We start from the raw sequence: 57671 nt of genomic DNA, 5'->3' as shown, positions 1-57671 counted from the left end.
CTATCTACTCCCCAAATCTTCACATTCGGATTTTGTTCTTTCAAGTACTTTGCTACACCAGAGATGGTGCCTCCCGTACCTACACCTACAACAAAGTGGGTGATTTTGCCATCGGTCTGATCCCAGATCTCAGGTCCCGTAGATTCGTAATGTGCCTCTCGGTTGGAGAGGTTATCGTACTGATAAGGATAGAAACTGTTGGGTATTTCTGAAGCCAAACGAGTGGCAACGGAGTAATAACTCTCAGGGTGTTCTGGAGCTACGTTCGTCGGACAAACGTAAATTTCTGCTCCCATAGCGCGAAGGATGTCCATCTTCTCCTTGCTCTGCTTGTCGCTCATGGTACAAATCAACTTGTAACCTTTCACAACCGCGGCAAGGGCAAGGCCCATTCCAGTGTTTCCAGAAGTACATTCAATGATGGTTCCTCCAGGCTTCAATTCCCCTCTAGCCTCAGCATCTTCAATCATTTTCAAAGCCATTCTATCCTTCACAGAATGCCCTGGATTGAAGTATTCCACTTTGGCTAGAACCGTCCCTGGAATGTCTTCAGCAATTTTATTCAAACGCACCATTGGAGTGTTGCCAATGGTTTCCAAAATGTTATCGTAAATCTTCACGTTTTCCTTCATATCGTTCAGCTCTGAGGCTGTATGCTTAGTATTCTTCTTCTTCGTTGATTGGCTGCGAGAATGCAAAAGTCAACAGAGTAGAATTGTCATTGTTCTTCAGATGGAGCTGTTGGTCAATAATTTCCCATTTCTTCACAGAGCGGAGGGCGTCTAAATAGGCCACTTCAACTTCCATCAGTTCAGGGGTGCACATTTTACGCGTGCTCACCATATCATTGAACACAAGTTCATTACCAGACAACGAGAATGTTCCCGTGTACTGATTGCAAGCAGAACTGCCTGACGCATGTGTCATGACCATTCGAAGTGTAGGAGTGTTTTCAGCAGGAATGTCGTTAGAAAACCCTTCAATATGAGACACTTTCCATTCGGAGTGAACGGGAGTGTCGAGTTTTGGGGATGAACTGCAACTGAACATCAGTGCGCTCATAGCAACAACGGGGAGAACAACTCTTTTCAAGTTCATGTCTGATTCATTTAGAACCGGCAATTTACAATGAAAGGTTGGGTACTCCATAGGAATGGTCCTACGGATGCCTTTACGGAAAGGTTAAGCTTGTGATTTGTGCGGTTGACGTGTCTCTCTGGAACCTTCAGTCAGCTGACCCTCACGTAGGAGTATATCCTCTAGAGAGGTGGCCTTCAGGAAGTTAACGGTTTGATTTCGAAGCTCCACCATGGCATCTCTAATACCACAGGTTTCCACATCTACACATTCTTCACAGCGCTCAAAAAACTTGTACGTCGCACAGGGGAGAAGAGCGATGGGGCCATCAAACAAGCGCATTACATCGGCGAGATTGATTTCGTTGGGACGCTGCAAGAGGTAATACCCTCCGCCTTTTCCTTGCTTGGATCCCAAAATTCCATTTCTCTTCAAATCGAGGAGAATGGCCTCTAGAAATTTACGGGGGATTTTTTCCTCTTCCGCAATCTCTTGGATAACCACCATGCGATTGTCTTCCTGTTTAGCGAGATAGACAAGGGCATTGATGGCGTATTTTGATTTTTTTGAAAGCATCTAAGTGATTAAGATAACAACCGCTGTCTAAGCAAGAATTCAAGCTGGTCGTTGGCGATTTCCAATTTCTTCAGAAGCTCCTTGTTTTCTTTTCGGAGAGAGTAAACTTCATAGGCCGATTCAATAGCGCTGCGAAGTTCATCTTCATTCCACGGTTTGGTGAGGTATCGATATACCTGTCCTTTGTTGATAGAGTCAATTACCGCGTTGATATCGGAATATCCCGTAAGTAGCATTCGCATCGGCTCTCTATCCTTTTCAAGCACCTTGGAGAGAAATTCGATTCCTGTCATTTCCGGCATTCTTTGGTCGGTAATAATGACTTGAATAGGATTCTCCGAAAGGATTTTTAAGCCTTCATCTCCAGAAATCGCCGTGTGAACGTCGTAAATTCTGCGAAATGTAGCTTTGAATGACCTCAAGTTATTCTCTTCGTCGTCAACGTATAAGATTGAGATCTTGGTTTTTATTTCTTCGTTCATGTGTTATCCTCTGGAGCATAAAATTATTGAAACAATTCAAATTCTTGTAAATTCGGCAGCATTGAGTTTGAAAAGTTCTCAACTTTACTCTCAAACCTACTAGAACAACACCAATGAATGATACGTTTACGGAATTAGCATCTTCCGATATTCGTGGCTTCGCCGTACGTCCTGTTATTCAACCTGTAACAGATTCAGCGGCACTACCAGAGGCCATAATGGATGAAGGTCCTACAAACGTTTTGGATCAGTATCACACTCAGATTGGAGAGTGGTTGAAGATAAAACGTCCAACGCAGCCTTATACAGAGGATGAGTTGAAGGATGCGATTGAAGCATTTATTTCGGATTCCTCTAACGCTATGGGCAACTGGGTTTACTATCCATGGTTGGATACCGTAGTTCGAGTTCTCAATGAGGAGATGTATAGAGAGGTCGTGACTTCTCGGAATCAGTTTAAGATTACTCCAGAAGAGCAGAAGATTCTCTCAGGAAAGACCATTGGTGTCATTGGACTCTCTGTGGGGCAAGCCGCGGCAGTGACCTTAGCCATGGAGAACGTTGGAGGTACGATTCGCATTGCAGATTTTGACACCTTGGACTTGAGCAATCTGAATCGCTTGCGTGCAGGCGTCCATCAGCTTGGGATGCCCAAAACAGTGATTGCCGCACGAGAAATAGCACAAATCAATCCTTATTTACATGTGGAAATCTACGACGAAGGTGTAACCCCTGAGAATGCGGTTTCCTTCATGTCAGGTCTGGATTTGTTGGTAGAAGAATGTGATTCACTACCCATTAAAATTGCCGTTCGCCACATTGCTAAAAAGATGAAATTGCCTGTGATCATGGATACGAGTGATCGCGGCATGGTGGATGTGGAGCGCTTTGATTTAGAAAGTGATAGACCTATCTTTCATGGAAAGTTAGCTGCATTTGAAGGTAAAGATCCAGCCACTTTTACTCCTGAAGATAAACGCAATTTGCTCTTTACTTTGGTCGACTATCCCATGGCGTCGGATAGGGCAAAGAGCTCATTCGCTGAGATAGGCAAAACCATCACCACTTGGCCTCAACTGGCTTCAGCTGTGACCTTGGGAGGTGCCATGATGACGGATAGTGCTCGAAGGATATTACTTGGGAATACTTTGGCATCAGGAAGGTACTATGTAGATTTGGAACAGTTGATTGGAACAAATGATTGAGCTGGATAAACAGCCGGAGGTAAGAATCCGTGCATTTAGAGCTGTAGACGATCCCGAGAGTTCACAAAAATTCATTGATGGCCACCGAAAGGTATTGGAGGTTCACGGTGTGAAAAAGGTGACCTCGGCGAATCATGCATGGGCCTATAATCCAGCCGTATTTGTAATCATTGTTGAGTCGTTAGACGGAAAAAAAGTCTACGGCGGAGCTCGGGTTCACGCTGCTGGCGGTACTCAACAGCTTCCCATAGAAGAAGCTACGGGGTTCATGGACAATAAGATCTACGATCTCGTTAAGAAGCTTTCCATTGATGGTACTGGAGAATTGTGCGGATTGTGGAACAGTATTGAAGTAGCGGGATTGGGCGTGGGTAGCTTTTTTGCTACACGAGCAGGTGCCGTGATAACCGAGCAGCTCGGAATTAAATCGCTTTTCGCTTTGTGTGCACCGTATACGGTACGATGGGCAGAACGAGTGGGTTGTAAAATTCTCACCGAAGTTGGAAATCAAGGAACCTTCTATTATCCCAAACTAGACCTCTTGGCAACCGCTGTTCTCTTGGAAGATACCAGCACACTGGAACACGCTCGCGGTTCTGAACAGCGGAAAATCCAAGAACTCCGCCAAAACCTACAACAAGTTACCACCGAAGTTTCACCAGGTAGAAGAATTGAAGTGGAAGTGGAGTACGACTTACTTCTTCCCAATATCAAACCTAATGAATTCAAGGATCCATTTTCTCAAATCTCGGCTAGCTAGCCACGCATAATGAGGACTCTTGTACTACTCTTTCTCTCCCTTTGTTCTGTGTTGGGGATTTCCCAATCCACAGAATCTCAATGGATCATTCAATCAGGAGATTTAGCTTATTTGGGCGAATCTGCAGGGGTTTGGAGAGACTCTACTTCCAAGGCTGGATTTAAGGAAGCACTGAATGCGCCCTATGAATTGGGCAATGAGAAAGTCCTGAATTTTAACCGCGATGAAGCGGCATATTGGATTCGTATTCCTCTTAAGAATGAGAGCTACCACGACCATTTCTACTTGCAGCTCGAATTCCCAATGATTGATTCCATTGAAGTTTACATGGATTCAACTGGTCTGCCAACCTATGTAGCAGGTGATCGATACAAGTATTCTGAGCGGCCCGTAGATCATCCTACTTTCTTATTTCCCATCACCCTAGAAAAGGGGGAAAGTAAGGTCATCTACATGCGAGTGAGAAGTAAAGATCAGCTCTTTTTACCGCTCAGAATAGGGGATATTCAATCAGTTTCGCTAGACAACGGCAACAAACAAGTTTTTCTTGGATTGTACTTCGGTGTGATCTTCGTGATGTTCTTCTACAACTTGTTTATCTATATCACCACAAAGGATAAGAGCTACTTGTGGTACATCTTGTATATTCTTTCAATCGGATTAACGCAAGGATCTTTAGAGGGATGGACCTTTCATTACATGTTCCCGAATTCACCGGCATGGTATAACGGAAGCGTTGTTTTCTTCTCGGCATTCACCGGATTTACGGCCATTGAATTTGCGAAGATATTTGTTCAACCTAAGCGATTTACGCCCAAGTTGTACAAGGGACTCGTGTTCTTTCAATTGCTCTATGCCTTGGCCATGGTTACGTATGTCTTCGACTTCGTAGCATTGAGTTACACCTTGGTAGATACAGGAGCGCTTACCGTGAGTTTGTACGCTTTAGTGTTCATCAGCATTATTGCCAAGAAAGGGTATAGACCGGCTAAGTTTTTCTTGATTGCATGGACCGTATTCTTAGCAGGGATTTTCGTTTTCGCCCTTCGAAATTTTGGAGTGATTGAATACACCTTCCTTACCAAAAGCATCATTGAAATTGGTTCGGGACTGGAAGCTATCTTGCTTTCCATTGCCTTGGCAGACCGCATCAATACCTTGAAAAAAGAGAAAGAAGCCTCTCAAGAAGAAGCCCTTAGAGTTTCCAAGGAGAATGAGAAAATCGTTCGTGAACAGAACGAGATGTTGGAATCTATGGTGAAAGAGCGAACCAAAGAGTTGGAGAGAACACTTTCCAATCTGAAGGAAGCTCAAAGTCAATTGGTAGATGCAGAGAAAATGGCCTCATTGGGTCAGCTAACAGCCGGCATCGCCCACGAAATCAACAACCCTGTAAACTTTATCTCGGCGAATATCGGTCCGCTAAGAAGAGACATGGACGATCTTCGCGAGCTTCTTGAGTGGTTGGAGAACAAGATTGTAGAAAGCAAGAATCTAGCAACCATAGAAGAGCTAGAGAAGTTCAAGAAGGAAATTGAGTTTGAATACATCATCGAAGAAATAGACGACTTGCTTCAAGGAATGCAAGACGGTACAGACCGAACGGTGGAAATTATCAAGGGATTAAAAGTATTCTCTAGGGTAGACGAGCAAGACATTAAGTTTGTAAACCTTCACGAAGGTCTGGATAGCACCTTGATTCTACTCAACAACAGTATTAAGGATATCATCGAATTGAAGAAGGATTATGGAGAGCTGCCGAAGATTGAGTGTTATGCGGGCAAATTGAATCAGGTCTTCATGAACATTCTTACCAATGCAGCACAAGCCATTAAGAGTAATCCAGATCAAAAGGAGAAAGGGGAGATACTAATCTCAACCCGACCACTTCCGAACGACCGTGTGGAAGTGCGATTTAAAGACAATGGTCCAGGGATGCCAGAAGACATTCGCAAGAAAATATTCGAACCTTTCTTCACCACCAAGCCTGTGGGCGAAGGAACGGGGCTCGGTCTATCCATTGTTTACAATATCATCAAGAATCATCAAGGAACAATTGATGTTGAATCGGTAGCCAATGAGGGAACAACCTTCATAATCACGCTTCCTGTGCAACACATTCAAGAGTAAAGAGCATGGCAACAACGAACAAACCACGTGTACTTTACGTAGACGACGAACAAAATAACTTGAACTCTTTTCGGGCGAACTTCCGAAGAGAGTACGATGTCTATACCGCCATATCTGCACAAGAAGGAATAGAGGTTCTTGCGAAAGAACCCATTGAGATCATTGTTGCCGATCAACGTATGCCTGGAATGACGGGTGTGGAGTTTTTTGAGAACGTAGTAGATGATTATCCAGATTGCATTCGAATTCTCCTGACGGGATATGCGGATATTGAGGCAGTCATCAATGCCATCAACAAAGGCCAGATCTACAAATTCATTTCTAAGCCTTGGAATGAAGATACGCTACGCGTGGCGATCAATAACGCCAAGGATATTTATGATGCACGAAGAGAACTGAAGGAGAAAAACATCTCTTTGCAGAAGGCATACGATGAGCTAGATCGATTTGTTTACAGCGTTTCGCACGACCTTCGCGCACCGCTTGTGAGCATTCAAGGCGTGATTTACCTCGCCAATCAAGAGGTAAAGGATGAAAAGGCCATCGAGTACTTCAACATGACCAAAGAGATGGTGGATAAGTTGGATGAATTCATTCACAACATCATCGATTACTACAAATCGACCCACGAGGGTAACATGACTGTAGAGGTTGATTTGAATAAGATGCTCAAAGATATCAGCGATGAATACCGCTATCACCCCGCGATGGAGCAAACCACGCTTGAGTACCAAGTAGAGGGTGTATCAATGTTTACGACCAATGAGGTGAAACTCAGAATCATTTTGAACAACCTCATTTCCAATGCCATTAAATACCGTGATGAGGTGAAAAGTCAGCATCATGTAGCTGTTCGCATCACAGGAGGTCATTCTGGCATAGAGATTCAAGTTGTAGATAACGGTGTGGGTATCTCGGAAGACAATCAAGAAAAAGTCTTTCAAATGTTCTACCGCGATGCCAAGGGGAACTCAGGTTCCGGATTAGGTTTGTATCTTGTCAAGGAAGCTGTGAAGCGATTAGGGGGGACCATTACCGTAAACTCGGCAAAAGGAGAGGGTACCACCATGACCGTTTCTCTACCTAACTTTGAAGAATCAGCTCTTTGATTAAGAAGGAAAACATAGGTATTGTTCTCATTGATGATAGTTTCATCGATAGGATGATTGTACGCAAGAACATGGAACTGTTCTATCCCGAAATTTCTTTTGTCGCCTATTCCAGTGGTAAGGAAGCCTTGGCTGCTATCGAAGCCAATGAGGTGCTTCCTGAAAAGTCACATTGTTTGGTCTTGCTCGATATTTACATGCCAGAAATGAACGGGTTCGCCTTTGCGGATAACTTTAGTCAATTGGACCCAGAAATTGTGAAACGCTTTACGGTATTCATGTTGTCCTCTAGCATCGATGCTGGTGATATGGAGAACGTGAAGAAGCGTGAAGTCATCGTCAAATTCATCAGCAAACCACTGAATGAAGGTGTTCTCAAATCCGTTTTAGAGGATACCATTCAGCTCTTGTCGAGCAGAGAGGCGTGAAGCCAAATTTCCCCAGAGTATAGTATCCCTGTTTCGGGAGGTGTAGGGATGTTCTTCTTGTGAATCCAAACGCGCACGATTAATGGCGATGTGTCTTCTGGGTGAAGTTCCATGGTAGCAAGCCATCCCTTGTGGTAGAAGCTTTCAGCTGGCTCTATATTATCTAAGGTAGCCCCTGTAAAGATGTAGCTGGTACCATCATCATTCTTTTCACGTAAACGAGCTACTCTACATGTTTTCTGTTCAGGCTTAACCTGGTATACCATCCCTGCCAACCCCAACTCCACAACGTGCTTCTTGTACTCGTTGGATCTCCACCAGTAATCTGGACAGAAGGCAGAGAGTTCACCAAAATTTGGAATGTCTAGGTGAATAGTGTGTTCAATCTTCTTGTCGTTCCATGTAGTGACTTCTCTCAAGTCACATTTAAGAGGATGCGAAGGGCAAATGCTTGGGTATGAAGTGATAAAGTGATTCTGCTTTAGGAAAGAGTGTAAGCAGAGAGCACCATCAATCTTTTGCAACCGCTCAAAACCATCTCTAAACTCAACGGATTCACTCTCGTCAAGTTCATTGAATAGCAAACTAGGGGTCTCCAACATCCAGTCGAATCCCATCATGGCCGTCCAATGCGCGTCGTGGTTTGCGTTTGTCTCTCGTTTCATGGTCAACAGCAAAGTAAGAACATCAAAGACTGTCTTGCAAGAGTAAATACTTACCAAATGACACAAATTGTAGGAATCTTCTTAACGGTGAAGTGCGTAAGATTTAACCTAAGGGTCTTTTATATGAGACTTAGAAACAGGATATTAGATCTCTCTTGCGGCGCGTGAATATGGAATATTCAATACAGCCTGACAAGATGAGGCAGATACTAATGATATCGCGATAAAACAGGGGGGATTTAAACGAAGCGCGCCGCAATTTTGCGGCGCGCTTTCTCTTTATCCATATAATTCGTTGAGGATTCCTGCCAGTCGGATTCCCGCTCGGAGTAATCGATCATTCAATTCTGCAATGTGATCGTAGTTGTATTGATAACCCAAGCGTTCGGGATCTTCAATGTCGTAAACCGATTCCCGCATTGCTTTAGACTCTTCCATCCATATTTGAATGTCGTCAGATTGCCATTTTGAGATTTGGTCTTGCGTCGCAACGTCTACCCAATTGGTGTATTCAGTATAGCTCAACTGCTGACCATCGATCATTTCCGAATCCCACACTCTGTGAAGGTTAGAAGGCTCACCAAACCATTTTACACGGACATCATTTCCGCCGCGGTCTTCACCATTTCCAACGTGTAGAGGCTGATGGAGATCACCCACTAAGTGTATGAGGCTCTTCAATGCTTCTGCTTCCGTCCAACCGTGAAACTCTCCACTTTCTATCTCTTCTATAATACGGAGTATTGTCAAGTAAGCATCGCCACCATGTGGGGTGTCAGCTTCGTGGTAGTCAATGCTGTCGGGAATGGTAACATAATGCCACTTCTTCATGTGATCGTAGTCGTGATTCGACTTGATGAAGTCCATCCAATTACTCGCCATAGCAGGTGATTCTCCTGCGAGAATCTCGAGCACTTTTGCTCGTGCTTCTGGTGACATATGACGATCTGCGATCTCTCCAACAACACGGTGACCGGTCTGTCCCCACCCTAAAGATAGAAGTGGGAGTAGGAGTAAAGCGACGAATAGCTTGCTTTTCATGGTGTTTACTGATTTTGCTTCGCAAAGTTGACGAATTATATGATATGATAAAAGTCATGCTTGTACATGATGAATGGCAGTAACGGAAGTATTTACTCACAGTACTTTCATACCTGTAAAACGTGCTCAAATGAAAAGTCTAAAATTCCTTACTACAGCGGTGGCCTTCGCAATGGGTTTATCTGCATTCGGACAGAGCTACCAAATGAGTCCCAACTCTGAATTCACAGTGGAAGGGACCTCCAATGTACATGATTGGTCTGCTAAAGTAACTGAGGTTACAGCGGCATCTACTGTGGCCAACGATGAACTTCAATCCTTACGCCTGGTATTCAAGGTTGAATCTATGGATAGTGGCGACCGATTGATGAACAAGAGAATGCATGCATCTCTGGAAGCTGAAGATTATCCAGATATCGTGTTTGTCATGAAAACCTATCAATTAAATGGAAGTCGTGCTACGGTGAATGGCGATTTGACCATTCACGGTGTAAAAAGAAACATCAATGTACAAGCGAACTTTACGAAGCTGAGTGATGGAAGCATCAAGCTTTCTGGAACCCACAGCGTAAAATTTTCTCAACATGGCATGAGCGCTCCAAGCTTTATGTTCGGAGCCATGAAGGTGGCCGATGAGGTCAACATCAACTTTGCGCTCATCTTAAAACGATAAACTGTAACAATTCCTTAACTACCGCGATCATGAAACTTTCAAGAATGCGTACTTGGGTAATTGCGCTAACTGCTCTAACTGCCGTACCTGCGCTTGCTCAACAACCTGAAATGCAGTACTTCCGTCCTGCTGGCTTAGAAGGACTAAATGTCTTTGAAACTCCTAAGCAAAATAACGTTCCTTTCACTGGACTAAAAGTGAGAGTAGGGGGCGATTTTGCCCTACAATTCCAAGGATTGAGTCATAAAACAGGATCAGGGGACACCTTGATTGATATGGCATCAAACTTCAACCTACCTACTGCGAACTTGAATATTGATGTTCAATTGGCAGATGGGGTTCGAATGAACTTGGTTACTTATCTATCTTCTCGTCACCATAATGAAGCATGGGTGAAAGGTGGATACATCCAAATGGACAAACTCGATTTCATCCAAGAGGGATTCCTCAGTGGATTCATGGATATCGCAACCATTAAAATTGGTTTGGATGAAATCAACTACGGTGATGCACACTTCAGACGTTCTGACAACGCGAGAGCCATCTACAACCCTTTTGTAGGTAATTACATCATGGATGCCTTTACTACGGAAGCATTTGGTGAAGTGAACATCCAAACCAATGGTTTCATTGGTGTAGTGGGTGTATCTAATGGTAACTTGAATCAAACTGTAAACAGTGGCGACAAAGACCTAGGTCCATCTATCTACGGTAAGTTGGGTTACGATAGCCAATTGAACGACGATCTCCGTGTGCGTTTGACTGGATCATTCTTGAACAGTCCAACCTTTGGCAACGGTACTTACCTCTACAAAGGCGACCGTACAGGTGCACGTTACTACTGGGTGATGACTCCAGAAGGAGGATCTGACAACTTCAGAAGTGGTCGTTTCGCTCCGAGCTTTACTAAGTTCAGCAGTATCCAAATCAACCCATTTGTAAAATGGAAAGGACTTGAGTTCTTCGGTATCTACGAAATGGTGATGGGAGATGTGAACGAAACTGTAACCGGTGGTTCTTATACCCAATTGGCAGGTGAACTTCTCTATCGCTTTGGAGCTGAGGAAAGATTTTACCTAGGCGGCCGTTACAACCTTGTAACTGGTAACGCTAGCGAGAATGCTGCCGATCAAGAAATTAGCAGAATGAACTTTGGCGGTGGTTGGTTTATGACCGACAACGTGATGGTTAAAGTTGAATATGTGAACCAACAATACTCTGGAGACGGATTCAACGGATCTGTTCTTCAAGAGGGTAAGTTCGACGGATTCATGCTCGAAGCAGTTATTGGTTTCTAGTTCTTATTTAAACGAGGGGAAAGGCGTCCGATGGGGCGCCTTTTCTTTTTTTAAGCGTTTAGGTTCTGAAAATTCTGCTAAATGTGGCGAGGTAAACGTGAAACTTCGAACAAAATCAATTTTCATTAGTTATTTTCGCAATCCCTGAGTTAAATAGAATTCAACATGCACACTATCCTAAGCCCTGAGCGCGAAGAAGCGATTAAGTTCGTTCGCGAGAGTGCTCGTTCGTTTGCCGAAACACATATTCGTCCACATGTAATGGAGTGGGACGAAGCTCAAACCTTTCCAGTAGAATTATTCCGTCAAATGGGTCAACAAGGATTCATGGGCGTTTTGGTTCCCGAAGAATACAATGGAGCGGGAATGGGTTATGCTGAATACATCGCAGTTATTGATGAAATCTCACAAGTTTGTGGATCTATCGGTTTGTCGGTAGCCGCTCACAACAGTCTTTGTACCAACCACATTTTGACTTTCGGTAACGAAGAGCAGAAGAAGCGTTGGATTCCCAAATTGGCTACCGCTGAATGGATTGGCGCATGGGGTTTGACAGAAACAGGTACAGGTTCTGATGCCGGAGGTATGGCTACTACAGCAGTGCAAGACGGTGACGATTGGGTGCTTAATGGTTCAAAGAACTTCATCACACACGCTATTTCTGGTGAAGTGGCCGTAGTGATTGCCCGTACAGGCGAGAAAGGCGATTCTCACGGAATGACTGCCTTTGTAGTAGAAAAAGGTACCCCTGGCTTTTCTGGAGGTAAAAAAGAAAATAAACTTGGAATGCGCGCCTCGGAAACTGCGTGCTTATTCTTCGACAACTGCCGAGTTCCAAAAGAGAATGTTCTTGGAAATGTTGGTGAAGGATTTATTCAAGCCATGAAGATATTGGATGGAGGTCGCATCTCCATTGCTGCCCTTTCATTGGGAATTGCCAAAGGAGCATACACTGCGGCAAAGGCTTACAGTAAGGAGCGTCACCAGTTCGGACAATCGATTTCAAAGTTCCAAGCTATTGGTTTTAAGTTGGCAGAGATGGCTACGAAAATTCACGGTGCTGAATTGATGATTCAACACGCTGGGCAGTTGAAAGATGCCGGTAAGCCTGTCACTACAGAATCTGCAATGGCCAAGTATTACGCTTCAGAAATTTCTGTTGAAGTGAGTACAGATGGCATTCAAATCCACGGTGGCTACGGTTACACCAAGGATTATCCAGCAGAAAAATACTACCGTGATTCTAAACTCTGTACCATTGGAGAAGGAACCACGGAAATTCAAAAGTTGGTGATTTCAAGAAATATCTTGAAAGACTAAACAACGTTTTATATTAGTGAAACCCTCGTGCGAAAGTGCGGGGGTTTTTCATTTATCCTCATTCTGAATCTTATCTTTTGGCATGCGTAAAGTATTTGGTCCAGGTCTTTTGTTTGCCGCTACGGCGATTGGCGTGAGTCATTTGGTTCAGTCCACTCGCGCAGGTGCAGAGTACGGCTGGAGCTTTGCCATCATCATTTTATTTGCCAATATCATCAAGTTTCCCTTCTTCGAGTTTGGTACACGTTACGCAGAAGGAACAGGTGAATCTCTTATTTCGGGTTATACGAAGATGGGGAAGTGGGTGACATGGATCTATGCTTTGTCCACCTTGGCCTCAATGTTCACCGTGACGGGGGCTGTGTCCATTGTAACGGCAGGTCTCACTTCTCATTTACTTGGACTCAACGTATCTATAGAGGTCATTACCACATCGATATTCGTCCTTTGCTTTCTATGGCTGGCCTTTGGTAAGTTTGCCTTCCTTGATATCAGTATAAAAATAATCACAACTATACTGGCGATTTCAACTTTAGTCGCTTTTGTGATTGCCTTCTCAGACCATGGAAGGGGAGGTAATTTTGTTCTTCCCGATTTTACTCAGGGAGAGACGCTCGTATTTACGATTGCGCTCATTGGATGGATGCCAACGGCGGTAGACTTAAGTGTGTGGAATAGCATCTGGACGGTAGAGAAGAACGGTTCAGGAGGTGATGTAAAGCGTTTGAAGAGCGTACTTCTGGATTTCCATATTGGTTATTGGCTCAGCGCCATCTCGGCTCTTCTCTTCTTGGGATTAGGGGTGATGTTGATGTACGGCAACGCTGTCGAGTTTCCATCAGGAGCTGTAGGATTTACAGGGGCACTCATCGATATATACACCGATACACTAGGCTCTGGGTTCAAAATGGTGATCGTGACTGCAGCAACGGCGGCCATGTTCAGTACCACTCTCAGTGTTTTTGATGGATATGGAAGAACCACCTTGGAATTGTCTAGATCGCTATTAAACACAAAGGGACTTGGATATTGGGGTGCTGTTCTTGTGGTAGCCTTAGGAGGGTGGACCCTCGTTAGTTTGTTCGCTGATCGGATGACCGATCTCATTGAAATTGCGATGATCACCTCCTTTCTGACAAGTCCTATTGTAGCTTATTTCAATTACAAGTTGGTTAACTCAGAAAACTTTCCTCTCACTCATCGTCCGGGTCCTTTTATGTTGAAATGGGCACAATTTGGTCTAGTAGCCATTGTGCTACTTACCGCTGTATTTCTAGCGATGAGCTAGATTGGCCCAATGCTTTAACGAGGTGTAATCCATCGGTAAATAACTCGTTAGTATCATATAGGTTGTATAGGTTTTTTCTTAAATAAGAAGTGGTATTTTAGCAGGTAAACATCGATGTAAACAGATGATGAAAAGAATATTATTACTCTTGTTCGGTTTGATGCTCACTACTCAGAGCTTTGGATCGCACTTGCTCGGAGGTGAAATTTGGTGGAGATGTATTGAGACTGGTCCTCATGCCGGTAAATACCATCTATATTTGAGATTGTATCGCGATTGTAGTGGTGCATCTATGCCAAGCGGTAACCAAACCATTAGTGGTGGACCTTTGGGAAGCATTAGTCTTCCTATTCTTACGGATATCAATGACCCATACTACGTTGTAGGGGGGTATCCAAGAGATGCATCACCGGAATGTGATGGTGGTTCAACCATCAACTGTGCTACAGCAACCACTCCAGGTTCAGGTGCCATTGAAGAAGCCGTTTGGAGAACTTCTACACCGGTAACCTTGTCGGGGGTTCCACCTGCATCGGGTTGGACGTTCAGCTGGTCTTCTTGTTGTCGACCTGCAACCGCCAACTTGTCGGGACAACCGGGGTATTTTTTGCGTGCTACGATGTATCCATTTAATGATGGTACAGGTAACCGAAATGCTAACCCTTGTTTCGACTCATCTCCTCGATTCCTTGAGATTCCAAAGGTAGTAACCTGTACAGGTTATGAGTTTGCGTACAACAACTTCGCATTCGACCAAGATTTGGATTCACTTTACTTCGATTGGGATGATCCACTAGTGTCAGCAACGGCTCCAGCAGCTTTTGTTGGTGGATACACTGCAAACAACCCACTTCCAGGTATTCAGAATTTTGCTCAAGATGCGGGTCAGGTAACGATTAACACCACCTTGACAGGTCAGTATGCTACCTGTATGCGAGTAGATGCATACAAGTTTGGTCAGCGTGTAGCATCGGTTTACCGCGATATTCCAATTGTATTGGTTGCATGTCCAGGTGTGACTAACTCACCACCAACTTTGGAGGTGATTAACGATCCAGCTCCTGCTCCGCAATTGACCCCAGTAGTTCAAGGTCAGGATACCATCTACTACGAAATGACAGTGAATGCTGGTCAGGCTATTCACTTCAATATGCAGTCTCAGGATTATGACTTCCTTCCATCATGGTTGCCTCAAACGATTAAGTTCGTTGGAGTAGGTGGTAACTTGGGAGATCCTATGAACAGTACAACGAACTGTTTATTCCAACAACCTTGTGCAATTGTAACACCGATTTCTCCGCAAACCGGTTATAGTTCACCAAGTACGAATAACGTTCAGTTCGATTGGCAAACCACATGTGATCACCTTTCCTATTCGACATCGGCAGGGGGTACACGGAAGAACCAGTATCTCTTCTACTTTAAAATGGAAGATAACTCGTGTCCAGCTCCGTCCTTTAAGCTGATTACAGCTAGGATTACCGTGGTGAGTCCATCTCCAGAACCGCCGGACTTGACGAACTCGTGTGTTCAGGCAAATACAGATGGAACACTGAGCTTTGACTATGTTGAGCCAGCCCCATCGGATACTGGTGAAAACTTTGACTTCTACGTTATTTACCGTGGAGGATCCGGTTCAAGCTTTGCTCCATACGATACGGTAACCAATTACTTGACAACGAATTACACTGACCCTGCGCCACTTCCAGGAGCGAACTACTACTACGTACGTACGTTTGGTGGATGTGATCAAGAGTCGTTCTCTTCTGATACAATCTCTGTAGTTTCTGTACGCGTAACTGCTTTCCCTCCAACTAACCCTTATGTGGCTCAATTGGAATGGAACAGTCCGAAGTACACTTACGAGGCTGCTGCTGATACGTTCGAAGTATGGAGACGTGTAGCGATTACAGGTACTTGGGGTATGATTGGTACAACTACAGATACAACTTACAGTGATACCGTAAACATCTGTGGTAACAACCTCGAATACCAAATTCGGATGGCTGGTGTCTGTGACTCCCGGACGGACTCGGGATACTTTGCCGATCAAAGCAACAATGATAAACTCGATTTAGGATACGCTACAGTAGAAGGGGGTATGGCTAAATTATCTTGGCCTCCAACCAACAGTGGTGATGTGCTAGAGTACCTTGTATTGGAAAGACAGGCTGGTGCTGGTTGGGTGAATGTAGCCAACATTCCTGTGGGTAACCCTACCGTTTATGTGGTGCCAACTTCAACAGCTGACCAACAAGCCGAAACGTATAAAGTAGTTTCAGTGGATAGTTGTGGTAACCAGAGTAGTGACCTGATTGTACCTGCTCATACAACGATGTATCTCCGCGGTGACTTGAATCCGTGTGATGGTATCATGGAGCTGAAGTGGAATCAATACGAAGGCTGGCCAGGTGGTGCAGCAGAGTATGAAATCCTTGCCGACGTTACTCCAGCAGGTGGTACACAGCAAACAGGTGTACTTATTGGAACAAACGTTGCCACAGATACTACGTTTATCCACACGAACCTTCAGTCAGGTGCACAGTACTGTTACTACATCAGAGCGGTGGATACCACTGGAATGGATACGAGCTACTCTAGTCAGTACTGTATCAACTCAAGTATCGTGATTCAATCAAAAGTTCAGTACATGGCTCGCGCTACTGTGCAATTGGATGGTTCGGTTGAAACATGGACATTCATCGATGGAAATGCCGATGTACTTGAGTACCAAGTTCAACGTGCTGAAGATACGCTCGGACCATGGGTGAACATCGGTGTGGTTCCTAAGCCTACTGCTGCTCCTTATCAGATTAGATTTGTAGACTTCAGCGCGAACACAGATGACACACGTTACTTCTATCGTGTGAGAAGTACCAACGAATGTGGTGGTGCGGATACCATCTCGAACTTCGGTACGAATATCTTACTTGAAGTAGATGTGAACGATAACTTGACGAACCAGTTGACTTGGAACCGTTACCGCGATTATGGTGGCATTGTAGATCACTACAACGTATACCGCAAGGTAGATGGAGCTCCTAACTGGGTGCTTGTTGCCAACGATGTACAGGATACATCGTACACCGATAACATCCGTCAGTTTGGTAACGGTAAAGGACAGTTCTGCTATCGTGTAGCCGCGGTTGAAGCTGCAAACCCACTTGGATTTGTAGATGAAACAGGAATGCCATTTACTTCATTCTCTAACGAAGCTTGTTTGAATCACGATGCACGTGGGTTCTTCCCAACAGCATTCCGTCCTACAAGTACAAATGTTGAGAACCAAGTTTGGAAGCCGATGAACTTGTTCGAAGATCAAGACAACTACTTGCTCATCATCCAAAACAGATGGGGTGAAGAGGTGTTCCGTACAACGAATCCTGACGAAGGTTGGGATGGTACGTACAAAGGAACGGCCTCTCAAGCTGGAGCATATATGTTCTTGGTTCGTTACAAGGCTGAAACAGGAAAACTGAAAGAAGAACGAGGTACATTTACTCTTCTTCGATAAGCTATCCAGTATAGAAATGAGAAGCCCTCCGATGAGAATCGGGGGGCTTTTTTTATTTATCGAAAAGCTCAAATGAGATTCTCAATTCGTGAAGTAATCACTCCACTGAGTAAGCGAAAACTACCGTAAATACTCGTTAACTGACTGATGCAGCTTTTCCTTTTTTGTTATAAAAAACCGAAATACATTCGAACAAATCATAGTACCAAAAGCAATGAAAAGGCTATTAATTACTCTCACTATTTTGCTCGGTTCCTTCAGTCTTTCTGCTTCTCACTTGTTGGGGGGAGAAATCTGGTGGGAATGTCAACCCAGTGGTAGATATGTTTTCTTCTTGAGAATTTATCGCGACTGTACAGGTATACCTATGCCTCCTCCAGGTAACCTGAATTCAAACTCTCCTGCGGGAAGTATGCCCCTTACTCTTGTAACAGGCTATCCGCATGATGTATCACCTAGCGGTCCTAATTGTACAGGCTCGGATAACATTAACTGTGGGAACCCTCAAACAGGAGCCATAGAAGAATACCTTTACAGAACACCTGCTGTGGTATTAAACGGTGTTCCACCAGCGTCGGGATGGTACTTTACCTGGCAACAAAGTGCTCGACCTAGTGGAATGGCCAATATCGTAAGTGGTGACTACTTCCTGAGAGCATTTATGTTCCCTTATAACAACGGTTCAGGTAATATGAATGCCAACCCTTGTTATGACAACTCACCACTTTTCCTTCAGGCCCCTAAAGTGGTAACCTGTACCGATTATGAATTTGCCTTTAACAACTTTGCCTTTGATGAAGAATTAGATTCACTCTACTTTGACTGGGCTCAGCCATTGTATACTTCACTAAACAATACAGTTAACTTCACCAATGGCTATAGTTACAATAACCCTCTTCCAGGGATTCAAAGCTTTGCTCAAGATGCCGGTCAGGTAGTTATTAATACCAACTTAACCGGGAAGTATGCCACTTGTATGAAGGTAACGGCCTATAAGTGTAACCAGAAGGTTGCCGAGGTTTATAGAGACATTCCTGTCATCTTATTACCGTGTGTCACATCTCCTACCAACCCATCTAACGTACCTCCAACGCTACAGGTGATCAACGATCCATTACCTATGCCACAATTGGATCCCGTGGTTGTTAACGGAGACACAACCTTCTACGAAATGACGGTGTACGCCGGGGAATACATCCACTTTAGGATGCAATCCGTAGACTCTGATTTCGATGCGAACTGGACACCTCAAACCATTAAGTTCGTTGGAGTAGGGGGTAACCTAGGTACACCATTGGGCAACCCCAATAACTGTATCGTTAATCCGCCTTGTGCAACTATCACTCCAACAGCTCCACAAAACTCACTGACCACAACGCTCACCAACAACGTAGACTTCAGTTGGCAGACGGATTGTGATCACTTGAATTCTACTACGGTGGCCTGTGGAAAGCCGAAGAGTTCCTATCTCTTCTACTTTAAAATGGAGGATAACTACTGTCCAGCTCCTTCCTTTAAGTTGATTTCAGCAAGGATTAATGTGATTTCACCAGATCCAGTACCACCAACCATGTCGCAGTGTCTGGATTACGATCCAACCACCAAATCAATGTCTCTCGGATTTACTCCGCCTATTCCTGAAGACACCGCTCAGAACTTCGATTTCTATGTGGTGTTTAGAGGGGATGGCAACAACTTCTCACCATTAGATACCATTTATAACTACAGCGATGTAGCTTATACAGACCTCAATCCAGATACGGCTGAATTGTACTACTTCATGAGAACCTATGGTGGCTGTGAACAAGAAAGTGATCCTTCAGATACCTTGATTGCTATCAGCCCGGTAATGGTGCCTTTCCCAGCCATTGATCCATATGTAGCTAAGTTGTCTTGGAATGCGCCAAGTGCCGATTCAAGTATGGTATTTACCTATGAGATTTGGAGACAAATTACAGGAGCCAATGATTGGCAAATGTTAGGTCAAACCAACGACAGAAACTACAACGATACCATCAACTTGTGTAGAGAATCGGTTGATTATCAGATTCGAATTGCAGGGAGTTGTGGATCATTCCTAGCTTCAGATACACTGGCAGATAAGATTAACGAGGACGTGTTAGATATCAACTATGTAACGGTCAATAACGGTCAAACGGTGATCGATTTCAAACCGACCAAGTACGGCGATGTTGTTGAATACCACGTGCTGATTCACGATGGAACTGCTTGGCAGGTTCAGGAAGTGATTCCAGTGCCGATCACCTTGCCATATACTTTGGCGACCTCGGATCCAACCATTGCTTCCGAACGGTACAAAGTAGTAAGTAGGGACAGTTGTTACAACTACAGTGATACGAGCGAAGTTTTCATCCATCAAACCTTGTTCTTAGATGGACTCCTAGATGTCTGTGAAGGCAGTATTGAATTGAAATGGAATCAATACAACAATTGGCCTGGTGGTGTAGATAACTACAAAGTGATGGCCGATGTGACAGTTGGCGGTACCACGAACACGGGTGTTCTAATTGGAACCAACCCAGGTGATGACACGACGTTCATCCAAGAGAACCTCTTGTCAGGTGCAGAGTATTGCTACTACATTGTTGCAACGGATACCTCTGGCCTAGTGACTTCAACTTCAAATGAATACTGTATTCAAAGTGATGTGATCATTCAATCGAAGCTACAGTACTTGGCAAGAACAACAGTACAGATTGATGGTTCCGTAGAAGTATGGGCGTTTATCGACGGCAGAGCAGATGTGGAGGAGTATCAGGTTCAAAGAGCCGAAGATACGCTCGGGCCATGGCAGACCGTTGGTGTTGTGCCAATGCCTACAGCCGCTCCGTTCCATATCAAGTTTGTAGATTTCAGTGCCAATACCGATGAAGCTCGATATATCTATCGCATTCGAAGTGCAAATTCCTGTGGAGGAGTTGATACCGTATCGAACTTCGGTACCAATATTCTACTGGAAGTGAGCTCAAACGAGAACCTCACCAACCAGTTGACTTGGAATGCTTACCGCGATTATGGTGGAATTGTAGATCATTACAATGTTTACCGCAAAGCGGACAATTCACCGAATTGGGTATTGGTAGCCAATGATATTACCGAGACCAGTTATTCTGATAATATCCGTCAGTTTGGAAATGGTAAAGGCGTGTTCTGTTATCGTGTGGCAGCTGTTGAAGCCAACAACCCATTGGGATATCTCGACGAAAGTGGAAACCCTATGACGAGCTACTCAAATGAGGTGTGCGTAGATCTTGATGCACGAGGATTCTTCCCAACGGCATTTACTCCGAACAGCTCAATTCCAGAAAATAGAGTTTGGAAACCTCATACAATGTTTGAAGATGCTTCTGAATACGATTTGAGTATTGTAGACAGATGGGGTAACCGAGTGTTCCATACCAATACTCCAGATGAAGGATGGGATGGATCCTTTAAGGGAGATGAATCTCCAGAAGGCGTTTACTTCTTTGTGTTGAAGTATCGATCTGAAGGAGGGAAGTTAAAAGAAGAGCGCGGTTCAATTACTTTAATTAGGTAGTGCGCTATATAAGAGGCTCTTCGGAGCCTCTTTTTTTTTAAATTGGTGAGATTAAACGCTCAACCTCATGATTTTAAAACCGCTTCGTTCCATACTTCTATTGACAAGTGTGTTAGTGTTCGTTTCAGGGTACTCCCAAGATGCTTTCTTTGGTCAACTTAATGCGAATAGAACTTATTTCAATCCTGCCTTTTCTGGGCTTTCTACGTGTCAGAATATCACGTTGAACTATCGGAATCAATTTCCATCTTTAGGTGTATATCAAACTCTTCGTGGCTCTTATGATGCTCAGGTTTCCTCATTAAACGGAGGATTGGGTTTGCAGTATATCTATGATTCTCAAAATAATGATGCAATCGAAATAACCTATCTGGACGCAAAGTACTCCTATCAGTTACCCGTTAATAAGTACCTGAATTTTTCCTTTGGGATGGAAGCCTCGTATAGACATCTTCGCATACACACGGGGAGATTATCTTATCCAGATCAGATTGATCAATTCTATGGATTTGTTCGTCAATCCCCTACAACAGCAACCAATGATCAATGGATTGGCTCATCCATGGGATTGGGGCTTGGTATTGTTGCTTACAGTGAATTTTATTACCTAGGCGTGTCTGTTCAGAACCTCTTTATGGAATCCCAAGAATTTAGCGTACCGCTCAAATACAGCGTACAGGCTGGCTATAACATATTGGTGCACAAGTCACTCTCTGGGGCAAGAACCATCATCAATCCGCATTTCATTCATCAAGAACAGGAGGGAAGAGGTTACACCACATTGATGGTCAATGTGTCTCGTTCTAATTGGATGTTCGGTATAGGAGGAAGGTATTCGAGTACGAATCCCGATGCTGTCATCACCGCAATAGGCTACTCATTTCCGACATTTCCTCTATCCATTTCATATAGCTACGATTTCACCAATAACAGCTTTGGAGGCGGCGTAAATGGAGCCCATGAAATAGGATTAGTCTATCGTCTAGGCTGCTCAGAAACTAGGAACTTAAACACGCCGTTTAGTTTTCCAATGATTTAAATACATTGCATTTTTCCGCGTTGAGCGGAACGAAAGAATGTACTTAGGAAAGGTCTTGTAGGAACAGGGCCTTTTTCTTTTGATTATTAGCAGTTTTTTCACAAGTTCCTCCAACACTCATTGCTTATATTTGCTACCCTTCTTAGAATTTACAACTGTATGAAGTTTACATATCTCGCACTTGCCCTAGGCATTTCATTTACACTTTCGGCTCAAGAAGCTGTTCTGTTTTCAGTTGATGGTGAGCCTGTTACTGTAGAGGAGTTCTCTTACGTGTACAACAAGAACAAGGATATTGGCAGAGATATCGATCCTAAAACTCCGCGTGAGTACTTGGATTTGTATATCAATTTTAAGCTGAAAGTTCACGAAGCGGAAATGATGGGGATGGACACCACCCGAAAATTCACCCGTGAATTCAATTCTTATCAAGAGCAACTCGCTCGTCCGTACATGACGCTCAAGGAAGTGAATGAAGAAGTTCTTCAAGAGGCTTATCAGCATATGCATTGGGACATTCGCGCTCGCCACATTATGTTAGACCTCGCGCCAGATGCACTTCCAGAAGATACGTTGAAGGTATACAATGAACTGATGACGATTCGCCAGCAGATTCTGGACGGTCAGCGCACATTCGAAAGTGCAGCAAAAGCCATTTCAACAGATACTTACTCAGCCCGTCAAGGTGGAGATTTGGGATGGTTCACCGCCTTTAACATGGTGTATCCATTCGAGAAAATGGCCTATGAACTAGAGCCAGGTGAAATCAGCAAGCCAGTAAGAACGGAGTATGGATATCACATTATTGAAGCTACTGATCGCAGATACTCTCGCGGAAAAATTGAAGTCGCTCACATCTTGGCGTATGCGGCTGAAGGGGCTTCCGAAGAGGAAATGGCAGCAGCAGAAAGAAAGATCAATGAGATCTATGCAAAACTAGAAGCAGGTGAAGATTTTGCCACTTTGGCTCGTCAACACAGCGATGATAAAACTACAGCGACCAAAGGAGGGGTACTTCCTGCTTTTGGAATGCGTGAAATGCTTCCCGAATTCGAGGAGATTTCATTTGGATTGGCAGAAGATGGCGACCTCTCAGTGCCGTTCAAAACAAAGATTGGTTGGCACATCGTAAAGCGCATTCATCGCTATGAGTTGGAGCCATTCGAAAATATGAAAGACGAACTCATCCAAAAGATTGGAAGAGATTCACGATCAAACCTCGGAGAGCGCGTTTTCATTCAGCAGCTAAAGAAAGAATACGAGTTTACGGTTCACGAAGAGGCTTTGATGGAAGTGATTAACTCGGTAGGTGATGAGTTCAATGAAGGCACTTGGGACGCCTCTGAATTTTTGGATTCCAAAGAAGTGGTTTATTCTTTCGCCGATCGTGAGATTACACAAGGAGAGCTCGCAAAACATCTCAACGAAATTCAACAGCGCAAACGTTCTTCTAACGACAACCGAGCTCGCGTGTACGGCCTGTCGCAAGATTATGCCAAGAACCAATTGCTCGCTTATGAAAAAGCACACCTCGCAGAGAAATACCCATACTTCCGCCATTTGGTAAATGAGTACCGTGAGGGAATTCTTCTCTTTGATCTCACCCAAGAGAAAATCTGGAATAAGTCGGCTGCCGACAGTGCGGGATTGGCTGAGTTTTACTCGAACCACACCGATAACTATGTTGTAGGTCCGCGTTACCACGCAGTCCGCGTCACTGCTTCGTCAGAGGATATTGCGGATGACGTTCTCGAAGATCTAGAAGATGGAATGAGTGGATCAGATATATTGAAGAAGTACAATCAATCAAGTGAATTGACCGTTCGTGTCGATACCATGAAGATAGCCTTTGATCAAAACGCTGAATTGCACGAGGAAGCAGAGGGAGAAGAAGGAGCTTATGGTGTTTGGGAGAAAGATGCTCGATGGACCACTTTTGGCGTTTTCGATATCATTCCAGAAGGGCCACGTGAATTCAATGAAATCAAGGGTATCGTGACCAGTGATTATCAGAAATACCTCGAAACTCAATGGGTAGAGGAACTTCGTGAGAAATACGAAGTTGAAGTGAACGAGGAAGTAATGAAAGATCTCGAATCGGAACTTTGAGGAGAGCAGTAATCATAGGGTTTGCATTGGCAATTGGACTATCATCTTGTTCACTTCTCGTTGGAGAAGACGACAAGGGTGATGTTGTTGCTCGTGTGTATGACACCCGACTGTACCAAGAGGATTTGGAGGAAGTGATGCCTTCGGGTTTGTCCAAAGAAGACAGCGCGATTTGGGCACAGAAGTACATCAACAACTGGGGCAAGGAACAGTTGATCATCAAGAAAGCAGAGTTCAACCTTGCCGATAAGGAGAAGGATTTTGAAGAGCTTGTTCAACAGTACCGAAATGATCTTCTGAAGTTTACCTATCAGGAGCGCTTTGTGAACGAGCATCTCGACACTGCTATTTCTAAGGAGCAAATTTTAGAGTATTACAACGCTCATCAATCTGAGTTTGAGCTTAAGGAGAATATTCTTAAGCTCAACTATTTGGTGCTGAATACGGAGACTCCGGATTTGGCCAAAGTTCGACGTTGGTTCAAGAGTAATAAGCCTGAAGATCGCATAGAGTTGGAAGATTATGCATTCCATTATGCCCGTACTTCGAGTTTTGGGGATACCAGCTGGGTTCGATACAACGACCTGTCCAAGTTCATTCCCATTCAAACGTACAATCAACAAGAGTTCTTGAACCACAATAAATACGTAGAGCTAAACGATAGTACTAGTATTTATTTCGTTGAAATTCTGAATTATAAGATAGCGGATGATGTTTCTCCACTTCCTTATGTTCAGTCGACCATCAAGAACATCATCCTCAATAAGAGAAAACAAGAACTAATCGCTACCATGGAAGAGCGAATAGTGAATGACGCATATGAAAAGAACGACTTTGAAATTTATTAACCTCTTCACTGTATTCCTTTTTGGATCTATTGCTGCGATTGCTCAGCCCGGTGTGGGTGGAACCGTAGCTGAAGGGATTGTTGCCGTTGTGGGGAACAATATCATTCTGAAGAGTGAAGTAGAGGGGAGCTTTGAAGCTCTTGAAGCTCAGTACCGTCAGAACGGATTAACATTAGAAATCTGTGATGTGGTGGAAGATCAACTCATGGAGAAGTTGCTTTTGCACCATGCGGAAGTGGATAGTGTAATTGTAGACGATAACGAGGTAGAGAGCAATGTAAACCGTCGTTTGGAAGCGCTATTGGGGCAATTTGGGGGCGATATCAAGAAGTTGGAAACCTACTACGGTAAGTCGATGGCTGAAATCCGGGAGGAGATGAAACCGCTCATGCGAAATCAACTGACTGCTCAGCGTATGCAATATAGCATTACGCAGAATGTAGAAGTGACACCTACCGAAGTACAGGAGTACTTTGCCACCATTCCAAAGGATTCTGTTCCATTGATCAACAGTGAGGTGGAGATGGCCCAGATTGTTATCTATCCTGCTATTGATGAAGAGGAGGAGCAATATGTAATCGATAAGCTCAAGGATTTCAAGCAACGTATTCTTGAAGGAAGAAGCTTCGCGACTATGGCGATTCTTTACTCTGAAGACCCAGGTTCACAAAAGAACGGTGGGATGTATGAAGGCATTAAGCGGGGTCAGTTTGTTAAGGAATTTGAAGCGGTGGCGTTCAACCTTCAGCCCGGTGAAGTGTCAGATCCCTTCCGCACTGTATACGGCTATCATATTGTACAACTCATTGCCAAGAGAGGTGAAGAGTTGGATTTACGTCACATTTTGATCAAACCCAAGATCAGTGATGTCAACTTGAATGAAGCGAAGAATGCAATGGACAGCATTCGAATGAAGATTTCTCGCGGTGATGTTTCATTTGAAGATGCCGTTGATCTTTATTCTGAAGATGATGGAACACGATACAATCGCGGAATGCTCATGAATCCTCAAACTGGGGATACAAAATGGGATGTTTCGACGTTGGATCGCAGCGTGTTCTATGCTATTCAAGGCGTGAACGTGGGGGGCATTTCTGAACCGGTACTTTGGCGCGATGACGAGCAAAAAGAAGCATTCCGAATCATCCGTGTCGTTTCGAGAACAGAACCTCACCAAGCGAATATGCAGCAGGATTATGGCCGACTTCAAGCCATGGCGCTTCAGCATAAGCAAGGTAAAGAAATGGACCGCTGGTTGAAAGAGAAAATCAACCACACCTACATCCGCATTAACAACGAATACTACAACTGTACCTTCTCGCGTGACTGGAATAACGATGGTACATCAAACCGTGGAGAATGAGTAAGGATATACAAGCAATTGACCAGTTAGTACATCAATACGGTGACTTGAAGAAGGAGATTGCCAAGGTGATTGTAGGTCAAGAGGATGTTGTAGATCAAGTAGTTCTTTCCATCTTTTGTAAGGGACACAGCTTGCTCGTGGGTGTTCCCGGTTTGGCGAAAACGCTCCTGGTGAATACCATTTCTGAAGTGCTAGGTCTCACGTTTTCACGTATTCAGTTCACACCCGACTTGATGCCATCGGATATCATCGGTGCGGAGATTTTGGATGAGAACCGTCACTTCAAATTTATTCGTGGACCTATTTTCGCGAATATCGTATTGGCGGATGAAATCAACCGAACACCTCCAAAAACACAATCGGCTTTACTAGAAGCCATGCAGGAGAGATCGGTAACGAGCTCTGGCCAGACCTTCAAAATGGAGGACCCGTTCTTTGTACTCGCTACTCAAAACCCAATTGAACAAGAGGGAACCTATCCGTTACCCGAGGCTCAGTTGGATAGATTTATGTTCAATATTCAAGTGGATTATCCCTCTTTTGCGGAAGAAGTGGCCATCGTAAAGGGCACTACAGGCGACCACAAGCCAGTATTGGAACACATACTAGACGGACGCACAATCATGGATATTCAGGCCTTGATTCGTCGTGTGCCTGTAAGTGATCAAGTCATGGAATACGCCGTGAGAATTGCTTCCTATACTCGTCCAGATAATCCAGATGCTCCTGCATTTGTGAAAGACTATTTGTCGTGGGGAGCTGGACCAAGAGCTTCACAGTTTTTGGTGCTAGGTGCAAAAGCCTATGCTGCTACTCGTGGAAAGTATTCACCGGATAGGGAGGATGTCCGTGCCGTGGCAGAACCAATCCTTCGTCACCGAATTGTTAAAAACTACAAGGCTGAAGCAGAGGGGATGACCGAATCTTCAATCATTCAGAAAATCCTAGGCGCAGCCGCTGAAATTTCTTAGAGAATGAAAGCTAAATATTCCGTTAGCGGTATGAAATGTACCGGATGTCAAGATGCAGTGATCAAGGCATTGGAATCTGTAAACGGTGTTCTTGGAGTAAACGTGAATCTCCAAGATGCGACCGCAGAGATAGAATCTCAAACTGAAATTGATGAAAGTGTACTTCGCAATGCTGTAAAGAACGCGGGTTACGAACTTCAATAAGGATTAATAATATTGATGAAAGGCACGAGACGATTGAATTAAACAATCTCTCGTGCCTTTCTGTTTTTCTTTATAGAACTTAGTAGAGAACAACGAAACACCTAATATGAGTACTTCAAAGACTTTGCCCGTTTCTGGTATGAGCTGTGCCGCTTGCGCAGTGAACGTAGAAAAGGCGTTGAAGTCATCCAAAGGAATTGTTTCTGCCAATGTGAATTTTGCGAATCATACCGCACAGGTAGAATACGATGATTCAGCGACGCTAGATGACCTCCGCAAATCGGTTCAAGATGTGGGATATGACCTTATCATTCCCGAAGATTCAGACAAGGGAGCAGAAGAGGTTTACGATACCGTTCGTCAGCTTCAAGAAGATCACTACAAAGAGCTAAAAACCAAGACGATTGGATCTTTGATCTTCTCGGTTCCTGTTTTTGCTCTGAGCATGTTGATTCCGAAACAATCGTGGTCCAATATGGCCATGATGATTTTGACGATCCCTGTGCTTTTCTGGTTTGGACGTTCCTTCTTCGTCAATGCTTGGAAGCAAGCTCAGCACCTTTATGCAAACATGGATACCTTGGTGGCTGTAAGTACAGGTGTTGCCTTCGTTTTCTCAGCTGTCAATACGTTGATGCCCGAGTGGCTAGAGAGCAGGGGAATGGAGCCCCATGTTTACTTTGAAGCAGCTGCCGTTATCGTTTCCTTTATTTTAATTGGAAAACTACTCGAATCAAGGGCTACTTCTCAAACTTCCGATGCCATTAAAGGACTGATGGACTTACAACCCGATGAAGTGGTTGTGGTGGAAGGTGAGGCCGAGATTATCGTCGCCGTTAAGAATGTTATGGTGGGCGACCTCCTTCGCGTAAAACCGGGAGGAAGAATTGCGGTAGATGGATATGTGGAAGCAGGCGAGAGTTATGTAGATGAATCCATGCTTACAGGCGAGCCTGTGCCCGTTGCTAAATTTGAAGGGGAACGCGTTGTAGCGGGAACCATTAACCAGAAGGGAACGCTTACCTATCGCGCATCTGAAGTGGGGTCGGAAACAGTATTGGCCAGAATTGTTCAGCGTGTGCGCGAAGCGCAAGGTAGTAAAGCACCTGTTCAACGCCTGGTGGATAAGATTGCAGGAATATTCGTTCCTGTGGTTCTAGGCTTGGCCATTATCACTTTTGCAGTATGGGCCTTTAGTGGTGCCGAAGACGCTGTAATTAGAGGAATGCTTGCTGCGATTACAGTCTTGGTTATCGCTTGCCCATGTGCACTTGGTTTGGCCACTCCAACCGCGATCATGGCGGGGGTAGGTGCCGGTGCGCGTCATGGCATCTTGATTCGCGATGCAGAGTCATTGGAGAAAGGTCATCGTGTTACTGATGTCGTTCTCGATAAAACGGGTACCATTACGCATGGTCACCCTTCCGTAAAGGAAGTATTAAAGGTTCATTCAAATATTCACTGGAGCACATTGGAAGCCATTGAACAGCTTTCAGAACATCCCTTGGCCTCAGCCATAGTCGGATGGCTTCGCAATGAGCATCAACCGGATACAGATAAACCCGATTTGCATGGTTTTGAAAGTGTTACGGGAGCTGGTGCCATCGCAAAAGTGGATGATTTCGTTTACCGCGTGGGTAAGCCAAGCTGGCTGATTCAAGAAGGGGTAGAGTGGACGGATGAAGCAGAAGCATGGACCGTAGTTCAAGGAGAGTACGGAAGATCTGTTGTTGCATTTTCTAAGGATCAAACCTTGGAAGCACTTTTCAGCATTTCAGATACCATCAAGGAGGAAGCTTTTGAGGCCGTTCGCCAACTCAATAACAAGGGAATTACCGTTCACTTGCTCACTGGAGATCACATGGCTACTGCAACTGCTGTTGCTAGAGAGGTTGGGATCGATCACGTGAAAGCTGAAGTCACTCCAGATGAGAAATACGAGTACGTAGAGGCGTTGCAGCATTCTGGTAAACATGTGGCAATGGTAGGAGATGGTGTGAATGATGCACAAGCTCTTGCACTGGCAGATGTGTCTATTGCAATGGGTGGAGGTACAGAGATTGCCATGGATACCGCTAGAATCACTTTGATGAGAGATAATTTAAGCGGTGTTCCAGATGCATTGCGCCTCTCTCGAGCAACGGTCAATACCATTCGCCAGAATCTGTTCTGGGCGTTCATTTACAACTTGATCGGGATTCCTATTGCTGCGGGGGTATTGTATCCCGCGTATGGATTCATGCTCAATCCAATGATTGCAGGTGCCGCTATGGGGCTCTCATCTGTCTCTGTGGTAACCAACAGCTTGAGGTTGCGGACCGTATTCAAATCGAAATAGAGAAATTACAACTTCATAAAAAAAGAGCGAGTGGGAAATCCTACTCGCTCTTTTTTATGGAATGCTATGGTTTTCTCTATTTTGAGAAAACGTTGTACTTCACTATACAGTAGATGGCTCTAAAGCCGTCTTTCCAGTTGATTTTCTTTCCTTCTTCAAAGGTTCTGCCGTAGTAGGAAATACCTACTTCATAGATTCGAACTTTTGGAATACGAGCGATTTTCGCCGTCACTTCAGGTTCAAACCCAAATCGCTTTTCCTTCAAGTTCAGATTTTGAACCATATCCGTACGGAAAAGCTTGTAGCACGTTTCCATATCCGTTAAGTTCAAATTCGTGAGCATATTCGATAGGAAGGTGAGCATCTTATTTCCAATGCTGTGCCAGAAGAATAGAATTCGGTGTGGGTTTCCTCCCATAAAGCGAGATCCATAGACCACGTCTGCATCACCATTTAAAATAGGCTTGAGCAAGTCGATGTACTCGTTTGGATCGTATTCCAAATCGGCATCTTGGATGAGGGTATACTCACCCGAAGCTTTTGCAATACCCGTGTGAAGAGCAGCCCCTTTACCCATATTCACTTCGTGCTTGTGATATTGGATGTTGAGATCTGGATTGTTCTTCTGATAGCGCAAGATGGCTTCTTCGGTATCATCCTTGGAACAGTCGTTCACAATAATGAGCTCTTTCTCAATATTGTTGGGAAGTTCAACGGCTTTAACTCTGTCTAGAATAAAGTGAATGGTAGGCCCTTCGTTGTAGGCAGGGATTACGATAGACAGTTTCTTAAAGTCTGAAATCATGCTTGCGCTGTAATATAGGTTCCGAAAATACGATTTGCTCTGGCTTATTCAGTTCGAAGCGTATCTCCGTTTGCTGTTAGGGTGAAGTGCGTTTCTGCCAATGTATCGTTGGTCCATAATCCGTGGATAGAGGTTCCATCTTTCAACGTCAGAACGCCTTCGCCTTCTTTCTTATTATTTTGCCAATGGCCGTCAAAGATACGACCATCAGGGAAACGGTAAAGCCCTTTTCCATTCTTCACTTGAACTTGTCCATTTTCATGAGGACCACCCCACTCACCTTCGTAACCTCTATCGTTGTGATATTCTAAGAGGTAGGTGTGTAAGTCACCGGTTTGGAAGTGCTGAACTTGTGTGAATTTCTCCAAATTTGCCTGAATGAAAGGCACTAGATATCGACCTTCATCTGCAAATCCCATGGCATCTACAATTACGTGTGTAACACCATTGGAATCGAGGGCTGCACGCATTTCGTTGTAGTCAAATGTCGCTGGGAATTTTGTGGTTTTCCGATGTCCGTTGATGTAGAACAAGCCAGGCTTTCTATTCAGTACAATGGCATCTTTGGGAAGATAGGCATCGGCGTACTCAGACATTCGGATAAAATCGGCATACTTGGGAGGAAATTCTCCATCGGTTTTCTCAGCCTCTGCCTTAACTCCTTTCACAAAGAACAATCCCAAGAAGATGTAGGCAATGGGGTTGAGTTTGGAATCTATATTGATTTTCTGAAGGATGGCTTGAACACCGAGAACTGCCGCAAAAATCATAAATGGAATGATGGTGAGAATAAAACGCGTTCCAAACCATACATAAGGCCATAATAGAAGAATGGTAGCCGAACCAATCAGATAGAATGCTACGAAGCTTCGATATTTCTTCATGTTATAAACGCCTAGCACCATTAGAATAAACAGGATGATTCCGATCATTAGGAAGCCTTGGGAAACGTGGTCTTCTGTGATTTCTACTCCCGTTAATTCACGCATGTAGTATTGATATTCCACGGTTTTATTCGGAAAGAAGGAACGCGGAATTTCAACTTCAAAATATCGAGTGATATTGTAGGTGAGGCGGGTGATAAAATCGCCAAACGTCGCCATGCCATCTTCGGGACGGTACGGATTAACTTGTAGAAGTTGATTGAGGTAGGAGCTGCCTCCCAGAGACTGACCGCGCAAGAACCAAGGAAGTCCAAGCAGTCCAAATCCAATAGAGAACACACCAAACTTTAGCCATTTACGGTTCACGAGTAGGTAGAGAACGAGTCCACCTATGAGTGCAATACCCGCTGTTCGAATGTGAAAACTGAACGAGGCTACCGCCAACATGACCCAAAAGCGCCAATCTTTGAGGAAGTGGTCGTTTCGCTCAGAGAGCATGAAGAGGAGGAGCGTGAGGGATCCAAAGAACAGGTAGGGAATCTCACTCATCATAATACTGCTGTATTCGAGTAAGTTTCCATTGAGCAACACGAGTGCGGCAATGACAAATGCCAGTTTTCTGTTCTCTAATAGAATTTCAAAAATTCTAAAACTAATGAGAATAGTTCCCAAAAAGAATAAGCCACTAACAAACTTCAAGAACACAATCTTCTTGCTAATTAGCATGAAAAAAGCGAGAAGAACAGGGTAACCCGGAGGGAAGTGGTTGTTGGGAACCATGTTGGTGTTGTGGATATTGGTGTATCCTTCACTACTCGAAAGAGCATCTCCTAAGATGTAATAAACGGCATTGTCGCCACCCAAGTTGAGCTTCGTATTGAATACAATGGCGTAGATAATTGCCCATAGCAAGGTGAGGATGATGTATGGAAACCACTTGTTTTCCCAGATCGATTTCCCGGCTTTGGGTTCTGCTTTTTTAGATTGGGCCATAATGTTCTTTCAGTTGGAAAGTCGAAAGTATGAATTCTTCTCACATCCACACAAGGTAAGAATGTAAGAGTGGGGCAGTAGGGATACCATTTAACCTTTTACCTTTGTCGCAAATTTCTACACCCATGAGAGAATCGTTTGCTATCGGCTCTGAGCCGTTATCAATTCCCCTTATTGAGCGAATCTTGCTTGAAGAAATGGCATTGGAACTCACAAATGGTGCCATCGAAAGAATTGAGAAGGCGAGAGCCTACCTAGATGAAAAGATGGCGGTTGACGCCGACCCGATTTACGGAATCAATACCGGCTTTGGCTCACTTTACAATGTGACCATCTCCAAAGACGATTTGTCTAAGCTTCAAGAGAACCTCGTGATGAGTCACGCTTGTGGTATGGGTGAAGAGGTTCCAAGCGACATCGTTCGCATCATGCTTTTGTTGAAGATACAGAGCTTAAGCTATGGATATTCAGGAGCTCAACTTTCCACAGTAAAGCGCCTCATTGATTTCTATAATGAAGATGTTCTACCTGTAGTTTACCAACAAGGATCGCTCGGTGCTTCTGGTGATTTGGCACCTTTGGCGCACTTAGCCCTACCACTTCTGGGTAAAGGTGAAGTAATGTATCAAGGTGATCGTATGCCGGCTGCAGAAGCATTAGCGGCTCTGGGTATGGAACCCATTGTGTTGCAAAGTAAAGAAGGCTTGGCACTCTTGAATGGAACGCAGTTCATGGCGGCCTATGGCACTTGGGAGCTCATCCAAGCGCATAAACTACTTTATGTAGCCGACTTGGTGGGGGCCTTGAGTTTAGAGGCTTACGATGGTCGCCCAGAACCATTTGATGAAAGAGTACATCTCATTCGTCCTCATAGTGGCCAGTTGAAAACCGCACAAAATATTCGCGACTTTCTTGAGGGAAGTGAGTTGATCAAGCGCGTAAAAACGCATGTTCAAGATCCGTATTCTTTCCGCTGTATGCCACAGGTACACGGCGCGTCAAAAGATGCCATTCGCTATGTGACGGATGTGCTAACAACGGAAATCAATTCTGCAACCGATAACCCCAATGTGTTCCCAGAAGACAATGCGATTATCTCAGCGGGAAATTTCCACGGACAACCACTCGCTCTGGCGTTAGATCACCTAGCAATTGCTATGGCCGAAATTGGAAACATCTCTGAACGTCGTGTTTACCAGTTGATTGGCGGTAAGCGAGGTTTACCACCGTTCTTGGTTGCTCAACCGGGTTTGAACAGCGGATTCATGATTCCTCAGTATACAGCCGCAAGTATTGTTTCGCAATCGAAGCAGTTGTGCTCTCCGGCATCGGTAGACAGCATTGAATCATCGAATGGTCAGGAAGACCATGTAAGCATGGGGGCAAATGCCGCCACAAAAGCTTACCGCGTGATAGAGAATACCGAGAGAGTTTTGGCAATTGAATGTATGAATGCCTCGCAAGCCTTGGCATTTAGAGAAGAGAAAACCAGTGAGTTTCTATCTTCATTTGTGGAGATGTTCCGAAGTGAAGTTCCCTTTGTTGAAGTGGATAGAATACTTCACAACGATATTGTTGCGGCTACAGAATTCATTCAGGGACTTCAATTTGACCCTGAATTGATTTACGCTTAATGCGATTTTAATTGATGGATGAGATTGGCAGCTTGCACAGCTGTCAATCCCGCCGTCTCCGTGCGAAGACGCTGATCTCCGAGGGTGATTGGTACTACACCAGCCGATGTAGCCATTGAGAATTCATCAGCAGAAAAATCCCCTTCCGGACCAATGATGACACATGCACTAGGTCCATTCGTCATGAGTTCTGAAACGAGGAGTTTCTTTTCTCCTTCTCCGCAGTAACCGATGTATGTGGGATCCGGTCTCTTTTCGACAATGAAGTCCGTGAACTTCGTGAGAGGGTCCAACTGAGGAAGGGTTCCTTTTAAGCTTTGTTTACAGGCACTGAGCAATATCTTTTCCAATCGCTCTAGCTTCAAGACTTTTCGTTCGGAGTGAAAGCTGAGAAGAGGAGTAATGCGCGTAATTCCAATTTCTACAGCTTTTTCTATGAGCCATTCCAATCGATCCATGTGCTTTGTGGGCGCTATGGCGAGGTGAAATTGGTAGGGAACCGGATTCCAGTCGTTCACCTCTTCTTCAATGCGAATGGTACAGTGTTTCTGGTGATCATTCGAGATAGGACCTGAGTACAAGTTGCCGGCACCATCCATTACGTGAATGATGTCGCCGGCCGACTTCCTCAACACTTTGATCGCATGTTTGCTCTCGTCCGCAGTAAGCGCTGCGGAGTTCCCATCCTTATGACCGTAGAAGAGTTGCATTAGGCACCCACTTTATCTTTTTTGTGACCAGGAGATTTGGTGTAGTTATCCTCTACATATTTGATGATCTCGCTCGCCACATCAATGTTCGTTGTGGTTTCTACACCACGCAATCCCGGAGATGAATTAACTTCAAGAATGAGCGGTCCGCGTGCACTCTGAAGCATGTCGACACCCGCTACATGCAGGCCTAGAGCACGAGCAGCCTTTACCGCCATGTCCTTTTCTGCTTTCTTCAGCTTGATAGGGGTTCCCGATCCTCCTCGGTGGATATTACTTCTAAATTCGCCTTCTTTTCCTTGACGCTTGTAAGCGGCTACCACTTTTCCGCCCACTACAATCGCACGAATATCCGCTCCACCTGCTTCTTCAATGAATTCTTGAACTAGGATGTTTGCATTGAGACCGTAGAAAGCCTCAATTACACTCTTTGCCGCTTTTCGCGTTTCGGCGAGTACCACACCCAAACCTTGTGTTCCTTCCAATAATTTCACGATGAGAGGAGCACCACCAACTTGTTTAATCAGTGATTCTACATCATTTGGCTGTTTGGCAAAGGCCGTTTTCGGTATACCTACACCGTGCTTGGCCAAAATCTGCGTTGCTCTGAGTTTGTCTCTAGATCTACCTAAAGCCAAACTGCTTACCGTGGTAAATACCTGACGCATTTCAAATTGACGAATCATCGCGCTACCGTAGTAGGTTACAGAAGCACCGATGCGCGGGATAATGGCATCCACCTCTTGAATGACATGGTCACCATAGTAGATGTTCAAATTTCCCGACTCCATGACTACATACGTTCTCGTGTGATTAATTACACTAACGTTGTGTCCTCTGGCTTCAGCGGCCTCAACGAGGCGGCGCGTGCTGTATAAGTTCTTGTTGGCGGAGAGAATGACTAAATTCATCGGGAAGTTTTTGCTTTTTGTTTGGCAGATAGATTGGATTTGGCGACATCAACGATGAATCGGTTTTTCAGCAAGCTTCTTCCTATCAGAATAGGGAAGAGCATTTTCTCTCTATCGGCTAATGTAAATTCTGTGGTGTAGGTTTCTCCAAAGAGCACTACTTGAGTGGTTAGGCTAAAGCGCGTTTGTTCCTGACCAAAACTGTTTTTTATTTTGCGTTCGCGGAAATCAGTCGTGTGGTAGAACTCTCCTTGGTATTGTGGGTGTTTCTTGTCTAAAAGCTTGAAGTAGAGATGTTCAACTCCATCTCTTTCTACTAGTTTCACACTGTGACAGTGCAAAGCGGAGATGGCGGCACCCGTATCAATCTTACATCCCAAATCGAACATGTCGAACTCCGGCAAGTCAATTTGGTCAATGCGACCTATAATTGTGGATTTGGCTTTCATATTCGCCTAGACGTTTCGTCAAACTTATAAAACGTGAGTAGACTTCTGATTAAGTCTCTTATAAATTAATTCGAGCAGAGGCAGAAATACTCAAATCTGCAACGTGACCTTCTTTCCACTTGTAGTATCCTGCAATGGCAATCATCGCTGCATTATCGGTAGTGAATTCAAAAGGAGGTAAGAACAGTTCCCATTTTCGCTTCTCAGCCAGTTCGCTCAATCGATTGCGAAGACCTTTATTCGCTGAAACCCCGCCGGCTATCGCAATGCGATGGATACCCGTGTCTTTTGATGCAGCCACCAATTTCTTCATCAGAATTTCGATGATAGTGTGTTGTACGCTGGCGCAGATATCATCAATGTTCTTTTGAATGAAGTCAGGTTCTTTTGCCACCGCCTTTTGCAAGGTGTATAGCACGCTGGTTTTCAATCCACTAAAGCTGAAGTTGTATCCTTCTAGTGAAGGACGAGAAAAGGCAAAGGCATTGGGATTACCCAACGCCGCTCTGCGATCAATTTCTGGTCCGCCAGGATAGGACAGACCAAGGAGTTTCGCAGTTTTGTCAAAGGCTTCTCCTGCAGCATCGTCTAGCGTTTCTCCCATCACTTCAAAATCAGAAGGAGAATTCACTTTTACAATCTGGGTATGGCCGCCGCTTACGGTTAAGCACAAAAAGGGAAATTCTGGATTTTTAACGCCCTCTGCTTCAATGAGGTGAGCGAGAACATGAGCCCTCATGTGGTGGACATCAATCAGCGGTATGGAGAGAGCTAAACTGAGTGATTTGGCAAAACTGGTTCCTACTAATAGAGAACCTAGGAGTCCAGGGCCCGCTGTAAAAGCAATGGCTGACAGATCTGCTGCGGTGATTCCCGCCTCCGTGAGAGCGCTGTTCACCACGGGAACAATGTGAGCTTGATGCGCTCTACTGGCCAATTCTGGAACTACACCACCGTACTCTTCGTGCACTTTCTGACTGGCTACAACGTTGGAGAGTATGCGTCTCTCTGACAACACTGCTGCAGCCGTATCATCACAAGAGGATTCGATGGCAAGTATGTATTCCTTTTTTGGCATGGTGCAAATGTAGATATTCAACGTTGGATGTGTATAGTACTTGGGAGGCTCAAATCAATTTCGGATCGATAATTGTTACCTTCGTGCTACAAAGAAATCGGTTCTTTCGCCAAGCCAATGAACGCCGTACTAAGAGGTATTTGGAAATTCATCAAGCGAGTGATTATTTCACTCCTGATACTCATCGTGTTAACAGGCGCCGTTTTCTCGATTCCGGGAGTGCAAACTTCCTTGGCAAACATCGCTGTCAACTATCTGAAGAGCGAATTTGGACTAGAAGTTCAATTGAGATCCGCCGATTTTCAGTTTCCCAATGTGATTCATCTTCACGGTGTGTATGCACCAGATCATCGGAATGACACCTTGATTTATGCCGATGAAATCAGTTTTGAGTTCTCTGGTTTTTCGAATAATCACCTGTATGCAGGAGATGTTTCGCTTCAAGGCGGAAAGTTCTACATGCGTAAATACGAAGAGGATACGCTTTTCAACTTCATGTATTGGTTGGATCACTTTAGCAGTGATGCGCCGGTAGACACTACTTCGGAGGATTTCAAATTGTCTTTTAACAACATCTACATCTCTGATTTTGATTACATGAAACGCCCTGTGAACTGCGATTCATGCACACTATTGGATTTTTACGACGCCACAGTGATGGTGAGCGATTTTGAATTGGACGGTTCGTACGTGGAGGCCAACTTCAACCAATTGTCGTTTAAAGATGATCGGCGATTTAATCTGCATGAGTTCCGCGGTAAGGCGGCGTTTAAGTCGAACTACATGTCGCTGGAGGATCTCTACTTTGTTACAGACAAATCAAGGGTTAAGGGAATTGCCAAACTAAAGTACCGCGATCTTGGCGAGTTTTCAGACTTTTTGAATGCCGTGGTGATGGAAGGGCAGTTCGAGAATTCTGTCATAAGCTCCAGTGAAATCCAAAGTTATATCCCTCAGTACCCATCTTTTGATGAACTCACTGTAAATGGGAGTTTTAAAGGATCGGTGAATGACCTTACGGCCACAAACATGGATGTTATTGTGGGGTCCACTCAGTTTTTCGGAAATGTTCATATCGTAGATTGTACCGAACCGAGCGATCTCTATCTCGATGCATTTATTGGCTATTGTCAAACGAATGGTGCGGACATCAATACATACGTAAGTCCTTTTATTGAAGGGGGATTGCCTGATGTATTGCTCCAAATGAGTTACATCGATTTGTCTGGACACTACGAAGGAACGCTAGAGAGTTTTTCTACTCGAGGGGAGATCAAATCCAACCTTGGGGATGCAAACGTAAACATGTCGTTCAAAGATCTAGGGAATTCAGACATCGCTTCCTATTCCGGTGAATTGGGCTTGATGGGGTTTGATCTTGGAGGATTGTTAGAAGATCCAACTTTGGGAACCATTACCGCAGCAGGACAGGTAAAGGGCGTGGGATTCAACGCGAAAAAGGCATCGGCTCAGTTGGACTTGAATGTGGCAGAGTTTGAATACAAGGCCTACAACTATCGCAACATTTCTATTGAAGGAGATGTGGCGAATAGGAAGTTCAATGGTGAATTTGATGTCAATGACCCACGAGTAAAGTTGGATTTTGATGGTGGCCTTGACTTCAGTACCGATACCGCCACGCTCGACTTCGTGGCCACTATTGATTCTACAGATTTGTACACAATCGGATTTGTGGGTGATACAGTTTCGTGGTTAAGTGGAGAGATTGTTGCCGACTTTCTTTTGTACAAAGATGAGTGGTGGCAGGGGCAGATCAATATTGATAGTGTAAAGTACCGAAGAGGAGCAAGACTTCATTCTTTCAATGAATTCGTTCTCACCAGTAGCAACGCAGGAAATATCACTAGGAATGCAATTGATTCCGATATTTTAGATGGATACATTGAAGGAGAATACAAGCTGTTCCAAATTCACAAGCCCTTCTTAGCCGCACTAGCTTCCGTGAGTTCTCAATTCCCATACGAGGAAGAACCACTTTACACGGATATTGAATTCAATCTAACCCTGAAGAAACCCGATATCATTTCTGCATTACTCGCTAGGGGATTGAGGGTGGCAACAGGAACCTCTATCGATGGACGTATCAACTCAGTGAATGGGCAGTTGTCGTTAAACATTGATGCGCCAGGAATAGACCTTTATGGGACGTACTTTGATACAACGGCCATTCGACTCAATGGTTCGCACGGAAGATACGTGATGAACTCTAATGTGCGTAGCATTTTCAATGCCGACGGATTGGAGACGGATATCATCAAATTAAAAGCTGATTTTCTCAAGGATAGTACGCTCATTGATTTCAAGGGTACACTGAAAGATTCCATTGATTCTCGATTAAAGCTCAATGGCTATATGTTGCAACCGACGCCAAATTCCGTGGCTTTCTCATGGAATAAAGTGAGGTTTAATGTAGGAACTGATACCTTGATTCTCGACAATACTAACCGCTTACTCATTCAACCTGGTAGAATGGAGTTTGCCGGCTATAACTTTGAGGGGAGAACTAGTTCATTGAGTATAAACGGATTTATTTCTGATAACGAATACGAAGTTCTTCGATTGAACCTTCACCGATTGGATCTTCAATTGGTGAACTATCTGCTTCGTCAAGAATCGACAGAGTTCAATGGGCAGGCAACAGGGATTTTGATTCTCAACGATTTGTTTGGAACACCGAGCATGGCGGGTAACTTGAGTGTGGATAGTCTTCATCTCAATCAACAGCACTTGGGAAATCTCGACTTCAACCTCGATTGGGATGTAGTGAGGAATAAAACCCTTATTGACGGTAATATTACCCTTGGAACGCTAGAGACCATGGCGGTTTCGGGTATCATCGCTCCAGATAGTACTTCTCCGTTGTTGGTAGATATCGATTTGAATCGATTCCGATTGGCTTGTTTCAACTCTTATCTGCTGGGAATTCTAGATAATTTGAGGGGAGCGGTTCAAGGAAATATCCACTTGGCAGGGACATTCGAGAAACCAACGCTATCGGGGGAACTCCGACTTCCGAATGCTGCGTTCAGCGTTCCGTTCTTGGGAACCGATTACAACTTTGAAGGTAGTCCTACCATTCATTTATCATCCGATAAAATTCTTTTGGATCGCGTTCCTATGCGAGATACCAAGGATCAGACAACGGGAATTGCTTCCGGGGTAATCTATCACAAGAACTTGAGTGACATTAAGTTCGATTTGGCCATTCAAGCTAACCGACTGCTGAGCCTAGATACGGAAGAAGGCGACAACAATTACTTCTTCGGCAAGGCATACGCTTCTGGTGCGGTTCGAATTGTAGGACCAACCGATCAGATGAATCTACAAATTGACGTAGAGGCGGAGGAAGGAACTTCGATTAAACTGCCTTTGTCTTCTCCAACCGAGATTGGGCAAAATGACTTTATCACCTTTGTAGATCCAACAATAGATACGGCAACCACAGCCTTCAATTTTGTTAGAAAAGGAAAGGTTCAAGATTTGGGAGGACTCAGTATTACAGTGAATGCCAATATGAAGCCTGAAGCGGAGGTGCAACTTATTCTGGATGAATCTGTAGGTGGTGAGATCAAAGGACAAGGTGCTGGGCTCATCAAGATAAACTTGAGCAGCTCGGGTGATTTAGCCATTCTAGGTAACTATACCGTAACTCAGGGAGAGTACCTGTTTAGATTGCAAAATGTTGTCTCCAAAAAATTCCAAATCCGAAAAGGATCTACGTTGAATTGGAGTGGAGACCCTTTTGATGCACAGATTGATTTATTCGCTGAATACTCCACGAGAACAACTTTAAGTGGAATGGTTTCTGCCGCCAGTGGATATGGTGGTCAGCGGGTGAAAGTAAATCTAATCATGCACCTAACAGGAGCATTGATGAACCCCAATATTTCGTTTAATATCGAGGTGCCCAATGTGAGCACCGCATGGCAAGAGGAAATCCGAAACCGATTGAGCGATCAGGATAAGATGATGGACAATGCCTTCTCGCTTTTGGTCGCCAACACGTTTTGGAATCCTGATAATTCCATTGCTGATGATCTCGTTTCACAACCGATCGATCAAATGGCGAGTGTGATGTCCAACTGGGCAGCTAAATCGGTATTTGGTGATTATGCCGACCTATCTCTCAACTACAATACGTACGGAAACGATGCGGCTGTGGGGAGTGAGTTTGAAGTGAGTGTGTCCAAGTCATTTGCCAATGATAGAATTGTCGTAAACGGCAATGTGGATATTCCACTTGATCAGAACACAAATTCATCTCAAGCCCAACAGCAAACCGTAACGGGTGACGTTGAAGTAGAATACAAAATCACGGAAGATGGTCGTATTCGAACCAAAGCCTTCAATAGAAGTAATCAGAACAACCCAGGGTTAGATTACTTGTCTCCGTATACCCAAGGGGTGAGTGTGTACTATCAAGCGGATTTTGAAACGTGGGATGAATTGGTAGAAAAACTTTTCGGACATCCACCGGTTGAAATGAACGATAGCATACCGAATGCGGAACCCACTTTACCAGCTGATACGACGGTTTCAGATACAGCAAAGGGCTTGGTCAAGTTTAGAACACCTGATCGCAAGCCCTCTGGTCGTTCGTCTGAAGAGAATGTAGATTCTACAGCGGTAGAACCTAATCCATAGTAACGTTTTCAATGATTTCCAATCCATACCCGATGATACCAACGCGTTTAATCGGATGATTGGTGAGGAGGCGGAGTTTAGAAACGCCCAATTCATGTAGAATCTGAGCGCCTATTCCGTAATCGCGTGTATCCTTTGTAAATGAAGTACTGCGCGCTGGAGTTTCTCCGCCTTCTAGTGAAGTTCTGTATTCGCGAAGTCGGTCGAGTAACGAACCAGCCATCTGATGTTGGTTCATATACACGATTACGCCTTTTCCTTCTTTCTCTACGGCTTTCATTGCACGTTCCAGCTGATGAGCTGGAGATTGAGTAAGTAAGTGGAAGATATCATTACCCACACCTGCGCTGTGAACGCGAACCATTAGAGGTTCATCTTTACTCCATTCTCCTTTGGTCAGTGCCAAATGCACTTGTCCATTGGTGGTTTGTTCAAAAGCGTGTAGCGTGAATTTCCCGAATTCGGTGTCGATGTCGAAGGATTCGCGCAATGTAATCAGCGATTCTTTCTGCATGCGGTAGGCAACCAAATCCTCGATAGATACCACCTTGAGATCGTGCTCTTTCGCAATATCAAGAAGTTGCGGAAGGCGAGCCATGGTACCGTCTTCGTTCATGATCTCCACAATCACTCCGGCAGGTGCCAAGCCCGCTAGTCGAGCGAGGTCAATGGCAGCTTCGGTGTGCCCTGTTCTGCGCAGTACGCCGCCTGGTTTAGCGATAAGTGGGAAGATGTGTCCCGGTCTACCAAGGTCTTCCGGCTTGGTATTTGGATCTACAAGAGCCTTAACCGTTTTCGCACGGTCGCTGGCAGAAATCCCTGTGGTTACACCGTTTCCAATGAGGTCGATGCTCACAGTGAAGGAGGTGTGCATTGGATCGGTGTTTTTATTCACCATCAAATGGAGATCCAATTCCTCACATCTACTGTCGATGAGTGGGGTACAAATTAATCCACGACCATGAGTGGCCATGAAGTTTATCATTTCTGGAGTAACGAGTTCCGCTGCGGCAACGAAGTCTCCTTCATTTTCACGGTCTTCATCATCCACTACGATTACCACTTTGCCATTGCGGATATCCTCAATGGCTTCTTCAATGGTATTAAGAGCGCTTTTGTGCTCGCTTTGTTGGTTGCCAGACATTGCTTTCAACTCCTTGTAAATAAATCATCAACCCTTTCAGGAGGGCAAAGTTCATCAAATAAAAATGACCTACGAAGCGTATCGGTGAACTTCTTTCGATAGTGCTGGGTAGGATGAGGTCTATTGCAACAATAAGCAAGAGACCGAGCTGACCTAAGAATAATAGGTCGTACAGGTTTAATCCCGGTTGATAGGCGAGTACGGCCGAACATAACAGCGATACGATCAGGAAGATAGGGGTAAACCAACGGAATACTTTGTGGGACAGGAATGCAAAGCCTACTGGAAAAAAGCGACTAAAAATGAGTCCCTTAAATCGTCGGAGGTTTTGAAAATTCCCCAAGCTTATTCGCACTTTGCGCTTGAATTCTTCAATGCGATCCACAGAAACGTCTTCGGTACAGAGGGCTTTGGCATCAAATACAGCCTTATCTCCACGCTGGAGCACGCTCATGGTAATGAAGAAATCTTCCATGAAGGTGAGGGGAGGGATGGTGATGAAGGAATCACGCTCAATGAGGTAACATCCACCTTCTACGCCAATTGCTGTGCCCCATAGGTTGGATTCATGCAGTTTTATCTGGTTTTCGTAGTTCAGATACTGTTCTTCCTGTTTTGCAATGCCCTCCACCGATGAATCTCGGTACACGATATTACCACCAACGAGTTTCACAACGGGATTGGATATGGACTTCACCATGGAGGTGATCATGCCGCGATCAAAGTAGATGTTGGCATCCGTACCTAAGATTAAATCCGACTTAGAGATGGAAACCAAGTGATTGATAATTCCTGATTTTCCGGTCCTTCCTGGCATTCGCACCAAGTGAAGATTGGAATATGTTTCACTCAACTTTGTAATGATTTCATCGGTTCTATCCGTACTCGCGTCGGAACCGATATAGATGTTCAATTTGTCAAGTGGGTAATCACTTTGATAAATGGAGTGAATCTTATCTTCAATAACCACCTCTTCATTGTATGCTGCAAAAATGATATCTACAGTAGGAAGATGATCAGGAAGAGCTGGAGTGAGGGACTTTTTTTGGTCGAGCACCTTGAGCAAGAATGGATACCCTAAATAGGTCCACAAGATGAGGAATACGGATATCCAGAATATAAACTCGAGAACTATCATTTTCGGGTGGGAAGACGATTCAATAGGTCTTCGGCCAATTTATTCTCGTCAAAGATACGCATGGCAAGTTTGCGAGCTTCATGTCCCAATCTTTCTCTTTCTCCCGCGTCTTGGATGAGTTTTATCACAGCTATGGCAAAGTCTTCTGGTCGATCGGCAATGTACGCATGCACTCCGTTTTCAATAGGAATACCTTCAACGGCTACACGGGTTCCCACAATGGCTTTGCCGTATGCCAAGGCTTCCATCACTTTGATTCGCATCCCAGATCCTGCCAGGAGTGGGACCACAAAGATTCCGTGCTTGGCATAAAAGTCGGATGCTGATTCAACTCTACCTTCCACAAAGAATCCACGTTGAGGTTGGTGCAAGTTGAGGGTATCAGAATCTCTTCCGGCTAGATGGAAGACGGCTTGAGCATCGCGCTTGAGGATTTCTGGCCACACTTTTTGGGCAAACCAGCGAATACCATCCACATTGGGAATCCAATCCATGGCGCCAATGTGAAAAACATCGGGTTCTTTGGAACCGTATTCGGGATAGGAATTCGGCTGAATTCCACAAGGCATTACGTGCACAGGAGTACTACATTTGGCAAACCACTTGGCGTCTTCTTGGGTGATGGCAACGATGCTATCCGACTGGCCACAGGCTGCTACTTCGTATTTCTCCAGTCGTGTGTTTTGTATGTTGAGGTACCACTTCTTGAGTGGAGAAGTTTCTTGTTGAATTTGACGATTCCAGATGTGATGTTCCACATTGTGTGCGCGAAGTACGATAGGTATACCCGCTGATTTCAATTCATCAGCATAGGGCATCATAAACAGGCCGTCTACTATAGCCGCGTCATATTCTCGCTTTTTAATGGCGCGCTTCACCATCTCTCGTACCTCTTCAATGTCAAATCTCGAAACCATGTATGAACGGGACGAGAAGCAAAGGTTCGAGAGTGCACCTAGGATAGATGGAGTGGTGTTTACGGGATGAATGTGCCATTCAATTCCTTCGGGAACCTGTGATTCTGGATTCTCAACATAGTGTTTATCCGTGTTGAGTGCAATCACGGTCAATTTAGCACCAGCACTTAGGAGTCCGCGAATATTGCTCGCCATAGCGATGGAGCTGCCATCACGAGGAGGAAAGGGGAACTTGTTACACAGTATCAGTAGCTCTTTCATTCTGCTTTCTAGCCTTGAGGCGTTGAACGATCCAACGGAACGGACGAAGGTAAGACTCCGCGTCTAATACCGAAGAATCACGTGCTGCTTTTACGGTTAAGAAGATGCCAATAGGCAATAGAATGAGAGAGGGGAGCCAAACGGCCCAGAATTCAGGAAGCGATCCTTGTCTGCCGAATTTTTCGAAGGTGGTGATCATGACATGGTAAATCAAGAAGATCACAATACTGATGACAAATGGAAAACCAACTCCACCTTTTCGAATGATTGCGCCAAATGGTGCCCCCACAAAGAAGAGAATCAAACAGCCTACGCTCACAGCGAACTTCTTGTGCCATTCGATGAGATGACGTGCCATATATTCCTCGCGGTAGTCGTACTCATCCTTTTGATCAGCATACTGACTTCGGTTGTTTTGAGCCGTGCGTCTGCCGTTCTCAATGGCGCGTTTGCGAAGAGATGGTGGAACGGTTTCCAAGAAATGTGGTCCACGTGATAATTCATAGGAAGAATCCACATTCACCTCATTAAACCAGTACTTATGTGTCATCACCTCGGCCATGGCATCCTGACGAACAGCGAGTTGATCGACCAGTGAATCGTAGGCAACAACCAACTGATCCACGTTCATCATTCTGAAGTGTCTGCGGCGATTCACCTCTCCCAGATTGCCCTGAGCTAAGCTCACCAAGGAAATACGGAGAATGGTTTCATCAAAAGACGACTTCAAGTGCAGTCCGTCTTCTCGGTCGTCTCTTCGGCTTGCAGGAAGTTCTTCGTAGCTATGCCCATCAATGAGTGTAAACTCGAGCCATGATTCATTCTCAATCAAACGCATCACGCCTTCGCGAGCCATGATTACTTTGTTCTGCTTTCGGGTGTCTTCAGAGAAATCATAAATGAAAACGTCGTAAATCTTGTTCTCATCCTTACCACCAATCTTGATGGAATACCCATCAATCCCATCGTAGAAAACACCAGGAGTCAAGTTAAACGCCGGTTTTTGTCGGGATATATTGATGAGTAGATTTTCTCCTTTGAAATTGGCTACAGGAATGACGTTGTTGGAGAAGAAGAACATTCCAAAGGCGATGAGCGACATCAGGACGATTACCGGACGCATGATGCGATACAGCGATACTCCAGAAGAGCGCATAGCGGCTAATTCGTAGTGTTCTCCAAAACCTCCAAAGGTCATGATAGAACTGAGGAGCACGGCGATGGGAAGAGCCATAGGTACTACCTGTGCCGACCAAAAGAAAAGCAGCTCCACGATGTAGTACCATTCAATCCCTCTACCAACAAGGTCATCAATGTACTTCCACAGAAGCTGCATCATCAAAGTGAAAATACTCACCAATAAGGTGGGTATAAACACTTTTACAAAGCTGGATAATACGTATTGATCTAGGCGTTTCATCTACGGCCGCGACTGCGAGGCTCATTTATTCTCCAACCAGAATAATCGTCGCGGTTGAAGGTTACTTCCGAAGCATTAATACCAGAGTTCACCGAATAAGAAGTAATCGTGATGGTCTTAATAACGTCGTCGGTGTCGTATTCGGTGTAAGAGTACACGCGTTTGGTGGACATATCAATCCCCAACACAATATCGCGGATTTCTTCGCTTCCGTTCGGACGAACTTTGATGTACTGTATCGTTTTACCGTCAATGGTTTCTTTACCTGCCATTGCAAGGCTAGATCCACTTTCAAAGCGAGCCAGAACCCCGTTTGGAGTGAAGGCCATGTCGCTGTCTTCCAAGATGCGCACATCTACTTCTTCGTCGTCTTCGTTCACTACATAGGCGCGATTGCCGTTCAAGTAGACTACTTGTCCCGCAGTTTCGAGCTTGTAGTTCTCTCCAACAATAGTCACTTTACCCGTGCTTTCACGAGCCTGTCTTGGGTTGTCTGGATTTCCAGTTGGAAATTCAATCTTATTCGTAAAAGTGAGAGATTGGTCGGAGTAGGAGAGGAGGTTCGCCTTTACTTCCTCAAGTAAGCTCTTGGCTTGAGTGTTGGTTGCTTGACCAAAAGTAAATGTACTTAGCGCTAGGGCTAAGGAAGTTATAATATATCGCATCGCGTTTAGGAATCTAAAGTTGAATTGCCTGGATTCAATTTCTGTTCCAAAGATACTTCATCTGGAACAAGAACTTGTCGTGCTTTTGAACCTTCAAACGGTCCAATGATACCCGCAGCCTCTAATTGGTCTACAATTCTACCTGCGCGGTTGTAACCCAACTTGAGCTTTCTCTGAAGCAAGGATGCTGAACCTTGTTGGTGTATCACTACAATTCGAGCGGCATCTTCAAAGAGGGCATCTCGGTCTTCATCGGCCAAAGCACCGCCGCCGCCACCGCCTTCTTCGCCAACGTATTCCGGTAAGAGATAAGCTTCGGGGTAAGCCTGTTGGTTTCCAATGTATTCAGTGATTTCGTCTACTTCAGGTGTATCTAGGAACGCACATTGAAGTCGGATAAGGTCATTGCCAGAAGAGAACAACATATCCCCTTTACCAATTAGCTGATCGGCTCCACCGGCATCCAAGATGGTTCGAGAGTCGATTTTAGAAGTGACGCGGAAGGCGATTCGTGCAGGGAAGTTTGCCTTTATGATACCGGTAATCACGTTAACTGATGGACGCTGTGTGGCGACAATCAGGTGAATTCCAATTGCACGAGCAAGCTGAGCCAAACGAGCAATAGGCGTTTCAACCTCCTTACCTGCGGTCATGATCAAGTCCGCAAATTCGTCAATAACCAATACGATGTATGGCAAGTATTTGTGTCCCTCTTCTGGATTCAGCTTGCGCTGGATGAACTTGGCGTTGTATTCCTTAATGTTACGAACCATGGCGCCTTTCAGCAATTCGTAACGGTTGTCCATTTCAATACAAAGCGAGTTCAGCGTGTTGATCACCTTGCTGGTATCCGTGATAATCGCATCTTCTGTATCTGGAAGTTTTGCTAGATAATGACGTTCAATCTTATTGTAAAGCGTCAATTCTACCTTCTTCGGATCCACCAAAACGAACTTCACTTGCGAAGGATGCTTCTTGTAAAGGATACTGGCAAGAATGGCATTTAATCCCACCGACTTACCTTGACCTGTTGCACCTGCCATGAGGAGGTGAGGCATCTTTGCAAGGTCGGTTACAAACGTCTCATTAGAAATGGTCTTACCCAATGCTATAGGAAGCTCAAACTTGCTGTTTTGGAATTTTTCTGAAGTGAGAACCGCTCTCATCGATACGATGCTGGCATTCTTATTCGGCACTTCAATACCAATAGTACCGCGACCAGGAATAGGTGCAATGATTCGGATACCCAATGCGGCCAAACTCAACGCGATATCGTCTTCCAGGTTTTTGATTCTTGAAATACGAACTCCAGCTTCTGGAACAATCTCGTACAAAGTAACCGTTGGTCCAATGGTAGCTTTGATCTTTGCAATGCTGATCTTGTAGTTCTGAAGCGTGTTAACGATGTTGTTCTTGTGTTCCTCAAGTTCAGCTTGATCGATATTGATGTTGCCATCTCCGTGTTCAACCAGTAGGTCGAGTGGTGGGAGTTTAAAGCGGGATAAGTCGAGCTTTGGATCATACTCGCCAAAATCCTTCACCTTTTTATTCACTTCCTTCTCAGAAAGTGCCTCTTCGGCTGCGGCTTCTTCAACATCAAATTCTGGTCCTTCATCACTTTTTGTTGAATCAGCTACCGTCTTTTCCTCCACTACAGGTTCCAATTCAATTTCGCTTTCCGGAACATCAGGTGTTTCGGGTTCAGGCTCTGGTTCCGGTTGAACCCTCTCCGGTTCAGGCTCTTCGTCAAAGTCAATTTCAACAGAAGATTCGTCCTCTATTTCAAGATCTTCATCCTCTATATCTTCATCATCTACTTCAACAGACTGAACAGGGGCAGAGGAATTAGACTCTGGAATAATCTCTTTCGCTTCGCGTTTAAATCTGGCAAAGAGCGATTTTGCTCCATTTGCCATGGTGTCGGGTGTAACCTTCATCACAAGGATTAACCATGCGAGTAGGGTAAAGATGAATAGGAGCAAGCTACCGATGTTCCCGAGGAGGGAATCCATGTAGCGTGCGGTGTAATAACCAACACCTCCGGCAAATACGTTGTGATTTACATTGCCCAAGTAGGCCATGAAAGCAGAAAGCCAGATCGAGCTGAAAATGACAACTCTGAAAACTTTAAGAAGTGGGTAAGGTGAATATTTAAAGCTGATTCGGAGTCCGATGAAAGTAAGCAGCACAGGAACTCCAAACGCTGCAATGCCAAACCAGCGGTACACGAAAATTTGTCCTAGAGAGGCTCCGACTTTACTCAGTACGTTGTGTACTTTGAAATCGGGATTGCCTACTAGCTCGAGAAAGGACTGTTGGAATGCGCTTTGATCGTTCGACCAAGATCCCAAAAACGAGATGAAGGCAATGGTCATGAACACTCCGATGAATATCAGGGCCAATCCAAATACCACATGCACACTGCGATCTTTCGCAGCGGCTTTCCAACTTTCTAACAAAGGCACTTTGGGAGTGCTCTTCGCTTTGCTTTCTTTTGTTTTCTTCTTTGCCATAGGCGAATTTGGGAACGCATCAAAGGTAAAATAATTGCCGTGTGATGAAGGTAATATGGATGTAGGTTATGCACAATGAACTGTAGATAAGCGAGCCCTAAAAATCCACTGTGGTCAGCTCCTACATTCTTCCTATTTTTGCGGCTCAAATGCATCTAAAAGGCTCAAATGATACAACTGATTAGTGCTCCTTCTGAAATTGGCGCAGGTACACGCGGTGCAAGCCTCGGCTATGAAGCGATGAAAATTGCTTCGCTACATGTGGATCCTACTTTTTTCAAGCGTCACAAACCCGAAGTGGTGGAAACAGCGAACAACCTATTGTTCGAACATGTAGACAACCCTTACGGCAAGCGAATCAAAGGCGTGGTTAAGATGTACCGCAGAATTGCGGCCATTGTAGCTGAAACGATGGATGATGGGGATTTCCCATTGATTATTACAGGAGATCACAGCAATGCAGGTGGAACTATTGCGGGTATTTCACAAGCGAATCCAGACCAGCGTTTGGGTGTTGTTTGGATTGATGCACACAGCGACCTTCATTCACCGTATACATCTCCTTCTGGAAATGTCCACGGTATGCCTTTGGCAACCGCGATTCATGAAGATAATTTGGAATCGGCCATCAATGAAGTGCGCGGTACGGCATTGACTAGCTGGAACCAGATGAAAGGCGGACATCAGCGTGTGAAGCCTGAAGATATCGTGTTTATTGCGCTGCGCAGTTCGGAAGATCCTGAATTGCACTTGATCGACAAGTACAACATGGCGGTTCACCGAACCGAGGCGGTTCGCGAAAAAGGCGTTCGTGCGGTGTATGAAGCAGCCATGGAGCGACTCAAAGATTGCGACATTATCTATGTGACCTTTGATGTAGATAGCATGGATCCTAGCGTGTCGATTGGAACAGGAACTCCTGTCCCGGGCGGACTTACCGAGGCGGAAGCCACGGAATTCCTTCAACTTTTTGCAGCGGAAGAGAAAGTGGTATGTATGGAGTTCACCGAAGTGAACCCGCTCTTGGACGACAAGGGAAATGCCATGGGTGAAGCAGCTTTTAGATGTTTGAAAGCCACCGTTGAAGTACTAGAAAAAAGATAGAGTAGGCCAAAGGCCAAATAAAATTGAAATGAGCGATTTACAATCGAAACTAGCTCTTGCTACTCAAGAAGTATTGCAAGAGTTGTACAACTTGGAAGTTTCTACTATTGATTTCCAAGAAACTCGAAAGGAATTTGAAGGTGATCTCACCCTCGTTGTTTTCCCATTCCTTAGAGCCAGCAAGAAGAAACCGGAAGACACCGCCAATGAAATTGGTGCTGCTCTTCAAGAGCGCTTGCCGGAAGTTGCTCGTTTTAATGTGGTGAAGGGTTTTCTAAACTTGGTCATCGGAGAATCTCAATGGTCGGATTTATTCGAAACCATTGCAAAGCATGAGCATTGGGGTTTTACTACTCCAGATGAGAATTCCCCGGCGGCAATGGTGGAGTACAGTTCACCGAATACCAACAAGCCATTACACCTCGGACACATCAGAAACAATCTCTTGGGGTATTCTGTGTCGCGCATCATTGCCGCATCAGGTAAAAATGTTGTGAAGGTTCAAATCATCAATGACAGAGGGATTCACATCTGTAAAAGCATGATTGCTTGGGTGAAGTATGGAGAAGGGGAAACTCCAGAATCAAGCGGACTGAAAGGAGATAAGCTCGTAGGGAAGTACTACGTTGAATTCGACAAACACTACCGTGCTGAAGTTGCTGCTTTAGTGGAAGGTGGTATGGAGAAAAAAGAAGCCGAGTCGAAGGCTCCCCTCATGTTGGAAGCACAGGACATGCTCCGCAAGTGGGAAGCTGGCGATGAAGATGTAGTAGGACTGTGGAAGAAAATGAACAGCTGGGTGTATGCTGGGTTTGAAGAGACATACAACAGACTGGGCGTTGGATTCGACAAGAATTACTACGAAAGCGAAACGTATATTTTAGGTAAGGCAGATGTGGAGCGCGGTTTGGAAAGTGGAGTTTTCTACCGCAGAGAAGACGGCTCTGTTTGGATTGACCTCACCGATGAAGGTTTGGATGAAAAGTTGGTACTCCGTAAGGATGGAACCAGCGTATACATGACACAAGACATTGGAACAGCTATTCAGCGTTTCAAGGATTTCAATATTGACAGCCTAACATACGTGGTTGGAAATGAGCAGGATTATCATTTCAGAGTGTTGTTCCTGATCCTTTCTAAGTTGGGATATGAGTGGGCTCACCGACTTTACCACTTGTCGTACGGTATGGTCGATCTTCCTTCGGGCAAAATGAAGTCGCGTGAGGGAACGGTAGTAGATGCCGATGACCTAATGGATGAAATGGAATCCACAGCAGAGAAAATTGCAGAAGAACTCGGCAAGCTTGACGGACTAGGTGAAGAAGAGCGTAAGGATCTATACCGCAAGATTGGTATGGGGGCCTTGAAGTACTACATTCTCCGTGTAGATCCGAAGAGAAGAATGATGTTCAACCCAGAAGAATCGATTGATTTTACGGGAAACACAGGACCATTCATCCAATACACTTATGCCAGAATTCAATCGCTAAAACGCAAGGCCACAGACTTACCTGAGGTGGATTTTTCCAACCACGAACTCGAGGAGCGGGAGCGTGAATTGGTCAAGGAAATGGGACGATTCCCAGAGATCATCTCTCAAGCTGCCAATGAGTTCAGTCCAGCTATTGTTGCGAATTACGTATATGATCTCACCAAGCAATTCAACGGATTCTATCAAAGTACCAGCATTTTGAATGCCGAAACTCCAGCGCTCGCCGCCTTCCGTCTTGCTCTTGCCGAGGCCGTAGGAGGTATCATTGAACGCGGGCTAGGCGTGTTGGGGATTGAAGTGCCGGAAAGAATGTAGGATGGGAGTGGGAAGTGAGAGTTCTGGATGGATCTTTGAGATGAAAGTGAGTTGAGTGTGTAGTTCTGCGCACGAACTTGATGAATAGGTAAGGAAGATAAGGAAGGATGTATTGGATTCACGCTCAGCTCCTTCGCTGATGTTGCTCGGGATGCTAGCATAAGAACCAATGATTTGTTCTTTTTGACGAGAAGATTCAATTAAGGAGCTGAGTCTACATGTTTCAATAGAGAGGTTTAGTGCTTTTTTCTAAGCGGTGAGGTTCTGATAATTTCTACTAAGACCGAGCTGATGTTTGGATTTTTCTAATCTTCAGCTTGAATAAGTCAAAACACTTCTTTCAAATGTTTACAAGGAAGTGTTCAGGAGTGTTCACTTAAGTGTGTCATCCCTTATCCTTGATCTCAGATCCCTTATCCTTGATCTCTGATCCCTTATCCTTGATCCCTGATCCTTGATCTCTGATCCCTTACCCTTGATCTCTGATCCCTTATCCCTCATCCCTCATCCCTAATTACAATTCAGCACGGCTCATCTCTCATCTCTCACCTCTAGTATTTATCTTTGCCCCTCATTACTGCAAAGCAATAGATATGTTTGAAAGTCTTAGCGATCGCTTAGATGGTGCCTTTCACGTACTGAAAGGACGAAATAAGATTACTGAAATTAACGTCGCAGAGTCGGTGAAGGAGATTCGCCGTGCATTGGTAGATGCCGACGTTAGCTATAAGATTGCCAAGCAGTTCACGGATACGGTGAAGAAAAAGGCCATGGGGTCTGACGTATTGGTGAGCTTGAAGCCAGGTCAGTTGATGACCAAAATCGTTCGCGATGAAATGGCTTCACTCATGGGCGGTACGGCTGCTAATTTTTCTATTGATGGAAAGCCTGCAGTTGTATTGATGTCGGGTTTACAAGGTTCTGGTAAAACGACGTTCTCAGCTAAACTTGCAAATTACCTCAAGCGCAAGAAGACCAAGAAGGTACTTTTAGTTGCTTGTGACGTATACCGTCCTGCTGCAATTGATCAGCTTCACGTACTTGGGGAGCAAATTGGGGTAGATGTATTCTCGAACAAGGAGAGCAAGGATCCCGTTGAAATCTCTAAAGCAGCAATTGCTCACGCCAAAGCCAATGGCCATAACGTTGTAATTGTCGATACCGCTGGTCGCCTTGCGATTGACGAAGAGATGATGAAGGAGATTAAGGCCGTTCACAATGCTATTGAGCCAAACGAGACATTGTTCGTGGTGGATTCCATGACCGGTCAAGATGCGGTGAATACGGCAAAAGCCTTTAATGACCTTCTCGACTTTGACGGAGTAGTTCTCACCAAGCTCGACGGTGACACCCGTGGTGGTGCAGCATTGACGATTAAAGCCGTTGTAAATAAACCTATCAAGTTTGTCGGTACTGGCGAGAAGATGGAAGCACTGGATGTGTTCCACCCAGATCGTATGGCCGATCGTATTCTTGGGATGGGTGACGTGGTTTCCCTTGTAGAGCGTGCACAAGAGCAGTTCGACGAGAAGAAAGCACGTGATATGCAGAAGAAAATCGCGAAGAACCAATTTGGTTTTGACGATTTCTTGGATCAAATCCAGCAGATCAAGAAGATGGGTAATATGAAAGACCTTCTCGGAATGATTCCTGGAATGGGTAAGATGATGCGTGACATCGATATTGATGACGATGCCTTTAAGCACATTGAAGCCATGATCCACTCGATGACTCCAGACGAACGCAATGATCCAAAATTGATCAATGGATCACGTCGTAAGCGCATTGCTTTTGGTTCAGGTAGAGATATCACTGAAGTGAACCGCTTGCTCAAGCAGTTTGATGATATGAGCAAGATGATGAAGATGATGCAGAGCAAAGGCGGCAAGCGCAATATGATGAACATGATGCGCGGAATGCGCTAATAATGATAGCATGACTTTACTAGATGGAAAGGTAACAGCGAGAGCGTACAAGGAGAAAATCGCACTTGAAGTACAAGAATGGGTGGCCCGAGGCAATCGTCCGCCGCATCTTGCAGCTGTTTTGGTGGGAGATAATCCGGCCAGTGTTGCCTATGTAAACGGTAAAGTGAAGGATTGCGAACAGGTGGGGATGAAATCTTCGCTCATTAAGCTGCCTTCTGATATTTCTCAAGAAGACTTGTTGGCAAAAGTTGCTGAGCTTAATGCTGATGAGGGTTTGGACGGCTTTATCGTTCAACTTCCGCTTCCCAATCACATTGATGAGAAGACGGTTACCCTGGCCATCGATCCTAAAAAAGATGTAGACGGATTCCACCCGGAAAACGTGGGGAGAATGGCCTTAAACTTGCCAACGTACCTTCCAGCAACTCCACACGGTATTCTCATGATGTTGGAGCATTACAACATAGAAACCATTGGAAAGCACTGTGTTGTTGTTGGTAGATCTAACATAGTTGGCTCTCCAATGAGCATCCTTATGGCGCGCAATGCAAATCCGGGAAATGCTACAGTAACGCTTACACACAGTAGAACTGTAGATCTAAAAACGGAGTGTCTTCGTGCCGATATTCTAATTGCAGCAATCGGAAAGGCAAACTTCATTACAGCAGATATGGTAAAACCAGGAGCTGTTGTAATCGATGTTGGCATCAACCGTGTAGACGACGCATCTCGTGAGAGAGGCTATCGTCTAACAGGTGATGTAGATTTTGACGGAGTGAGTGCTGTAGCTTCTCATCTAACTCCAGTTCCAGGAGGAGTGGGATTGATGACCCGTGTCGCTTTACTTCAAAATACACTTCAAGCCGCTAGAGGTGAAAACTAAGTCGCTTGACTTAGTTGAGGATGATTGTAAGTGAATTTTGTTGACCTACCACAACCGTAGTGTCTTGAATTTCCATACCGCGAACTGTCTTCCAAATGTGGTGGTACAATTCAACATTAGAAGCGTGTACCTCTTCTAGTACAAGATGACCAGTTTCATCAATGTGAAACTTGATCTTTGCTCTGCCATAAACGTTGGAAGATTGAGTGAGTGAAACCACTTCCGCAATTTCTTCAGGCATTGGCGTTACGTCGGTTGGAACAGGCTTTACAGGGTTAGCAATGGCTGATGAGGCGATCAGCATGGAAAGTGCAAGCGTAGAGAGCGTCAATTTGAATGTCATCAGTTCTGGATTGTTATTGGTTTTGTTGACAGGACAAAGAGACGGACATTTCAATGTTTTGGGGTTAGAGCACTGTTTTGCTTTGGTAAAAGATGGATATCATTTAGGTTGCTAGAATGTTAACAAGTAACCTATACTTTAGAGTGGAATAATACTGTGCTCACCCCACAGATACAATGTACCTTTGCACCATGGATGATCACCAAAGCGCATTAGTAGAAGCTGGACAAATGCTCCCTTTGATGGAGGCTTTCTATACCATTCAAGGAGAAGGAGCTCATACTGGACGGGCGGCCTATTTTATCCGTGTAGGCGGTTGCGACGTAGGTTGCCACTGGTGTGACGTGAAAGAATCGTGGAATGCTGATCTCCATCCTCCAACTAGGGTAGAAGACATTGTAGATGGAGCCGCTGAGTATTCTAAAACCATTGTGGTGACAGGTGGTGAACCCTTTATGTGGAATATGGTTCCCCTCACCGATGCCTTGCACGCCAAGGGAATTTCCATTCACGTTGAAACTTCGGGTGCCTATCCATTGTCGGGCTCATGGGATTGGGTTTGCTTGAGTCCAAAGAAGACGATGCCTCCCAAAGACGAGTTCTATGCCGCGGCCAATGAACTTAAAGTAATTGTGTACAACAAACACGATTTAAAATGGGCCGAAGAACACGCTGCTAAAGTGAACGATAGTTGTCTTCTTTACCTTCAACCCGAATGGAGTAGAAGAGATGAGGTAATGCCACTCATTACGGAGTTCGTGATGAAGAATCCGAGATGGCAAGTGAGTCTTCAAACACATAAGTACCTGGGAATCCCATAATCAACCTATATTTTCATATCTTCATTTCTGCTACACTGACATTTTCAATACCACGGAAATGAAGCATTTCTTCCTTTTCTTTTCAATTTGCTTTTCTCCTTTTGTATTCTCACAACAGTTTGTGCCTGTTGAGCCAGACACGACTCTGATACGGGAATTGGAAGAAGAGTGCCAATACATGCATACTCGAGGTTTTCTCTATCTACAGCATTACTATGCCAAGGTAGGAGAAAGAGATTCCGTTGACTACATCGAAAATACTCCGGGCCCACCTTGTGCTTATCGTCAAGAGTTTGAAGGTGGGATTTACTTCTCTACCCGCAATTGTATGGAAGAAGGAGGAGGGGAAGAGTGGATTCGTTTTCCTAAAATGGACTTGTCTACCGCACAGGATTTGATCAATACCCTGTTCTACGACAATGATAATGAATGGCTCAGTGAAACGCGTTTTGCACCAGATGGGGCAGGCTGTTCGTATTCCATCTTACAAAAAGAAGACTGTACGGTGATACATTATTACTGTGGTTGTTAAATGAAGACTGTATTGAACTCTTCACAAGAGTTCACGCAATTGGTGCTTAACACTGGCATTGCGACA

Annotated in this window: 46 protein-coding genes and 1 pseudogene (2 of these 47 only partly in view); 27 read left to right on the top strand and 20 right to left on the bottom strand. The window is 44.7% G+C overall.

The window, feature by feature from the left end:
* The 4 genes from F8C82_RS05680 to F8C82_RS05665 all read right to left on the bottom strand — a co-directional run.
* On the bottom strand, positions 1-620 hold the start of the coding sequence (locus F8C82_RS05680) for a pyridoxal-phosphate dependent enzyme (RefSeq protein ID WP_188477443.1). It extends 742 nt beyond the left edge of the window; the window shows 620 of its 1362 coding nt (coding positions 1-620); its start codon is at positions 618-620; its stop codon lies off the left edge, out of view.
* A 37-nt stretch (positions 621-657) separates the two neighbouring features.
* Positions 658-1098, bottom strand: coding sequence for an META domain-containing protein (locus tag F8C82_RS05675; RefSeq protein WP_170266166.1), 441 nt, complete (start codon positions 1096-1098; stop codon positions 658-660).
* A gap of 84 nt (positions 1099-1182) precedes the next feature.
* Positions 1183-1653 carry an RrF2 family transcriptional regulator gene (locus F8C82_RS05670; RefSeq protein WP_151692580.1) on the bottom strand — a complete coding sequence of 157 codons (471 nt, stop codon included), beginning with the start codon at positions 1651-1653 and terminating at the stop codon, positions 1183-1185.
* Between the two features lie 8 nt (positions 1654-1661).
* Positions 1662-2135 (bottom strand): response regulator, encoded by a 474-nt coding sequence (locus tag F8C82_RS05665; protein WP_151692579.1) that lies wholly within the window; start codon positions 2133-2135, stop codon positions 1662-1664.
* Between the two features lie 113 nt (positions 2136-2248).
* Between F8C82_RS05665 and F8C82_RS05660 the strand changes: the two genes are divergently transcribed.
* From F8C82_RS05660 to F8C82_RS05640, 5 genes are read left to right on the top strand one after another with little or no spacing between them, the layout of a single operon-like run.
* Positions 2249-3340, top strand: a complete 1092-nt coding sequence (locus F8C82_RS05660; protein WP_151692578.1) for a ThiF family adenylyltransferase — start codon at positions 2249-2251, stop codon at positions 3338-3340.
* The gene (locus tag F8C82_RS05655; RefSeq protein WP_151692577.1) at positions 3333-4100 is read left to right on the top strand and encodes a hypothetical protein; all 768 of its coding nucleotides are present in this window, start codon (positions 3333-3335) and stop codon (positions 4098-4100) included. The genes F8C82_RS05660 and F8C82_RS05655 overlap by 8 nt, the downstream gene beginning before the upstream one ends.
* Positions 4101-4109: 9 nt before the next feature.
* Positions 4110-6230, top strand: coding sequence for a sensor histidine kinase (locus tag F8C82_RS05650; RefSeq protein ID WP_151692576.1), 2121 nt, complete (start codon positions 4110-4112; stop codon positions 6228-6230).
* A gap of 5 nt (positions 6231-6235) precedes the next feature.
* Positions 6236-7339, top strand: coding sequence for a hybrid sensor histidine kinase/response regulator (locus F8C82_RS05645; protein ID WP_151692575.1), 1104 nt, complete (start codon positions 6236-6238; stop codon positions 7337-7339).
* Entirely contained in the window at positions 7336-7767 is a 432-nt protein-coding gene (locus F8C82_RS05640) for a response regulator (protein ID WP_151692574.1), read from the top strand. The genes F8C82_RS05645 and F8C82_RS05640 overlap by 4 nt, the downstream gene beginning before the upstream one ends.
* Here F8C82_RS05640 and F8C82_RS05635 read toward each other — a convergent pair.
* Positions 7740-8432, bottom strand: a complete 693-nt coding sequence (locus F8C82_RS05635; RefSeq protein WP_151692573.1) for a hypothetical protein — start codon at positions 8430-8432, stop codon at positions 7740-7742. The genes F8C82_RS05640 and F8C82_RS05635 overlap by 28 nt on opposite strands.
* Before the next feature lie 279 nt (positions 8433-8711).
* Positions 8712-9473, bottom strand: a complete 762-nt coding sequence (locus tag F8C82_RS05630) for a S1/P1 nuclease (RefSeq protein ID WP_151692572.1) — start codon at positions 9471-9473, stop codon at positions 8712-8714.
* 130 nt (positions 9474-9603) lie between these two features.
* On the opposite strand from F8C82_RS05630, the gene F8C82_RS05625 reads away from it, so the two are divergent.
* The 13 genes from F8C82_RS05625 to F8C82_RS05565 all read left to right on the top strand — a co-directional run bounded on the left by F8C82_RS05625 (position 9604) and on the right by F8C82_RS05565 (position 30000).
* On the top strand, positions 9604-10146 hold the full coding sequence (locus F8C82_RS05625; protein WP_170266165.1) for a YceI family protein: 543 nt from the start codon (positions 9604-9606) through the stop codon (positions 10144-10146).
* A gap of 29 nt (positions 10147-10175) precedes the next feature.
* The gene (locus F8C82_RS05620) at positions 10176-11444 is read left to right on the top strand and encodes a hypothetical protein (protein WP_151692570.1); all 1269 of its coding nucleotides are present in this window, start codon (positions 10176-10178) and stop codon (positions 11442-11444) included.
* Between the two features lie 165 nt (positions 11445-11609).
* The gene (locus F8C82_RS05615) at positions 11610-12764 is read left to right on the top strand and encodes an acyl-CoA dehydrogenase family protein (protein ID WP_151692569.1); all 1155 of its coding nucleotides are present in this window, start codon (positions 11610-11612) and stop codon (positions 12762-12764) included.
* An 82-nt stretch (positions 12765-12846) separates the two neighbouring features.
* Complete coding sequence (locus tag F8C82_RS05610) at positions 12847-14052, top strand: Nramp family divalent metal transporter (RefSeq protein WP_151692568.1); 1206 nt, start codon at positions 12847-12849, stop codon at positions 14050-14052.
* A gap of 124 nt (positions 14053-14176) precedes the next feature.
* Positions 14177-17566 carry a T9SS type B sorting domain-containing protein gene (locus F8C82_RS05605; RefSeq protein ID WP_151692567.1) on the top strand — a complete coding sequence of 1130 codons (3390 nt, stop codon included), beginning with the start codon at positions 14177-14179 and terminating at the stop codon, positions 17564-17566.
* A 214-nt stretch (positions 17567-17780) separates the two neighbouring features.
* Positions 17781-21125, top strand: coding sequence for a T9SS type B sorting domain-containing protein (locus F8C82_RS05600; RefSeq protein ID WP_151692566.1), 3345 nt, complete (start codon positions 17781-17783; stop codon positions 21123-21125).
* Positions 21126-21192: 67 nt separating this feature from the next.
* Positions 21193-22164 carry a PorP/SprF family type IX secretion system membrane protein gene (locus F8C82_RS05595; protein WP_151692565.1) on the top strand — a complete coding sequence of 324 codons (972 nt, stop codon included), beginning with the start codon at positions 21193-21195 and terminating at the stop codon, positions 22162-22164.
* Positions 22165-22323: 159 nt separating this feature from the next.
* Positions 22324-24273, top strand: coding sequence for a peptidylprolyl isomerase (locus F8C82_RS05590; protein ID WP_151692564.1), 1950 nt, complete (start codon positions 22324-22326; stop codon positions 24271-24273).
* The gene (locus F8C82_RS05585) at positions 24270-25121 is read left to right on the top strand and encodes a hypothetical protein (RefSeq protein ID WP_151692563.1); all 852 of its coding nucleotides are present in this window, start codon (positions 24270-24272) and stop codon (positions 25119-25121) included. Before F8C82_RS05590 ends, F8C82_RS05585 begins: the two co-directional genes overlap by 4 nt.
* Positions 25108-26484, top strand: coding sequence for a peptidylprolyl isomerase (locus F8C82_RS05580; protein ID WP_170266164.1), 1377 nt, complete (start codon positions 25108-25110; stop codon positions 26482-26484). Before F8C82_RS05585 ends, F8C82_RS05580 begins: the two co-directional genes overlap by 14 nt.
* On the top strand, positions 26481-27458 hold the full coding sequence (locus tag F8C82_RS05575; RefSeq protein WP_151692561.1) for an AAA family ATPase: 978 nt from the start codon (positions 26481-26483) through the stop codon (positions 27456-27458). The genes F8C82_RS05580 and F8C82_RS05575 overlap by 4 nt, the downstream gene beginning before the upstream one ends.
* Before the next feature lie 3 nt (positions 27459-27461).
* Positions 27462-27662, top strand: coding sequence for a heavy-metal-associated domain-containing protein (locus F8C82_RS05570; RefSeq protein WP_151692560.1), 201 nt, complete (start codon positions 27462-27464; stop codon positions 27660-27662).
* 106 nt (positions 27663-27768) lie between these two features.
* On the top strand, positions 27769-30000 hold the full coding sequence (locus F8C82_RS05565) for a heavy metal translocating P-type ATPase (protein WP_151692559.1): 2232 nt from the start codon (positions 27769-27771) through the stop codon (positions 29998-30000).
* 76 nt (positions 30001-30076) lie between these two features.
* On the opposite strand, the gene F8C82_RS05560 is transcribed toward F8C82_RS05565, so the two are convergent.
* Positions 30077-30805, bottom strand: a complete 729-nt coding sequence (locus F8C82_RS05560; RefSeq protein ID WP_151692558.1) for a glycosyltransferase family 2 protein — start codon at positions 30803-30805, stop codon at positions 30077-30079.
* Positions 30806-30849: 44 nt separating this feature from the next.
* Positions 30850-32682 (bottom strand): phospholipid carrier-dependent glycosyltransferase, encoded by a 1833-nt coding sequence (locus tag F8C82_RS05555; RefSeq protein WP_151692557.1) that lies wholly within the window; start codon positions 32680-32682, stop codon positions 30850-30852.
* A 125-nt stretch (positions 32683-32807) separates the two neighbouring features.
* Between F8C82_RS05555 and hutH the strand changes: the two genes are divergently transcribed.
* The gene (gene hutH, locus F8C82_RS05550; protein WP_151692556.1) at positions 32808-34316 is read left to right on the top strand and encodes a histidine ammonia-lyase; all 1509 of its coding nucleotides are present in this window, start codon (positions 32808-32810) and stop codon (positions 34314-34316) included.
* On the opposite strand, the gene F8C82_RS05545 is transcribed toward hutH, so the two are convergent.
* From F8C82_RS05545 to tsaD, 4 genes are read right to left on the bottom strand one after another with little or no spacing between them, the layout of a single operon-like run.
* Positions 34313-35026, bottom strand: a complete 714-nt coding sequence (locus tag F8C82_RS05545) for an RsmE family RNA methyltransferase (protein WP_151692555.1) — start codon at positions 35024-35026, stop codon at positions 34313-34315. The two genes, hutH and F8C82_RS05545, sit on opposite strands and share 4 nt — an antisense overlap.
* Positions 35026-35937, bottom strand: a complete 912-nt coding sequence (rimK, locus tag F8C82_RS05540) for a 30S ribosomal protein S6--L-glutamate ligase (RefSeq protein WP_151692554.1) — start codon at positions 35935-35937, stop codon at positions 35026-35028. Before rimK ends, F8C82_RS05545 begins: the two co-directional genes overlap by 1 nt.
* Positions 35934-36386: an ATP-dependent zinc protease family protein gene (locus F8C82_RS05535; protein ID WP_151692553.1), complete on the bottom strand. Its 453-nt coding sequence runs from the start codon at positions 36384-36386 to the stop codon at positions 35934-35936. The genes rimK and F8C82_RS05535 overlap by 4 nt, the downstream gene beginning before the upstream one ends.
* Before the next feature lie 58 nt (positions 36387-36444).
* Positions 36445-37464, bottom strand: a complete 1020-nt coding sequence (gene tsaD / locus F8C82_RS05530) for a tRNA (adenosine(37)-N6)-threonylcarbamoyltransferase complex transferase subunit TsaD (RefSeq protein ID WP_151692552.1) — start codon at positions 37462-37464, stop codon at positions 36445-36447.
* Between the two features lie 117 nt (positions 37465-37581).
* Between tsaD and F8C82_RS05525 the strand changes: the two genes are divergently transcribed.
* Positions 37582-42129 (top strand): translocation/assembly module TamB domain-containing protein, encoded by a 4548-nt coding sequence (locus tag F8C82_RS05525; RefSeq protein WP_151692551.1) that lies wholly within the window; start codon positions 37582-37584, stop codon positions 42127-42129.
* Here F8C82_RS05525 and ribB read toward each other — a convergent pair.
* Genes ribB through F8C82_RS05495 form a run of 6 tightly spaced genes read right to left on the bottom strand, consistent with a single transcriptional unit; the run spans position 42119 to position 50187 of the window.
* Positions 42119-43273, bottom strand: coding sequence for a 3,4-dihydroxy-2-butanone-4-phosphate synthase (gene ribB, locus F8C82_RS05520; RefSeq protein WP_151692550.1), 1155 nt, complete (start codon positions 43271-43273; stop codon positions 42119-42121). The genes F8C82_RS05525 and ribB overlap by 11 nt on opposite strands.
* Positions 43233-44411: a glycosyltransferase gene (locus tag F8C82_RS05515; RefSeq protein ID WP_151692549.1), complete on the bottom strand. Its 1179-nt coding sequence runs from the start codon at positions 44409-44411 to the stop codon at positions 43233-43235. Before F8C82_RS05515 ends, ribB begins: the two co-directional genes overlap by 41 nt.
* On the bottom strand, positions 44408-45589 hold the full coding sequence (locus F8C82_RS05510; protein ID WP_151692548.1) for a glycosyltransferase: 1182 nt from the start codon (positions 45587-45589) through the stop codon (positions 44408-44410). Before F8C82_RS05510 ends, F8C82_RS05515 begins: the two co-directional genes overlap by 4 nt.
* Positions 45564-47009 (bottom strand): LptF/LptG family permease, encoded by a 1446-nt coding sequence (locus F8C82_RS05505; RefSeq protein WP_151692547.1) that lies wholly within the window; start codon positions 47007-47009, stop codon positions 45564-45566. Before F8C82_RS05505 ends, F8C82_RS05510 begins: the two co-directional genes overlap by 26 nt.
* A complete protein-coding gene (locus tag F8C82_RS05500) occupies positions 47006-47674 on the bottom strand; it encodes a LolA family protein (RefSeq protein WP_151692546.1) in 669 nt (222 codons plus the stop codon). The genes F8C82_RS05505 and F8C82_RS05500 overlap by 4 nt, the downstream gene beginning before the upstream one ends.
* Positions 47675-47679: 5 nt before the next feature.
* On the bottom strand, positions 47680-50187 hold the full coding sequence (locus F8C82_RS05495) for an FtsK/SpoIIIE family DNA translocase (RefSeq protein ID WP_151692545.1): 2508 nt from the start codon (positions 50185-50187) through the stop codon (positions 47680-47682).
* Positions 50188-50355: 168 nt separating this feature from the next.
* Between F8C82_RS05495 and F8C82_RS05490 the strand changes: the two genes are divergently transcribed.
* Both F8C82_RS05490 and argS read left to right on the top strand, forming a co-directional pair.
* Positions 50356-51291 (top strand): arginase, encoded by a 936-nt coding sequence (locus F8C82_RS05490; protein ID WP_151692544.1) that lies wholly within the window; start codon positions 50356-50358, stop codon positions 51289-51291.
* A 28-nt stretch (positions 51292-51319) separates the two neighbouring features.
* Positions 51320-53098 carry an arginine--tRNA ligase gene (gene argS / locus F8C82_RS05485; RefSeq protein ID WP_151692543.1) on the top strand — a complete coding sequence of 593 codons (1779 nt, stop codon included), beginning with the start codon at positions 51320-51322 and terminating at the stop codon, positions 53096-53098.
* Here the strand turns inward: argS and F8C82_RS05480 are convergent.
* Positions 53060-53335, bottom strand: a pseudogene (locus tag F8C82_RS05480) (four helix bundle protein); the annotation flags it as partial. The gene argS and the pseudogene F8C82_RS05480 overlap by 39 nt on opposite strands.
* 356 nt (positions 53336-53691) lie before the next feature.
* On the opposite strand from F8C82_RS05480, the gene ffh reads away from it, so the two are divergent.
* Entirely contained in the window at positions 53692-55023 is a 1332-nt protein-coding gene (ffh, locus tag F8C82_RS05475) for a signal recognition particle protein (protein WP_151692542.1), read from the top strand.
* 10 nt (positions 55024-55033) lie between these two features.
* Positions 55034-55909, top strand: a complete 876-nt coding sequence (locus F8C82_RS05470; RefSeq protein ID WP_151692541.1) for a bifunctional 5,10-methylenetetrahydrofolate dehydrogenase/5,10-methenyltetrahydrofolate cyclohydrolase — start codon at positions 55034-55036, stop codon at positions 55907-55909.
* A gap of 10 nt (positions 55910-55919) precedes the next feature.
* Here F8C82_RS05470 and F8C82_RS05465 read toward each other — a convergent pair whose 3' ends face one another.
* Entirely contained in the window at positions 55920-56252 is a 333-nt protein-coding gene (locus F8C82_RS05465; RefSeq protein ID WP_151692540.1) for a hypothetical protein, read from the bottom strand.
* A gap of 191 nt (positions 56253-56443) precedes the next feature.
* Between F8C82_RS05465 and F8C82_RS05460 the strand changes: the two genes are divergently transcribed.
* The 3 genes in view from F8C82_RS05460 to F8C82_RS05450 are tightly spaced (at most 58 nt apart) and all read left to right on the top strand, a layout consistent with a single transcriptional unit that may run on beyond the window.
* Positions 56444-57073, top strand: coding sequence for a 7-carboxy-7-deazaguanine synthase QueE (locus F8C82_RS05460; RefSeq protein ID WP_223279450.1), 630 nt, complete (start codon positions 56444-56446; stop codon positions 57071-57073).
* Between the two features lie 58 nt (positions 57074-57131).
* Positions 57132-57605 carry a hypothetical protein gene (locus tag F8C82_RS05455; RefSeq protein ID WP_151692538.1) on the top strand — a complete coding sequence of 158 codons (474 nt, stop codon included), beginning with the start codon at positions 57132-57134 and terminating at the stop codon, positions 57603-57605.
* Positions 57606-57671 carry the 5' portion of a hypothetical protein gene (locus F8C82_RS05450; RefSeq protein WP_151692537.1) on the top strand. 492 nt of this gene lie beyond the right edge of the window, so the window shows 66 of its 558 coding nt (coding positions 1-66); it begins with the start codon at positions 57606-57608; the stop codon falls past the right edge of the window. It abuts the gene before it with no gap.

Origin of the sequence: Phaeocystidibacter marisrubri (genome assembly GCF_008933165.1) — a bacterium.
In the GTDB taxonomy this organism is placed as follows: domain Bacteria; phylum Bacteroidota; class Bacteroidia; order Flavobacteriales; family Schleiferiaceae; genus Phaeocystidibacter; species Phaeocystidibacter marisrubri.
This window is presented reverse-complemented; position numbering and strand designations above follow the sequence as displayed.

Excerpts from the sequence above, each read along its gene's own strand:
- F8C82_RS05670 (WP_151692580.1), bottom strand. The coding sequence starts at position 1,653 with ATGCTTTCAAAAAAATCAAAATACGCCATCAATGCCCTTGTCTATCTC.
- F8C82_RS05515 (WP_151692549.1), bottom strand. The coding sequence starts at position 44,411 with ATGATAGTTCTCGAGTTTATATTCTGGATATCCGTATTCCTCATCTTG.
- F8C82_RS05555 (WP_151692557.1), bottom strand. The coding sequence starts at position 32,682 with ATGGCCCAATCTAAAAAAGCAGAACCCAAAGCCGGGAAATCGATCTGG.
- F8C82_RS05675 (WP_170266166.1), bottom strand. The coding sequence starts at position 1,098 with ATGAACTTGAAAAGAGTTGTTCTCCCCGTTGTTGCTATGAGCGCACTG.
- F8C82_RS05465 (WP_151692540.1), bottom strand. The coding sequence starts at position 56,252 with ATGACATTCAAATTGACGCTCTCTACGCTTGCACTTTCCATGCTGATC.
- F8C82_RS05510 (WP_151692548.1), bottom strand. The coding sequence starts at position 45,589 with ATGAAAGAGCTACTGATACTGTGTAACAAGTTCCCCTTTCCTCCTCGT.
- F8C82_RS05570 (WP_151692560.1), top strand. The coding sequence starts at position 27,462 with ATGAAAGCTAAATATTCCGTTAGCGGTATGAAATGTACCGGATGTCAA.
- F8C82_RS05535 (WP_151692553.1), bottom strand. The coding sequence starts at position 36,386 with ATGAAAGCCAAATCCACAATTATAGGTCGCATTGACCAAATTGACTTG.
- argS (WP_151692543.1), top strand. The coding sequence starts at position 51,320 with ATGAGCGATTTACAATCGAAACTAGCTCTTGCTACTCAAGAAGTATTG.
- tsaD (WP_151692552.1), bottom strand. The coding sequence starts at position 37,464 with ATGCCAAAAAAGGAATACATACTTGCCATCGAATCCTCTTGTGATGAT.
- F8C82_RS05500 (WP_151692546.1), bottom strand. The coding sequence starts at position 47,674 with ATGCGATATATTATAACTTCCTTAGCCCTAGCGCTAAGTACATTTACT.
- hutH (WP_151692556.1), top strand. The coding sequence starts at position 32,808 with ATGAGAGAATCGTTTGCTATCGGCTCTGAGCCGTTATCAATTCCCCTT.
- F8C82_RS05545 (WP_151692555.1), bottom strand. The coding sequence starts at position 35,026 with ATGCAACTCTTCTACGGTCATAAGGATGGGAACTCCGCAGCGCTTACT.
- F8C82_RS05635 (WP_151692573.1), bottom strand. The coding sequence starts at position 8,432 with ATGAAACGAGAGACAAACGCAAACCACGACGCGCATTGGACGGCCATG.
- F8C82_RS05620 (WP_151692570.1), top strand. The coding sequence starts at position 10,176 with ATGAAACTTTCAAGAATGCGTACTTGGGTAATTGCGCTAACTGCTCTA.
- F8C82_RS05525 (WP_151692551.1), top strand. The coding sequence starts at position 37,582 with ATGAACGCCGTACTAAGAGGTATTTGGAAATTCATCAAGCGAGTGATT.
- F8C82_RS05655 (WP_151692577.1), top strand. The coding sequence starts at position 3,333 with ATGATTGAGCTGGATAAACAGCCGGAGGTAAGAATCCGTGCATTTAGA.
- F8C82_RS05470 (WP_151692541.1), top strand. The coding sequence starts at position 55,034 with ATGACTTTACTAGATGGAAAGGTAACAGCGAGAGCGTACAAGGAGAAA.
- F8C82_RS05650 (WP_151692576.1), top strand. The coding sequence starts at position 4,110 with ATGAGGACTCTTGTACTACTCTTTCTCTCCCTTTGTTCTGTGTTGGGG.
- F8C82_RS05600 (WP_151692566.1), top strand. The coding sequence starts at position 17,781 with ATGAAAAGGCTATTAATTACTCTCACTATTTTGCTCGGTTCCTTCAGT.
- F8C82_RS05615 (WP_151692569.1), top strand. The coding sequence starts at position 11,610 with ATGCACACTATCCTAAGCCCTGAGCGCGAAGAAGCGATTAAGTTCGTT.
- F8C82_RS05645 (WP_151692575.1), top strand. The coding sequence starts at position 6,236 with ATGGCAACAACGAACAAACCACGTGTACTTTACGTAGACGACGAACAA.
- F8C82_RS05605 (WP_151692567.1), top strand. The coding sequence starts at position 14,177 with ATGATGAAAAGAATATTATTACTCTTGTTCGGTTTGATGCTCACTACT.
- F8C82_RS05630 (WP_151692572.1), bottom strand. The coding sequence starts at position 9,473 with ATGAAAAGCAAGCTATTCGTCGCTTTACTCCTACTCCCACTTCTATCT.
- F8C82_RS05610 (WP_151692568.1), top strand. The coding sequence starts at position 12,847 with ATGCGTAAAGTATTTGGTCCAGGTCTTTTGTTTGCCGCTACGGCGATT.
- ribB (WP_151692550.1), bottom strand. The coding sequence starts at position 43,273 with ATGTCTGGCAACCAACAAAGCGAGCACAAAAGCGCTCTTAATACCATT.
- F8C82_RS05590 (WP_151692564.1), top strand. The coding sequence starts at position 22,324 with ATGAAGTTTACATATCTCGCACTTGCCCTAGGCATTTCATTTACACTT.
- F8C82_RS05595 (WP_151692565.1), top strand. The coding sequence starts at position 21,193 with ATGATTTTAAAACCGCTTCGTTCCATACTTCTATTGACAAGTGTGTTA.
- F8C82_RS05490 (WP_151692544.1), top strand. The coding sequence starts at position 50,356 with ATGATACAACTGATTAGTGCTCCTTCTGAAATTGGCGCAGGTACACGC.
- ffh (WP_151692542.1), top strand. The coding sequence starts at position 53,692 with ATGTTTGAAAGTCTTAGCGATCGCTTAGATGGTGCCTTTCACGTACTG.
- F8C82_RS05565 (WP_151692559.1), top strand. The coding sequence starts at position 27,769 with ATGAGTACTTCAAAGACTTTGCCCGTTTCTGGTATGAGCTGTGCCGCT.
- F8C82_RS05460 (WP_223279450.1), top strand. The coding sequence starts at position 56,444 with ATGGATGATCACCAAAGCGCATTAGTAGAAGCTGGACAAATGCTCCCT.
- F8C82_RS05660 (WP_151692578.1), top strand. The coding sequence starts at position 2,249 with ATGAATGATACGTTTACGGAATTAGCATCTTCCGATATTCGTGGCTTC.
- F8C82_RS05625 (WP_170266165.1), top strand. The coding sequence starts at position 9,604 with ATGAAAAGTCTAAAATTCCTTACTACAGCGGTGGCCTTCGCAATGGGT.
- F8C82_RS05455 (WP_151692538.1), top strand. The coding sequence starts at position 57,132 with ATGAAGCATTTCTTCCTTTTCTTTTCAATTTGCTTTTCTCCTTTTGTA.
- F8C82_RS05560 (WP_151692558.1), bottom strand. The coding sequence starts at position 30,805 with ATGATTTCAGACTTTAAGAAACTGTCTATCGTAATCCCTGCCTACAAC.
- F8C82_RS05495 (WP_151692545.1), bottom strand. The coding sequence starts at position 50,187 with ATGGCAAAGAAGAAAACAAAAGAAAGCAAAGCGAAGAGCACTCCCAAA.
- F8C82_RS05665 (WP_151692579.1), bottom strand. The coding sequence starts at position 2,135 with ATGAACGAAGAAATAAAAACCAAGATCTCAATCTTATACGTTGACGAC.
- F8C82_RS05505 (WP_151692547.1), bottom strand. The coding sequence starts at position 47,009 with ATGAAACGCCTAGATCAATACGTATTATCCAGCTTTGTAAAAGTGTTT.
- F8C82_RS05575 (WP_151692561.1), top strand. The coding sequence starts at position 26,481 with ATGAGTAAGGATATACAAGCAATTGACCAGTTAGTACATCAATACGGT.
- rimK (WP_151692554.1), bottom strand. The coding sequence starts at position 35,937 with ATGAATTTAGTCATTCTCTCCGCCAACAAGAACTTATACAGCACGCGC.